Source organism: Streptomyces sp. col6, from assembly GCF_008042035.1.
In the GTDB taxonomy this organism is placed as follows: Bacteria; Actinomycetota; Actinomycetes; order Streptomycetales; family Streptomycetaceae; genus Streptomyces.
The window spans coordinates 1,519,960-1,561,327 of the sequence record NZ_RDBL01000013.1 but is presented as its reverse complement, the minus strand read 5'-3'; the positions used below and the strand labels follow the sequence as shown (position 1 = coordinate 1,561,327).

The following is a 41,368-nucleotide window of genomic DNA, read 5'->3' as shown; positions in this document are numbered from 1 at the left end:
CGGCGGGTCCGGCCGCCGGCTGCCGACGGCCGGACCCGCCGTCGACCCCCGCCCCTCCCCCGACGGCTCGCTGATCGCGTACGTCACCGGCGGCGCGCTGCGTACCGTACGGGTGGACGGCACCGGCGACCGCGCGCTCGCCGAACCGGAGGGCGCGCACCTCACCTACGGCCTGTCCGACTACGTGTCGCAGGAGTCCATCGGCCGTACGCGCGGCTACTGGTGGGCCCCGCGCGGCGACGCCCTCCTGGTCGCCCGCGTGGACACCTCCGGCGTCGAACGCCGCTACCTCGCCGACCCGGCCCACCCGGACCGCCCGCCCCGCGTACTCGCGTACCCGGCGGCCGGCACGGCCAACGCGAAGGTCTCCCTGCACCTGGTCCGGACCTCCGGCGAGCACACCGCCGTCCGCCTCCCCGAAGCCGCCGGCGACGGACACCCCGAAGGCCCCTGGACGGACCGGGCGTTCGAGTACGTGGTGGCGGCGGGCTGGGACGACCGGGGCCCGCTGGTCTCCGTGCAGACCCGGGACCAGCGTTCCGTGCACGTCCTGGAGGTGGACGAGAAGACGGGCGCCACCAGGACCGTGCACCGTGAACAGGACCCCGCCTGGGTGGCGCTGCGTCCGGGCACCCCGCTGCGCCTGCCGTCCGGGGCGCTCGTCGTCCCGGCGCGCCCCGGCGGCGACACCCAGGGGCTGGACATCGGCGGCGCCCCGACACCGGCGGGCCTGGAGGTGCGCGAGGTGCTCGGCGCGGCGGACGGCCGTGTGTACTTCACGGGCGGCGAGGAGCCGACGGAGATCCACGTCTGGTCGTACGACACGGCAGGGCGCGGCCCGGTCCGGGTCTCCGGCGCACCCGGTGTGCACACCGCGGCGGCCGGCGGCCCGACGGTGGTGCTCGACAGCCGGACCCCGGACGGCCATACGGTGACCGTGCTGCGCTCCGGGGCGGAGACCGGCCGGATCGCGGTCCTGGCCGAAGAACCGCTCGTCGTCCCGCGCCCGTCGGCTCTGAGCCTGGGCCGCCGGGAGCTGCGCAGCCGGCTCCACCTGCCGTCGTGGCACCGGCCGGGCGACGCACCGCTCCCGGTGCTGCTGAGCCCGTACGCCGGGCACGGCATGCAGGTCGTGCTGAAGGTGCGGGCGTGGTGGACGGCGGTGGCCCAGTGGTTCGCTGAGCAGGGTTTCGCCGTGCTGGTCACGGACGGGCGGGGCACGCCGGGGCGGGGCGAGGCGTGGGAGAAGTCGGTGCACGGGGACCGGCTGACGGCCGTCCTGGAGGACCAGATCGACGCCCTGCACGCGGCGGCCGGTGCCCACCCCGCTCTCGACCTCACCCGGGTGGCGATGCGCGGCTGGTCGTTCAGCGGGTACCTCGCGGCGGCGGCCGTGCTCCGGCACCCCGAGGTCTTCCACGCGGCGGTGGCGGGGGCGGCCCCGGCGGACCGGCGGCTCTACGACACCCACTGGGAGGAGAGGTTCCTCGGCCACCCGGACGTCCTGCCGGAGAACTACGCGCGCAACTCGCTGCTGGAGGAGGCCGCGTCCCTGACCCGGCCGCTGATGCTGGTGCACGGGCTCGCCGACGACAACGTGTCCGTGGCGCACACGCTGCGCCTGTCGGCGGCCCTCCTCGCCGCCGGCCGCCCGCACACGGTGCTGCCGCTGTCGGGCGCCGGTCACCTGGTGGGCGAGGACCGCACGGCGAGCGGACTGCTGCTCCTGGAGCGGGACTTCCTGCGGCAGGCGCTGGGGGCCTGACCGCGTCTCCCGTCACCCGAAGGATTCGTCCAGCTCCCGGCCCGCCTCCCGCAGCGCCGCGACCGCCGCCCGGATCGACGGCCGCCGGTCCGCGTCCGTCCGCCACACCGCGTGGACGTGCCGCCGCATCTTCTGGCGTACGGGGACGAGCCGTACGCCCTCGGGCACCGGCCCCCGCCCGAGCCGGGGCGCCACGCACACCCCCATCCCGGCGGCGATCAGGGCGAGTTGGGTGTGGTGCTCGCCCGCGAGGTGGGCGATGCGCGGTTCGATGCCCTTGGAGCGGAGCGTGAACATCAGCCAGTCGTAACAGAATTCGCCCTCGGGCCAGGAGACCCAGTCGTCGTCGGCGAAGTCCTCCAGGTCCACTTCGGACCGGCCGGCGAGCGGATGGTCCGCCGGCATCGCGATGTCGGGTGCGTCGTCGAGCAGTTCGGCCCGGGTCAGGCCACCGGGCACCGGGAGCCGCTTGTTGCTCCAGTCCAGCACCACCGCCAGGTCGATGTCGCCCCTCAGCACCGCCCGGATGCCCGCCTCGGGCTCCAGTTCCAGCGTGCGCACCCGCAGTTCGGGGTGGCCGGCGCGCAGGGACAGGAGCGTCGCGGGAAAGAGGCCGCGCGCCGCCGTCGGGAACGCGCCGAGCTGGATCTCGCCCACCACCTCGCCGCGCTGGGCCTCGATGTCCGACTGGGCGAGCTCCACCTGCGAGAGGATGCGCGCCGCATGGTCGGCGAGCAGCCGCCCCGCGTCGGTGAGCCGCACCCCGCGTCCGTTCCTGGCGAGGAGCTGCTGGCCCACCTCGCGCTCCAGCTTGGCCATCTGCTGCGAGACGGCCGACGTCGTGACGTGCAGCCCCTCGGCGGCGCCGCTGACCGAACCGAGCCTGGCGAGGGCGTCCAGGGTGCGCAGGCGCTCCAGGTTCAACATGTAAGCGATGCTACGCGAATCCGCGCACATATTCTCACTTGTGCTACGAAGTGAACGTGGCCATCGTGGTCCTCATGAGCGCCCCGACCGCACCGAGACCCGCCACCGAGCCGTCCGCCGCCCCGGCCGCACCGCCCGAGGCACCGGCCACCGCTTCCGCCACGGCTCCCGCCCGGCGTCCGGCCCTGGACTGGCGGCTGCGGTTCGCGGCGCTCTCACTCATCTGGGGTTTCAGCTTCCTGCTGATCAAGGTGGGCACCGACGCTTACGCGCCGTTCCAGGTGACACTGGGACGGCTGCTGTCGGGGACCGCCGTCCTGGCGGTGGTGATGGTGGTGAAGCGGGAGCGGCTGCCGCGCTCGGCCCGGACCTGGGGGCATCTGGCGGTGGCGGCGTTCTTCCTCAACGCCCTGCCGTTCTCCCTGTTCGCCTACGCCGAGCTGAGCATCCCGTCGACGCTGGCGGGCATCTGCAACGCGACCTCGCCGCTGTGGGGCATGGCGCTGTCGCTCGTCGCCCTCTCGGAGGACCGGCCGACCCGGCGCCGCGTGGCCGGCCTCGGGCTCGGCTTCCTGGGCGTCCTGACGGTGCTCGGCGCCTGGCAGGGCTTCTCCGGACTGGACTTCAGCGGTACGGCCATGGCCCTGCTGGCCTCGCTCAGCTACCCGGTCGGGTGGATCTACGTGCGCCGGACGCTGGCGGGCAGCGGCGCGTCGACCCTCGCCCTCACCGGCAGCCAGCTCTTCCTGGGCACCGTCCAACTCGCGTTCGTCACACCGCTGTTCACCACCGTCCCCGGCGGCTTCCCGGTCCTGCCCACGCTCGCGGTCGTCGCGCTCGGCGCGCTGGGCACGGGGCTCGCGGTGCTGCTCCAGTACGGCCTGGTGAACGAGGTCGGGCCGACGACCGCGCAGATGGTCACCTATTTCATCCCGGTGATCGCCACCGCCGCCGGGGTCGCCGTGCTCGGTGAACGGCTGAGCTGGAACACCCCGGTCGGCGCGCTCATCGTCCTGGCGGGCGCCGCCCTGACCCAGGGCCGACGGCGCACGTGACCGGCCCGGCCCACGCTCACCCGTAGCTCAGCGGCCTCGCCGGGCCCGCCGCCCGCACCACCGCCTCGGCGAGCGGTGCGATGTCGGCGTCGGCGAGCGGGGACACGGTGATCCGGATCGCCTGGGGTGCGGAGATACGGAACCGGGCCCCGGGCGCCACGGCCCAGCCCGCCTGCAACAGGCCGGCCACCGCCCCGGTCTCGTCGCTCACCGGCACCCATACGTTCATGCCGCTGCGGCCGTACGCCTCGACGCCCCGCTCCGCCAGCGCCCGTACGAGGGCGTCCCGGCGGCGGGCGTAGGACCGGGCCACCTCGCGCGGGTCCACGGAGCCGGTACGCCACAGGTGCACCACGGTCCGCTGGAGCAGCCGGCTGACCCAGCCGGGGCCCAGCCGCTGCCGCCCGGACACCCGGTCGACGGTCACCGCGTCCCCGGTCAGCACCGCGACCCGCAGGTCGGGCCCGTACGCCTTGGCCGTCGAGCGGACGAATGCCCAGCGGTCCGTGACACCGGCCAGCGGGTACACCGGCAGGTCGACGATGGCGTGCCCGTGATCGTCCTCGATGAGCAGGACGTCCGGGTGGCGGGCAAGGACCGTCCGCAGTTCCGCCGCGCGCGCCTCGGAGACCGCCGCGCCCGTGGGGTTCTGCGCCCGGTCCGTGATCACGACGGCCCGCGCGCCCGACCGGAGCGCCGCGTCGAGCGCATCGGGCAACGGCCCGTCGTCGTCGAGCGCCACGGACACGGGCCGCATGCCGAGGGCGGGCACCAGATCGAGCAGCCCGCCCCACCCGGGGTCCTCGACCGCGACCGGGTCACCGGGCCTGAGATGGGCGACGAGGACCCGCTCGATCGCGTCGAGCGAACCGGAGGCGGCGGCGACCGGCCCGGCGGGCACCCCGTCGGCGTCCATGGCGGCCCGCGCGAGGGCGGCGAACTCCGGGTCGACGGGCGCCTCACCGTAGAGGCCGGGCTCGCGCGCGTACCGCTCCGCGACCGCCGCGAACGCCTCGCCGAGGCGCGGCAGCAGCGCCGGGTCGGGGCTGCCGTCGCCCAGGTCCCGTACGCCCGGCGTCGCCTCGACGCGCATCGAACCGCGCGCGGTGCTGGCGGGGCGCGGCCTGATCCGGCTGCCCCGGCGACCGGCGGTCTCGATCACCCCGCGCTCGCGCAAGATGCGGTACGCGGCCGCGACGGTGTTCGGGTTCACCTCCAACCGGACCGCCAACTCACGCATGGGTGGCAGGACTTGACCCGGCATCAGCTCCCCGGAGCCGACCCCGCGTTCGACGCTGGCGGCAATGTCCTGTGCACGCCGCCCACTGATCCGATACTCTCCTAGCACAAACAACAGTATGCACTAGTGCAATGGAGTCCGCAATGCCGGAGACCGCAGCCCAGCAGACCACGTCCCCGAACGCCCCCGCCCGCTACGAGCCGACGGACCGCACGATCCCCACCCGGTCGCGCGACCGGGCCGCGTACGACCGGGGGACGGTCCACTCGATACTCGACGACGCCTACCTCTGCCACCTCGGCTTCGTGCGCGACGGCGCGCCGGTCGTGCTGCCGACGCTCTTCGGCCGGGTCGGTGAGCGGCTCTACGTCCACGGCTCGACCGGCTCACGGCCGTTGCGCGCGGCCGGCGGCGGTGACGAGGGGTTGCCCGTGTGCCTGACGGTGACGCACGTGGACGGTCTGGTGCTGGCCCGGTCCGCCTTCCACCACTCGCTCAACTACCGCTCGGTGGTCGTCCACGGCACCGCGTACCCGGTGACCGACCCGGAGGAGCGGCGCATCGCCCTGGACGCGATCGTGGACCAGGTGGTCCCGGGCCGCTCGAAGGACTCACGCCCGGCCGACGGCAAGGAGCTCGCCGCCACCGCGGTCATCCGGCTCGACCTGCGCGAGGTCTCCGCGAAGATCCGCACGGGCGGGCCGAACGACGACCCCCGGGACGTGGGCCTGCCGTACTGGGCGGGCGTCGTCCCGGTCGCCCCCGCGTACGCCGCACCGGTCCCGGCGGACGACATGGACCCGTCGATCGGCGTACCCGCCTACCTGACGGCGTCCTGACTCCGGGCGTCGGCCCGCTCCGCGACGGCGCCCCGCGCCCCCGTCCCCGAGGCGACGGGTCCGGACGGCGGGCGGGGCGTGGCCGACTGGGCGATGAGGGCACCGGCCAGGACGAGCGCACCGCCGATGAGCTGCGGGGCGGCCAGGTGCTCGCCGAGCAGCACCCAGGCGAGCACGGTCGCGATGACCGCCTCCAGACAGGCGACGACGCCCGCGACCGCCGGGGACAGCAGCCGTACGGAGATCACGCCGGTGACGTAGGCGATGACGGTGGCCAGCAGCACGATCCAGACCAGCAGCAGCCAGGCCGGAACGTCGTTGCCGTCCATGACCGTGCTGCCGCCGAGTACCGACCAGTCCATGCCCCACGGGCGGGCGACCACGGTGAGCACGAGGGCGCCGATCAGCAGCCCGTACGCGATGACGCCGACCGGATGCGGGGGTTCCGCGCCGCCCGGGGACGCCTCCCCGCTGCCCTGGTCGGAGAGGACGAAGTAGCCGACCTGGCAGCAGGCGGCGCCGAGCGCGAGCAGCAGCCCGACCACGTCGAAGCTCAGCCCGGCCCACACCTCGACGACGCAGGCGAGGCCGCCGGCCGCGAGGACGACCCCGAGGGCCGCCGCCCGGGTCACCGGCCGCCGCTGGACGAAGCGCACCCATCCGAGCACGAGCGCCGGAGCCAGGTATTCCACCAGCAGTGCGACGCCCACCGGGATGCGCGAGATGGCGGCGAAGTAGCAGGCCTGCACGCCCGCGACGGCGAGCAGCCCGAAGCCGAGCAGCAGCACGGGCCGGTCGCGCACCAGTGCCCGGTGGCGCCAGGCCACGGGCAGCATGACGAGTGCGGCGCCGGCCACCCGCAGCCAGACCACGTGGAGCGGGTCGAGCCCCGCCTCGATCAGCGGCTTGGCCGCCACTCCGGAACCACCGAATGCGAAGGCCGAGGCGAGGGCGAGTCCCAGGCCGGCGCTTCTCCCCTGAGACGCGTGCATCGGCACATCATGACAGCCGCGGTCAGGAGCGTCACCCCCGTGACACCTGACGTTGGTAACGGTCCGATGCCCCCAGTGCCTCTGACACGTACAACCCTGCCCCCTGGAGCAACCGGCAGCCCGCCCCCATACGTCCCACAGACGTGAGGGATGGTGCGCGGCACGGCGGGAGGGGTCCGGGGTGAGCTGGCTGGTGTCCCTGCCGGCGCTCGACGGCCGCGACTACGTCTACCGGGTCCACGCACCGCTCGACGCGCTGCCGGCCGATCTGTTCTGGTCCGCGTTCCACTGCCACGACGACGGACCGCACCCCCGCGCCTCCGACCGCTTCGACGCGGCGCTGATCTGGCGGACGGGTCCCGAACAGGCCCATCAGAACTGAGGCGTGGACAGCGAGGAGCCCGGCGGCCTGAACCGCCGGGCTCCTCCCGGTACTTCCTCTCCGACTGTCACCCGGCCCACGGCCGGGGCTCAGTGCTCGTCGGCGAGAATGAGGTACAGCTTCTTGCGCGTGTCGTTGATGACCGCGAGCGCCTTCTCGCGCTGCTCGGCGGAACCGGTCTTCCAGACCTGGCCGAACGCCTCCATCAGACCGAACCCGGCCTGGCGGATCTCGTTCATGCTCTCCCAGTCGACACCACGCCCGGCCTCTTCCCAGGGCGCCTCGGACCCGGTCTCCGCCTCGGTGCGACCGGTGTCGGTGAGCGTGAACAGCTTCTTGCCGCCCTCGCTCGCGCTGGTGATCAGCCCCTCGTCCTCCAGCAGCTGAAGGGTCGGGTACACCGAGCCGGGGCTGGGCCGCCAGGCCCCGCCGCTGCGCTCGCCGATCTCCTGGATCATCTCGTAGCCGTGCATCGGCCGGTCCTTCAGCAGCGCCAGGATCGAAGCGCGCACGTCACCGCGCCGCGCCCTCCCCCGGCCGCCGCCCCGGTTCCGCCCGCCACCGAACGGCGGCCCGCCGAACGGCGGCCCGAACGGCCCGAACGCCGCCCGCTGCCCCTCGAATCCCCCATGTCGCCCCTCGGGCCCGTGGTGGCCGCGCCCATGACCATGTCCATGCTCAAATCCGTGTGTACGCATGACCGTACTCCTCTTCTTACGTCGATCTTTCGGGTATCGCTGTACTGTCGCGATGCTTCAACGATATATCGGAACCGATCGCATGGCAACCCCGACCGTGCGCACGGTGTGCGGCGGGCCCGCGCGGCCCGGCCCGGCGATAGCGTGATGCCCATGGCGGCCGAGGACGAGGCACTGGTCGGCGGGATGGTGAACGCGGGGGCGGTCGTCCGCCGGGGGGAGCTGGTGGAGCGGCCGGCACCGCGCAACGCACCCGCCCTGCACGCTCATCTCCGCGCGCTGAGGGCGCGCGGCTTCGACGCGGCTCCCGTCCCCGTCGGCCTCACCGCGGACGGCCGTGAGCAGCTGACCTTTCTGCCCGGAGACGTGGCGCTGCCGCCCTTCCCGGACTGGGCGATGACGCGTTCCGCCCTCGCTTCGGTGGGGAGCCTGCTGCGGCGTCTGCACGACGCCGGTGCGGCCGCCACGGTCGGCCCCCGCGCCGACTGGTCCCCGGAGCTCGCCGACCCGGAGGGCGGACCGATGGTGTGCCACAACGACGTGTGCCCGGAGAACGTCGTCTTCCGCGACGGCCGTGCCGCGGCCCTGATCGATTTCGACATGGCGGCCCCGGGTCGTGCCGTCTGGGACGTCGCCATGACCGCGCGCTACTGGGTCCCCATGCTCGACCCCGGATCCGCGGCCACGCTCTACCCCGCCGGGCTGGACGCGGTCGCACGGCTGCGGATCCTCGCCGACGGCTACGGCCTCGCGGCAACGGACCGGGCCGGATTGCCCGGTGTCATCGAGCAGGCCACGGAGGTCTGCCGGGCCTTCGTCGCACGCCGCGTGGCCGACGGCAACCCCGCCTACCTCCAGGCGTTGGCCGAGCGTGGCGGGTGGGAACGCTGGGACCGCGTGCAAGCCTGGCTCGCGGACCACCGCACGGCGTTCACGACTGCCCTGCTGAGCTGACGGGCCCGTCGGTCGAGGGCCACGCGAAACCCGGTCGCCCCCCTCACCCCGGCGTCCGCATACTGGCTGACCATGCATGACGACCAACTCGACGTAGGCAGCGACACCGTTGCCGCTCTGATCGACGACCAGTTCCCCCAGTGGAGCGGCGAGGCGATCCGCCCGCTGCCCTCGACCGGGACGGTGAACGCCATCTTCCGCATCGGGGACCGCCTCTCGGCGCGCTTCCCGCTGCGTCCGGCCGACACCGGTGAGGCGCTGGCGGTCCTGGAGCGGGAGGCACGGGCAAGCGCGGAGCTGGCGGCGGTGACACCGTTCCCCGTTCCCGAACCCGTCGCGCTCGGGCGGCCCGGCGCGGGATACCCCATGCCCTGGTCCGTGCAGACCTGGCTGCCGGGCACGAACGCCTTCGACGCCGACCCGAGCGCGTCGGACGCCTTCGCCCGGGACCTCGCGGCGTTCATCGCCGGGCTCCGGGGAGCCGATACGCGGGGGCGCCGCTTCGACGGCGACAACCGGGGCGGTGTGATCGCCGACCACGACGGCTGGATGGCGACGTGCTTCCGGGAGAGCGAGGGCCTGCTCGACGTGAACCGCCTGCGCGCGATGTGGCACCGCTTCCGCGAGCTGCGCCGCACCGGCGCCGACGTGATGAGCCACGGCGACCTGATCCCCGGCAACGTCCTCGTCGCGGGCGACCGCCTCGCCGGCGTGCTCGACACCGGCGGCTTCGGGCCGGCCGACCCCGCCCTGGACCTGGTCGGCGCCTGGCACCTGCTGGACGCGGGCCCCCGGGACGTACTGCGGCGCACCCTCTCCTGCGACGACCTGGAATGGGAGCGCGGCAAGGCCTGGGCCTTCGAACAGGCGATGGGCCTGGCCTGGTACTACGCCGAGAGCAATCCGACGATGAGCGCGCTGGGGCGCCTCACCCTGGACCGCATCATGGAGTCCACGGACTGAGGTCAGGCGGTCTCAGGACCGGGCGCGGGCTCGGCGAGCGCGTTGAGCGCCGGCCGGAGCAGGGCGCTGATGCGCTCGGGCGACGCCTCACGCAACACCGGCAGCTCCAGCAACTGGTGACCGATCGTCACACCGAGCAGCGTGGTGACGGCCAGCGCGGCGCGGAGTTCGCGGTCGTCGGGCGCGGGAACGGCGGCGCCCGCGTCGGTGATCTGCCGTCCGAGCGCGGTACGCACATGACCGGCGGCGGCCGGATCGGTGAGCATGGACCGCATCACCGCGAGCGTGCCCTCGGGCAGACCGCCCAGCTTCAGGCCCAGCGTGGCCAGCATCCGGTCGGCGAACGCCTCCGCGCCCGATTCCTCCGGCACCGGCGCGGTGAACGTCCGCACGGCCCGGCCGAACAGCTCGCGCTTCGAGCCGAAGTACTGCATCACCAGGGCCGGGTCCACCCCGGCCGCACCCGCCACCGCGCGGATGGTGGTCCGGTCGAATCCCTTGGCGGCGAACTCCTCCCGTGCCTTGTCGAGGATGCGCGCCTCGGTGGCACGGCGACGGTCGGCGCGGGTATGTCGAGGCGTGGTCACGGCGTGACTCTACAGCCGTTGACCGAACGTCCTCCCCGGCCTACGGTCATCACTCAACAGACGTTGAGCGAATGGAGCCGTCCCGTGTCACAGCTGGAAACCGCCGTTGCCCGCACCCCCCGTGAGGCCCTGGCCGCCTACCACCGGGCGATGCTCGACAAGTCCGCGGACGATCTCGCGGATCTGTACGCGCCCGACGCGCTGCACGAGTTCCCGTTCACCGCTCCCGGCTTTCCACCGCGCTACGAGGGGCGCGAGGCCGTACGCGCGGGGTACCGGGCGGTCTGGGGCGCGAGCCCGGTACGGATCGACGAGGTCAGGACGGTGTCCTCGTACGAGACGGCCGACCCGGAGGTGATCGTCGCCGAGCACGTCGTGGTGGGGACCATCCCGGCGGACGCCTCCTTCGCCGTCCCCGGCCTGCTGGTGCTCCGGGTCCGTGACGGCCTGATCACCCACGTCCGCGACTACATGGACACGGCGGCCCTCGCCGCCGCCAGAGGCTGAACACCGGCCGGCCGAGGTCATCCCTCGCCCCGCAGCCCGCGCAGATACACCGCCGTCACCGCCACGCCCCGGTCCCCGTCCCCCGCCAGTTCCGCGAGCGCGCGCGACGCCGTCGGGCCCGGGATGTCCGCGAGCGCCTGGGTGAGCCGCCGGCGGGCGGACGCGTCGAGCGTGCCGTCGGCGAGGCGGTCGACGAGCCCGGCGGCGATCCGCTCGGCCGCCCCCGGCTCGGCGGCCAGCACACCCAGGGCATCGGCCGCCTCGACATCCCGCACCTCCTCCGCGACCATGCCGATGAGCGTCGGAACCGCGTCGCCCACCCCGCGCGCACCGAGCGCCGGAGCCGCGTACCGGCGCACCGCGACATCGGGATGCCCAAGGGCCTCCCGCAGCAGCGCGCTCGCTGCCTCGCCCGGAATCCCGGCGACCGCCCGCACCGCACGGGCGCGGACCTCCGCGTCCGGCGAGTCCAGCCCTTCCGCGAGCAGGGCGAGCCCGTCGCCCGCCCGCGCCAGAGCCCACCGCAGGGCTCCGGCCACGCTCGGGTCCGGCTCGCTCAGCACCGCCTCGACCAGGGCCTCCACCGGCACCGGTGCCTCGCCGGCCGAGGACAGCGCGGCCCGCTGACGCGTGCCGGGGCTGCTGGACCCCAGCGCCTGGAGAAGGGCGACGGTACGCAGGACGTCCTCCCAGTCCCCGGGCCCCGCGGCGCCGATCCGGCTCAGCCGGGTCAGCAGCTCCCGCTCGCTCGCGATCCGTTCCCGGGTGCGCCGGGCGAGGTCGTCGACGAGCTCCGCCGGGCTGAAGCCGGGATCGTCCAGGGCGCGCCCCACCTCGCGCAGCGACAGGCCGAGGGACCGCAGGCTCTCGATGTGGAAGATCCGCCGGACGTCGTCCTCGGAGTACTCGCGGTAGCCGACGTCGTTGCGTCCCGTGGGCCGCACCAGCCCCAGCGACTCGTAGTGCCTGAGCATGCGGGCGCTGACCCCGGACCGCCGCGCCACCTCACCGATCAACACCTGGGGCCCTTCGTCGGGATCACGCCTCCTGACCGTACGCCCCGAGGGCCACCCGCCGCTTCGCCTCCTCGACCGCGGACTCGAACCCGGCGTCCGGGTTTCGCCGCAGCTCCTCGGTGGCGAGCGCGTGCTCGCGGACCCGGGGCTCGGCGTGTGCCATGGCGGCGTCCAGTGCGGGTCGGGCCGCCGCCCCGAGTGCGATGAGCGCCCGGCTGAGGCTCAGCCGCATGTCCCGCCCGCCGCGCCCGAACTGCCCGGCCAGCACCGCGGCCAGCCCGGGTGCCTCGTCGTCGGGCACCAGGACGACCGCCGCCCGCCAGGCCGTACGCGCCACCTCGTCGTCGGCGTCGGCCAGCAGCGCGAGGGTGATCGCCGGCCACGCCCGCCGGTCCCCCGTCTTGGACAGGGTGTGCAGGGCCTGGCTGCGTGCCTGCGGGTGCTCCGAGCGCAGCTCCTCGACGAGCCTGGGGACCGTCAGCGCCTGCGGGTGACGGGTCAGCGCCCACGTCAGCATCTCCCGTACGGAGAAATCGGGCTCGGTCGCACACCGTTCCACGAGCCGGTCGACGAGCCGCGCGTCGGGCGCCGATCCGACCGCCATCGCGGTGCGCAGCCGGACCGACGCATCGCCGTGCTCCAGCCCGCGCAGGGCGCGCGCCGTGGCCGTGTCCTCGTTCGTCATGGTCATCCGGACCACCTCCTCGTGGCTCAGTGAACGGCTTGCCACCGTGACAAGGTCAAGCCGGGACACGTCGGGGGCCACCGATCCGCGATTGGCCTTGGTTCCGCACCGGGATCCGCGCCTACGGTCGGGCCCATGAGGATTCGTACCGTCGACGCGTTCACCGACCGCCCCTTCTCCGGCAACCCCGCCGGCGTCCTGCTGTTCGGCCCCGAGGGCTTCCCCGAGGACGGCTTCCTCCAGCGGGTCGCCGCCGAGCTGAACCTGTCCGAGACCGCGTTCGCCCACCCGCTGCCGCCGGGAGGCGACGCGGACTGGGCGCTGCGCTGGTTCACCCCGGTCACCGAGGTGGACATGTGCGGCCACGCCACGCTCGCCACCGCCCACGTCCTGCACACCACCGGGGCGGCGAGCGGCACCGTCCGCTTCGCCGCCCGATGCGGCACGCTGACGTCGGCCGCCCATGCGGACGGCTCGCTCACGCTGGACTTCCCGACCGCCCCGCTGACGCCCGAACCCGCGCCCGCCGGGCTCGCGGATGCCCTGGGCGCGGAGCCGGTGTCCGTGCACGACACCGGTCCGCACGTCGGGGACCTGCTCGTGGAGCTGCGGGACGAAGCGGCCGTACGGGGCCTGACCCCCGACTTCCCGGTGCTGGCCGGCCTCTCGCGGCGCGGCGTCATCGCCACGGCCGCCGCCGAGCCCGGCCGTCCGTACGACTACGTATCCCGCGGCTTCTTCCCGGCCGTGGGCATCGACGAGGACCCGGTGACCGGCAGTGCGCACACCGCCCTGGCCCCGTTCTGGTCGGCCCGGTCCGGCCGCGACGAGCTGACCGGGCTCCAGGCCTCCGCCCGCTCCGGGCTCGTCCGGACGTCGCTGCGCGGCGCGCGCACCCTGCTGACGGGCCGCGCGGTCACGGTCCTGGACGGCGAGCTCCTCGTGACGCCGTAGGGCGCGACGCTCACGGCGTGGGCAGCCAGTCCACCTTCCCGGCGAGCAGCGCGTAACCGACGAAAGCGCCGATGTCGAGCAGCGCGTGCGCCGCGACCAGCGGGCCCACGCGCTGCCAGCGCCGGTACAGCAGCACGAAGACGACGCCCATCACCATGTTGCCGATGAACCCGCCGATGCCCTGGTAGAGGTGGTACGAGCCGCGCAGCACCGAGCTGGCCACCAGCGCCGCCGTCGGCGTCCAGCCCAACTGCCCCAGCCTGCGCAGCAGGTACCCGACGACGATCACTTCCTCCAGTACGGAGTTCTGGACCGCCGACAGGATGAGCACGGGGAACTTCCACCACACGTCGGGCAGCGACTCGGGGACGACGGTGAGGTTGAACCCGGTGGCCCTGGCAACCAGGTAGAACGCCAGCCCGGCGCTGCCGATGCAGGCCGCGACCACCGCGCCGCGCGCCGTGTCCTCCCCCGGCCGGGTGCGGTCGAAGCCGATGACCCGCAGCCCCGTGCCCTCCCTGATGAGCAGATGCGCCACCAGGGCGACGGGCACCAGCGCCGTCGTGATCCCGAAGAGTTGCCAGGCGAGATCCAGCCAAGGGCGGCCCGGGGCCGCGGAACTGTTGAGAGTCGCCGCCTGATCCTTCAAACCCCCCGGTTTCGTCAGCGATCCGACAAAACTGATGAGGGCAGAGACGCCGCTCGCACCCAGCGAGAGCGCCAGCACCAGCACCGTCTCGGACCGGAGAATCCGTCGTGACACGGCCTGCTGGGGAAAAGAATCAGCCACGTACCCCGCCTCCACCTGTACACCTGCTCTCAGTTGTGCATTCACGTCCCAAGCCCCTCGCCGCCCCGCTAGGGTCTCGAATGCAGGTACGAAGATCATGCGCGACAGGCCGGGGGACGAGCACCATTGCCGATGGTGTGGTCCCCCTTTTCCTTGTACATCCTCAAGGAGGGGCACCACCGACATGGGACGTCACAGCTTGCCCGATGACCGCAGAGCGGCCGGAGGCGGGGACCGTCCACCGCGCCGCCGCCGTACCGTGGTCATCGCCACCGTGCTCGTTCTCGCCGTGGCGGGGGGAACGGCGGTCGCGGCGCAGGGCGGCTTGCTCTCGTTCTCGAAGTCGTGCGAGGAGAGCGCCGTCCACCTGTCCATGATGGCCTCGCCCGACATCGCCCCCGCCGTACGTGCCGTCGCCGACCGGGCACGTGCGGACGAGGTGCGCTCCGACGGCCGCTGCATCGACGTGAACGTGGTGGCCCGTGACTCGTACAAGGTCGCGGACGCACTCGCGAGCGGCACCCGTGCCCCCGACTACCAGATATGGCTTCCCGACTCCGACCTGTGGCTGAGCCGGGCGAAGGGGGACGGCGACGGCGTCGCGATCTCCCCGGGCGACTCCGTCGCCACCTCACCGGTCGCCCTCGCCATGGTGCCCAAGGCCGCCAAGAGCTTCGGCTGGCCGAAGAAGACGTACTCCTGGGCGGAGTTGACCGGCGGGGCCATGGAGTCCGACGAGGTGCACATCGGTGCGGCCGACCCCGCGCGCTCGGCCACCGGTCTGCTGGCCCTCACCAGCATCGGCGCCTCCGCCGAGAAGCAGGGCGGGGACAGCGACACCCGGGTCGCGGCCACCGCGAAGCTGCTCGCCCAGCGGATGTCCGACGGCGACACCCAAGTGGTGGCGACGCTGCCGCAGGACGGCTCGGGGGCCGAGGAGGGCAACCCGGCACGGAACCAGGCGGTGCTGCTCTCCGAACAGGCCGCCTTCGCCCACAACGCCGAGTCGGCGGGCGCCGGCAAGCTCGACCTGTTCTACCCGAAGGACGGCACACCGCTGCTGAACTACCCGTTCACCCTGGTCGACGAGCAGCACCGGAGCACGGAGGAGGGCCGGGCCGCGCTGCGGTTCATGACCCTGCTCTCCGAGGACAGCTCCCTGCGCACCCTCCAGGAGCACGGCTTCCGCACCACCTCCGGCACCGCGGACGAGAAGCTGGTCGCGGCGGCGGGCGGCAGATCCCCCCAGCCGTACGACGCGACCCAGCCGCCCGCCCCGTCGGACGAGACGCTGCAGGAGACGCTGGGCATGTGGACGATCACCGTGCAGAGCGCACGGCTGACGACGGTCGTCGACGCGTCCGGTTCGATGGCCGCGATCGTGCCGGGCCGCAACCAGTCCCGGATGGACGTCACCAAGGCCTCGCTGATCCAGGCACTCAACCAGTTCGCGCCGAACGACGAGATCGGCCTCTGGGAGTTCGCGACCACGCTCGACGGCGACAAGGACTACCGCCGGCTGGTGACGACCGCCCGGCTGGGCGACGCCGCGAAGGGCGGCGGCACGCACCGCGAGAAGCTGGCCGCCGCGTTCGCCGCCCTGAAGCCGGTGCCGGACGGCGCGACGGGCCTGTACGACACCGCCCTGGCCGCGTACAAGGAGGCGCAGCGTACCTACGTGAAGGGCAAGTTCAACGCGGTCGTGATCCTCACCGACGGTTCGAACCAGGACGAGAAGTCCATCTCGCGCTCCGGCCTCGTCGACGAGCTGAAGTCCATCGCCGACCCGGATCGCCCGGTCCCGCTGCTGGCCATCGCGGTCGGGCCCGAGGCGGACCGCGAGGAGCTGGACGAGATCGCGAAGGTCACCGGGGGCGGCGGCTACCAGGTGAACGACCCGGCCGAGATCCAGGCGGTGATCCTCCAGGCCGTGATGACCGCGGGCGAGGGCGTCCGCGCCGCCCAGCACTGACGGCACCGCGGTACGGGTACGGGGGCGTCCCCGTACCCGTACCGCGGGCTCACCAGCCCGGCGCCCGCCGCCCGGTCACGGCGCCGGGATACCGGCCGGCCAGGTGTGCACGGGGTCGCCGCCCTGCATCAGTTCGCCGTAGCGCCGGGTCATCGCGGCGAGCGCGGCGCCCCGGTCCATTCCCGCCTCGCGTGCCCGGTGGTAGGTGTCCGCCTGCCAGGAGGCACCGTTCGTCCGCCGCTTGCAGCGCTCCTCGATGATCCCGAGGTAGTGGTCCCGGTCCGCGGGCTCGATGTTCCAGCCGTCGAGCCCGGCGGCGGCCAGGGGCAGCAGTTCGTCCCGCACCAGCTTCGCCACCGGAACCCTGGTCAGCCCGCCGGAGCGGCCGGGCCGGGGCCACATCAGCTCGGCGTCGATGCCCTGACGGCACGCGATCTCGAAGTTCTCCGCGGCGGCCTGGAACGGCATCCTGGTCCACACCGGACGCGACTCCTCCGCCAGCGCCCTGACCAGGCCGTAGTAGAGCGCGGTGTTGGCGATGACGTCGGCGACGGTCGGGCCGGCGGGCAGCACCCGGTTCTCCACCCGCAGATGGGGGACGCCGTCGGCGATCCCGTACACCGGGCGGTTCCACCGGTAGACCGTGCCGTTGTGCAGGACCAGCTCCTTCAGCTGGGGCACCCCGCCGTCGGCGAGGACGCGCAGCGGATCCTCCTCGTCGCAGATGGGCAGGAGCGGGGGGAAGTACCGGAGGTTCTCCTCGAAGAGCTCGGTGGCCGAGCCGATCCACTTCTCCCCGAACCAGGTCCTGGGCCGTACGCCCTGGTTGCGCAGTTCGGGCGGCCGGGTGTCCGTGGCCTGCTCGAACAGCGGCGGCCGCGACTCGCGCCACACCTCCCGGCCGAACAGGAAGGGCGAGTTGGCACCCAGGGCCACCTGGACGGCGGCCACGGCCTGCGCCGCGTTCCACACGTCGGCGAAGCGTTCCGGCGTCACCTGGAGATGCAGTTGCAGCGAGGTGCAGGCCGCCTCCGGGGTGATCGAACCGGCGGTGGCGACCAGCCGCTCGACGCCTTCGATATCGAGCGCGAAATCCTCGCCGCGGGCCGCCACCATTTGATCGTTCAGGAGTGCGTAACGGTCGACGTCCGAGAGGTTGGACCGGACCATGTCCTCGCGGCCGAGTGTCGGCAGGATTCCGATCATCATGATCCCGGCATCGACCTCACCGGCCTTCCGGTCCGCATATCCGAGCCCGGTCCTCAGCTCTTCGGCCAGCTGATCGAGAACACGCCCCGACAGATGATGGGGAACTATGTTCACCTCAAGATTGAACATCCCCAGTTCCGTCTGGAAATCGTGACTCGCGATGCGCTCCAGTACCTCCCCATTCAACATCTTCGGCATGGCGTCGGCGCCCGTGAGATTCAGTTCGATCTCCATGCCCATGAGGTTGCGCGGCCGGTCGAACCGCCGCTCGGCCAGGAGCCCGGACAGCGCCTCCAGGCACTGATGCAGCTTCCTCCGGTACTTCTGCCGATCGGACAGGTCAAAGGCGCCCGCGACGACCTTCTCCCCCATCGATGTGTCCCTCCTCGAGTGGCCGGCACGCGGCCCCGGGCCGCTCGCATCACGATCGATAATGCCCGCAGGACGTGATCCGTAACGCCCCGCGGAGGGCGCACACCCGCTAATCTGAGCGCCGGGGCCCCGGGCACATTCACTCGGCATGGGGCAACGGCCGGTTTCCCCGTATGGCGGGCCGTTAAAGCGCCGACGGGTTTCGGCCGACCGCGGCGCGGGAAAAACCCGAGGCGGCGGCTGCGCCGCTCGCGCCGAATCAGCATGATCTCCGCATAATAAAGTCCGGATACCGCCTTGCCGGCAATAGCCGTGGCGGCTAGTGGAAACACCGCGTGAACACGTGTCGTATAAACTCCGCGGACGAGGCAGAGAGTTGACGCACCGGCTCAGTCACCGGCCTCCTCTGGCCCCGCACGCCGACAGCGCCGTCTGCACCCGCCCGCGCACCACCGTGTCTCCGAAGTGAGAGGCGACCCACATTATGCCGCTGCATGTTCCCCCGGCCCCCGCGCCCGCGCTGCGCAGCGTCCTCGCGGCGCTCGGTTCACCGACCGCGGTCCGCGAGGCCCGTACGCCCGCCCTGCGGTCCGCACAGGGACCTCTGAGCCCCGAACACCCGCTGCCCGTCCATGTGCTGGACCTCGCCCCGGGCGGACTCGCACCCGCCACCCGGCTCGCCGCCTGGCGCTTCCAGATCCGCAGCACGGAGCGGGCGGTCGCGGCGGCGGACACCATGCTCACCGCGGACGGCTGGGCCTTCTCGCACTTCTTCGAAGGGCCGTACATCACCTCGACGGAGCTGGCCCTGCGCCAGGCGGAGGGGCTGAGCGGCCACTACCAGCCGAGGCTGCTGTCCATCCCCGACCTCTACATGCTGGCCCTGTGGCTGCACGGGGACCCCGAGGCCGACGCGTCCTTCGGCGCCCCGGACCCGGCCGACGTACTGGTTCCGCTGGCCCCCGCGCCTCCCGGCATCGCGGCCCTCCGGCCGCACCGGGCCGCCGACCTGCTGCCCGTGATCACCACGCGCATCATGCCCGGCCCCGGCCCGCTCCTCGGTTCCCCGGCCCCGGCCTGACGCGGGCGGCCGATCGCCGCGCACTGTGTGCCCCGTCGCCCCCGCCGGCGACGGGGCACAGTGCGCGGACCGGCATGGGGCATTCGGCCCATCCGGTCTAGTCCCATCCGGCCACCCCGAACCACCCGAAGTGACAGTGCAGTTGAGTTGAACCGTCCGGCCGGGTGACGCGTCATGGGAGGAGTGGAAGCGCTGCGGCGAAATCCCTGCGGATTGACGCCCGTGGGGCAACACTGGGGATCCGACCGATCGACACGGGGGCGGTCATGAACACCTCTTCACACCGCAGGTCACTCAACTCGACGCAGCGAAAGAACCCATCCATGTGCCAGCACCAGCCACCCTGCCCGACAGCCGACTCAGCCGACCGGGAGGCCGCCCGCCAGGTGGCCCACCACCCGGAGCAGGGCTGGAGCCTGCTGTGCAACGGCGTCCTGCTCTTCGAGGACACCGGTGAGCTGCTTCCGGACGGGCAGATCATCGCCCCGCACAGGCCCCTGGCGACGAGCCGGGTGGTGAAGGCCGCCTGAGCGGCGCGGCAGTACGGAAGAGGGGCCGGCCCGGAGGAATCTCCGTACCGGCCCCGACGCATGTCCGCGTCACCACACCCTGATCAGGCGTTCCGCGTCAGTTGTCGTACTCGTCCAGGGGCGGGCACGAGCACACGAGGTTGCGGTCACCGAACGCGCCGTCGATGCGGCGCACCGGCGGCCAGTACTTGTCGGCGGCCGAGACACCGGCCGGGAAGACCGCCACCTCGCGGCTGTAGCCGTGCTCCCACTCCCCGCCCAGCGCGGCGGCCGTGTGCGGGGCGTTGGCGAGCGGGTTGTCGTCCGCGCTCCACTCCCCCGAGGCGACCTTCTCGATCTCGGCGCGGATGGCGATCATCGTGTCGCAGAAGCGGTCCAGCTCCGCGAGGTCCTCACTCTCGGTCGGCTCGATCATCAGCGTCCCGGCGACCGGGAACGACATGGTCGGCGAGTGGAAGCCGTAGTCGATGAGCCGCTTGGCGACGTCGTCGATGCTGACACCGGTCGCCTTGGAGATGGGCCGCAGGTCCACGATGCACTCGTGCGCCACCAGCCCGGCCGGGCCGTTGTACAGGATCGGGTAGTGCGGTTCGAGACGCTTGGCGATGTAGTTGGCCGCGAGTACGGCGACCTGCGTCGCACGCTTGAGGCCCTCGCCACCCATCAGGCGTACGTAGGCCCACGAGATCGGCAGGATGCCGGCGGAGCCCCACGGGGCGGCCGAGATCGGTCCGACACCGGTCTCCGGGCCCGCTGCCGGCTGCAGCGGGTGGTTGGGCAGGAACGGCGCCAGGTGCGCGCGCACACCGACGGGGCCGACGCCGGGGCCGCCGCCGCCGTGCGGGATGCAGAAGGTCTTGTGCAGGTTCAGGTGCGAGACGTCGCCACCGAACCGGCCGGGCTTGGCCAGGCCCACCAGGGCGTTGAGGTTGGCACCGTCCACGTAGACCTGGCCGCCGGCGTCGTGCACCTCGGCACAGATGTCGGCGACGTGCTCCTCGAAGACACCGTGCGTCGACGGGTACGTGATCATGAGCACGGCCAGCTCGTCGCGGTACTGCGCGATCTTGGCGCGCAGGTCCTCGATGTCGACCTCGCCGTCGTCGGCGGTCTTGACGACGACCACCTTCATGCCGGCCATCACGGCGCTCGCGGCGTTGGTGCCGTGCGCGGAGGACGGGATCAGACAGACGGTCCGGTTCTCGTCACCGTTGGCCCGGTGGTATGCGCGGACGGCCAGCAGTCCCGCGAACTCGCCCTGCGAGCCGGCGTTCGGCTGGAGGGAGACCGCGTCGTAGCCGGTGACCTCCGCCAGGCGTTCCTCCAGCTCACGGATGAGCGTCAGGAAGCCCTGGGCCTGCTCGGCGGGCGCGAACGGGTGCAGCGCGCCGAACTCGGGCCAGGTGATCGACTCCATCTCGGCGGTCGCGTTCAGCTTCATGGTGCAGGAGCCGAGCGGGATCATGCCGCGGTCCAGCGCGTAGTCGCGGTCGGCGAGCTTGCGCAGGTAGCGCAGCATCGCGGTCTCGGACCGGTGCTGGTGGAAGACCGGGTGGGTGAGGATCGTGTCGGTGCGCAGCAGCGCCTCGGGCAGCGTGTCCTCGGTGGTGGCGTCCAGCGCCTCGACGTCCCCGTCGGCGCCGAAGGCGGCCCAGACGGCGGCGACCTGGGTGCGGGTCGTCGTCTCGTCGCAGGCCAGCGAAACGGTGTCGGCGTCGACCAGACGCAGGTTGACCCCGCGCTCCCGGGCGTCGGCGACGACCTCGCCGGCCTTGCCGGGCACGCGCACGGTGAGCGTGTCGAAGTAGGAGCCGGTCACCACGTCGACACCGGCGGTGCGCAGTCCCTCGGCCAGGATCGCGGCGTAGCGGTGGGTGCGCCGGGCGATCGTGCGCAGCCCCTCGGGGCCGTGGTAGACGGCGTACATGCCGGCCATGACGGCGAGCAGCACCTGCGCGGTGCAGATGTTGCTGGTGGCCTTCTCGCGGCGGATGTGCTGCTCGCGGGTCTGGAGGGCCAGCCGGTACGCCTTGTTGCCGTCGGCGTCCACGGAGACGCCGACGAGGCGGCCGGGGAGGCTGCGCGCGAACTTGTCGCGGACCGCCATGTAGCCGGCGTGCGGCCCGCCGAAGCCCATCGGCACACCGAAGCGCTGCGTGGTGCCGACGGCGATGTCGGCGCCCAGGTCCCCGGGCGAGGTGAGCAGGGTGAGGGCCAGCAGGTCGGCGGCCACGGTGACGATCGCGCCCAGCTCGTGCGCCCGGTCGATCACGGGCTTGAGGTCCCGCACGGCTCCGGAGGCGCCGGGGTACTGGAGCAGCACGCCGAACACGCCGCGCTCGGCGATCTCGGCCGGGATGCCGTCGCTGAGGTCGGCGACGACGACCTCGACACCGGTCGGCTCGGCACGGGTCTGGATGACGGCGACGGTCTGCGGCAGGGAGTCGGCGTCGACCAGGAAGACGCCGTTCTTGACCTTGCCGACGCGCCGGGCCAGCGCCATGGCCTCGGCGGCCGCGGTGCCCTCGTCGAGCAGCGAGGCGCCGGAGGTGGGCAGGCCGGTCAACTCGGCGACCATCGTCTGGAAGTTCAGGAGGGCTTCGAGGCGGCCCTGGGAGATCTCGGGCTGGTACGGCGTGTAGGCCGTGTACCAGGCGGGGTTCTCCATGACGTTGCGCAGGATCACCGGCGGGGTGAACGTGCCGTAGTAGCCGAGCCCGATCATCGGGGCGAGGACCTGGTTGCGGTCGGCGAGCCGGCGCAGCTCGGCCAGCACCTCGGCCTCGGTCCGGGCACCCGGCAGATCCAGCGCCTCGGCGCTCTTGATCACGTCCGGCACGGCGGCCGCGGTCAGCTCGTCCAGCGAGCCGTAGCCGACCTGGGCGAGCATCTTCGCCTGTGCCCCGGCGTCGGGGCCGATGTGGCGCTGCTCGAAGGGGATGCCCTGTTCCAGCTGCGAGAGCGGGGTGCGACGGGGGGTCATGGTGGAGGCCTCCTGGTCTGTCACGACCTGCGAGGGGCACCGCGGCGCCGGGTGCCCGTACGGCCTCCCCCTCTGTCATCTCAACCTGAGAGCTTCACCGGCGCCACAGGGGCACCGGCTTTCACCGTCGGTGAGGGTGAGGGCTCCGTCCGGCCCATCGGCCGCGCGCAACCCGCCCTGCTTTCCAGAGTGACCTCGTCCGTGCGGTACGGGGGCCTGAGAGATTCCGGGGAGGATTTGCTCCTTCGGCGTCGTCCGGATGGACTCCGGTCGACTCTCCCGCACGGGGTCAGCAGCCATTGCCAGCCTACCAGCGGGGTACACGACGAGAATTCTCGAGTGGCCAAGACCACGGAACTGCTCTTCTGTAGTCCCTGTGGACCAGCCGCGACCCGTGTGGGAGGGACCGTGCAGACCGACATCGACCCGCGCAGCCTGATCGGCCGCAAGGCCTTCGACCGCAAGGGCACCAAGATCGGGACCGTGGACGAGGTGTACCTCGACGACGCGACCGGCGTACCCGAATGGGCGGCCGTGCGCACCGGCCTCTTCAGCCGTGACGCCTTCGTCCCGCTGGAGCCGAGCGAGTTCGTCGGGGAGACCCTGCGCGTCCCCTTCGACCGGGCTCTGATCAAGGACGCGCCCGACTTCGGTGTGGGCCGCCATCTCTCCCCCGAGCAGGAGCTCCAGCTGTACCGCCACTACGGCCTGGACGCCGCCCCCGGCGAACCGCCCCCGGACCGCGACTTCGGCCGGCTGGCGGGCCAGGAGGAGTAGTCCGGCGGCTCCGGCACGAGCGGCAGGGGGTCGGCGGCCCGCAGCGCGGGGTCGTCGACGCGGAACGTACGCACCCGGCCGGGCGCCGAGCCCGGCTCCTCGAACCGCACGGTCACCCGGCCGACCCCGCTGCCCTGCACCCAGCCGTGCCCGTGCGCCTCGTGCCGTACGTCGTGCCCGGCGGGCCAGCGCCGCGCCGCGAGGTGTTCCGCCGCCTCCGAGGGCGGCTCGGCCTCGCCCTCTCCCTCACGGTCCCCGCCGTCGCCCTGTGGCCCCGCGTCGGCGTCCTCCGGGAGGGCGGCGGCCGCCCGCTCCCCGGCGGCCTGGGCGAACAGGTCCTCCTGGGTGAAGTCCGCGAGCCCGGTGACGCCCACGCCCAGCAGCCGCACTCCCCCGGTGGTGTCCACGGACTCCAGGAGGCGGGCGGCGGCCTCGCGGACCACCGCGGGATCGTCCGTGGGCCCGCGCAGCGTCTCGGAGCGGGTCAGCGTGGAGAAGTCGTACCGGCGCACCTTCAGCACCACCGTGCGCCCCGAGCGCCCTGCGCCCCGCAGCCGCTGGACGCACCGGTCGGCCAGCCGCTCCACCTCGGTGCGCACCCGGACCCGGTCGTGCAGGTCCGTGTCGAAGGTGTCCTCGACCGAGACGGATTTCGCGTCGCGCTCCGCCACCACCGGCCGGTCGTCGAAGCCGATCGCCATCCGGTGCAGCGAGGCGCCGTGAGCCTTCCCCAGCAGCCGGATCAGCTCCGCCTCGCCGGCCTCGGCGAGGTCGTCGACCGTCGTCATGCCGGCGCGGCGCAGATGGTCCGCGGTGGCCGGGCCGACGCCGGGCAGGGTGCGCACCGGCATGGGCGCGAGGTGCTCCCGCTCGGTGCCGGGGGCGATCAGGCGTATCCCGTCGGGCTTGGCCTCCTCGGAGGCGATCTTGGCGAGCATCTTGGAGCCGGCGAGCCCGACGGAACCGCTCAGTCCGGTGACCGCCTCGATCGCCTCGCGCAGCTGGCGGCCGATCTCCAGGGCCGAGGCGGTGTCGTCGGCCGTGCCGCCCGCTTCGAGGTCCACGAAGGCCTCGTCCAGGCTGAGCGGTTCCACCAGCGGGGAGAGCCGGCCCAGCAGCTCCATGACCTGGTCGCTGACCGAGCGGTACAGCGTGAAGCGCGGCACCAGATAGGCCGCGTTCGGCGCCAGCCGTCGGGCCTGCGCCATCGGCATCGCCGAGTGCACCCCGAACCGCCGTGCCTCGTACGAGGCGGTCGCGACGACCCCGCGCGGGCCGAGCCCGCCCACCACGACCGGCTTGCCGCGCAGGCTGGGCTTCGCCGCCTGCTCCGCCGAGGCGTAGAAGGCGTCCATGTCCAGATGGAGGATGGTGGGCGCGGCTCTCACACCTGCCGATGCTGCCCTACGGCACTGACAATCGCCGCGCCACCACGGCCGGCCGCCCGCGGTTCACGCCCCGGGCGGGCCCTCCGCGGCTCAGACGGCCCGGTTGCGGCGCCGTGCCAGCTCGTCGGCGGGGTTGTGCCCGACCAGGGTCTCCCCCGTGTCCACGCGCTCTCCGTGCAGCTGGGACAGCGCGGCGTCCACGTCCCGCCACACCACGCCGACAGCGATGCCGAAGACGCCCTGGCCGCCCTGGAGCAGATCGACGACCTCGGCGGGCGAGGAGCACTCGTACACCGTCGCGCCGTCGCTCATCAGCGTCATGCGCTCCAGGTCCTGGAAGCCGCGGGCCCTCAGGTGCCGGACCGTGGTCCGGATGTTCTGGAGCGCCACGCCCGTGTCGAGGAAGCGCTTCACGATCTTCAGCAGGACGACGTCCCGGAAGCTGTAGAGGCGCTGCGTCCCCGACCCGTACGCCGGCCGGACGCTCGGCTCGACGAGTCCGGTACGGGCCCAGTAGTCGAGCTGCCGGTAGGTGATCCCCGCCGCCGCGCACGCCGTGGGCCCGCGATAGCCGATGTCTTCGGCCGATGCCACGCCGCCCCCCACCACCGCAGCCGGCACGGCCGACTGCCTCATGGTTCGGTCGGCCGTACTCCCCTGCTGCGGGTACGGCGCACCCGCTGCCGTACCGTCGCCGCTGCTTCTCACGCCGACCTCCGTCCTTGACCTGCCCACTCGAAGGTAGGCAGTCACCCGGGGTGCGTCAACGATCGCCACACTCGGCACGCCGAGTGATAATCACCCTGAGGGTGGTTTCGCGTGACCGTTGACGGGGAAAGGCTGACCGGATGTGCCGACGGCGGCCCCCGGGAACGTCACTGGCTGTTGTTCGTCCCGAAGTCCTCCGGAGAGATCTGGTCGAGGAACTCGCGGAACTTCTCCACCTCGTCCTCCTGCTCGTCGGGGATCGCGATCCCCGCGTCGTCGAGCACCCCGTCACTGCCGTAGATCGGCGTGCCGGTACGCAGGGCGAGGGCTATGGCGTCGGAAGGCCGCGCGCTCACCTCGACACCTCCGGCGAAGACCAGCTCCGCGTAGAAAACCCCTTCGCGCAGGTCCGTGATGCGGACCTCGGTGAGCTCCTGGCCCACGGCCTCGAGCACATCCTTGAAGAGATCATGGGTCAGCGGCCTGGCCGGAGCCATGCCCTGCTGCGCGAAGGCGATCGCGGTCGCCTCGCCAGGACCGATCCAAATGGGGAGGTACCGGTCGCCTCCCACTTCACGCAGGAGCACGATCGGTTGGTTGGAGGGCATTTCCACCCGGACACCCACAACGTCGAGCTCGTTCACACAGCAACCCTAGGACGTGCTCGGCAGGTTTGGGTAGTCGGGCTGGTCCGGCTTCAGTGCAGGCGGACCTGCAGAGCGGTCTGCACAAGGGCGGAATGCAGCCGTACGGAGAGCTCCGCCAGCTCTTTCGCGGTCGCCTCCGCATGGGCTCTGGTCTGCGGATTCCGGTGCCGGCGCAGCGGCGCGACCACCTGCTCGATCAGTCCCGCCTCCCGGTCGGCGGCGGCCCGCATCGCCCTGAGGTGACGAGGTTCCAGACCGAATCGCCCCAGATCCGCCACAAGCCTGGCGACGGTCACCATGTCGGCGTCGTAACCGCCCTCCGGCGAGGGCACGACGAGGCCGTACGACTCCCAAGCATCGAGGTCGCTCTCGGTGACCTCGGCGGCGACGAGCAGCTCGGCACGGCCGATGCGTGCGGCCGTGGCCCGGCCCGGGGCACCGGTCCAGTCGCCGTCCGTCTCCCGCCCCTCCCCGTCCGGCGAGGGAAGCGACACCTGTTCGCCCCGGGCGAGTGCGTCCAGGTGCTCCCGGATGACCTTGAGCGGCAGGTAGTGGTCCCGCTGCATCCGGAGCACCTGGGCGAGCCGCTCGACGTCCGCGGACACGAACTTCCGGTAGCCGGAAGGGGTCCGCTGCGGCTCGACGAGCCCCTCGGTCTCCAGGAAGCGGATCTTGGAGATCGTGACCTCCGGGAACTCCTCCCGCAGGTGCAGGAGCACCATGCCGATGCTCATCGGCCGGTCGTCGGCGGCGGTGCCGTGGCCGGCACCGCCGCTCGGTGTTCTCAGCATGGACCTTCCTGGGGTGTCCCCCCGGACGGTGTCCGGGGGCGGGTCAGATGCCCCGCTGGCTCGCGTAGAAGACCAGCCGGTACTTGCCGATCTGCACCTCGTCGCCGTTGGACAGGGCGACGGAGTCGATCCGCTCACGGTTGACGTAGGTGCCGTTCAGGCTGCCGACGTCCCCGACCGTGAAGCTGCCGTCGCCGTTGCGGCGGAACTCCACGTGACGGCGCGAGACCGTCACGTCGTCGAGGAAGATGTCGCTCTGCGGGTGACGGCCGGCCGTGGTCAGCTCGCCGTCCAGCAGGAAGCGGCTGCCGGAGTTCGGCCCGCGCCGCACGACCAGGAGCGCCGAGCCGAGCGGCAGGGCGTCGACGGCGGCCTGCGCCTCGGGAGACAGCGAGGGCACGGCCGTCTGGCCGGTCGCCTCCGCCTCGTACGCCTCAAGGCCCGAGATCGAGATGGTCGACGTCGTCTCCGAGGCGCGCTCGGGAACGGCCCCGCCCCGCAGCGGCGCACCGCAGTTGGAGCAGAAACGGCTGGCCTCGGCGTTGCGGTGGCCGCACCTCGTACACACCGGCATGGACGAAGCCTCCTCGCTCGGGGCTCCGAAACCTATGCGGCCGGGACCGGCAGGGTCAACGGACGACGCGCCGGGACCGCCCGGGTAGTCACCCCCCTGGCCTGCCACCTGGTCGCGGAAGAGCGGGCGCTCCCCACCCTGCTCGTCGGGCTGACCATGGCGCGGTGCGCGATGACGTGCGGCCTCATCGCGTGCGCTCTTGCCGAACAACTTCCCAAACAACTTCACGGGCGATTCCCCTTGACCGAAACAGACCCGCCCGTGGGGCAGGACGAACCCTGAATGAACACACCTGCCGACCCGGACATCTTCACAACGTCCGTAGCCACTCGACAGTTTCCACCACGCGCCACGATTACGATGCGGCGACCCCCCGCAACCGTCCGCTCGTGTTCCCCGGCGACCGGGCCCCCGGGGCTCACTGGCCCGACGACCGAGCGTAGTCAGGCTGCTCCGCCGGTCGCAAGGCGTCGACGACGATGTCCTCGGCCCGCGCCACATGCACCGTGGCCTGCTCCTTCTCCAGCGTCTGCACCACACCCCCGGGGATATTCAGCGCCGGTTCCAGATCCTGTGGCTTGCCGATGACCTTGAAGACGTACGGGGCCGAGATCTTGCGGCCGTCGACCTTGACGGCGCCCCCGTCACCGGAGAAGTACGTATTGGCCACCACACGCACGCCGTTGACCTCCACGGCCTCCGCGCCGGCCGCCCGCAGCTCCTGCAGCGCGTCGAGCAGCATGTCGGGCCGCACGGCACCCGCGGGATCGTTGACCGTCATCGTGATTCCCGGGCCGTGAGCCGCCACGGTCCCCGCGAGCACGCCGAGTTGCCGTTCCTTCTCGACCGTCTGCTTCCGGGCCTCCTCGGCCTGGTCGGAGCTGTTCTCCAGCTCCGTGCGCTGGGCGTCGAGGCGCTGCTTCTCGTCCTCCAGCCGCTGCGTACGGTCGTCCACCTCGTCGAGGATGCGCACCAGGTCCTCCTGGCGGGCACCGCGCAGAGCGCTGTTGTCGCTGTTGGACCGCACCTGGATGGCCAGCCCCAGCCCGAGGACGAACAGCAGCAGGGCGACGATGAGTTGGGCGCGGGTGACCCGGGGCGGCCAGATGCCGGCGATCAGCCGCTGGCGCCCGGTGAGCTCATGCGGTGCGTCCGCCGGCCGGCGGTCCGGCTGCTCCCCGCCCTCGTTGAACGTGTCGTTGCTCATCGGCATCAGGCCCGGAAGACGTGCCGGCGGATCGCGGCGGCGTTGGAGAAGATCCGGATGCCCAGCACGACCACCACACCCGTGGAGAGCTGAGCACCCACACCCAGCTTGTCGCCCAGGAAGACGATGAGGGCCGCCACGACCACGTTCGAGAGGAACGAGACCACGAAGACCTTGTCGACGAAGATTCCGTCGAGCATGGCCCGCAGCCCGCCGAAGACCGCGTCGAGCGCGGCGACGACGGCGATGGGGAGGTAGGGCTCGACCATCGCGGGAACTTCGGGCCGGACCAACAGTCCGACCACGACTCCCACGACGAGGCCCAGTACGGCGATCACGATGTGCCCTTCCCAGTGTCTGCGGCCTTGTAAGGCTCTGCCGTCCGTACGATCAGGCTCGGGGCGGCCGGCAGGCTCAGCTGCTCCTGCACGGCGATGCTGGTCCTGATGTCGAAGGTGTCCTTCAGCGCCTGCAGGTACTGCCCGTCCGCGCTCTCGCGGAAGGCCGCACCCAGCTTCTTGCCGTCCCCCACCGCGAGCACCGTGTACGGGGGCACGAGCGGTTTGTTGTCGACCAGTATGGCGTCGCCCGCGGCGCGGATCGCCGACAGGGCCGTCAGACGCTGGCCGTTGATGGCGATGGCCTCGGCACCGGACTCCCAGAGGCCGTTGACGACGCGCTGCATGTCCCGGTCCCTGACCCGGCCGGTGTCGGAGAAACCGCTCGTCTCGCGGGGCCCGCCACCGCCCTGGTCGGTGTCCTCGGCGTCGTCGACGACGACCTTCACCCCCGGCCCGTGCACGGGCGTCGCCCCGGAGAGCAGCGCCACCAGCTCGCCCTGGTCCCCGCCGTGCTCCTCAAGGGCCTTGCGCTGGCGGCTGCTCACGTCGTCGCGGATCTCCTCCACCTGGGACTCCAGGGTGTCGGCCGCGTCCGTCTCCGCGTCGATGCGGTCGATGAGCTCCTGGCGCTCCTTGGCCAGGACCGGCGCGGTCACCCGCGCCTGGGCGGCGCCGAGGGTGACGACCAGGGCGGCGAGCACCAGGCACGCCGCGAAGCCGAGCTTGGCCTTGAGCGTACGGGGCATGCCGGCGCGCCCGTCCGCCGCGCGCCGCGCCGAGGCCTCGGCGTAGCCGTCGTCCAGGCTGTGCTCCATCACATTGGTCAGCAGCAACATGGACGCGTCGGGGCGTCTGGACGGCGGGGCCGTGCTCCGATCGGCGGGGGGCTGCTGCGACATGCCGCACATCGTCGCATGTCGCGGCGGCTTACGCCGAATGGCCCCACCGACGGCCCGCCGGACCGGGGGACGGGCGGGCGCCCGGCCGCCGGAACGGCCGGAGCGCCCGCCCGTCCCGGCGGCCGGACCTCAGTTGCCCGCGCTGTCGACGACCGCCGCCCACTCGTCCAGCAGTGCCTGGGCGGAGGCGTCGTCGGGTCCTTCGGCCCACAGATGGGTGACGGCTTCCGCCGGGTCGGGCAGGACCATGACCCAGCGCCCGTCCGCCTCCACGACCCGTACGCCGTCCGTCGTGTCGACGTCCCGGTCGCCGGCCGCCTCCACGACGCGTCGCATCACGAGGCCCTTCACGGCCCAGGGAGTCGCCAGGTCACGGCGCAGCACATGGGCGCGCGGGATACGGGCGTCGATCTGGCTCAGCGTGAGCTGGGTCCTGGCGACCAGCCCGATCAGCCGCACGAAAGCGGCCGTGCCGTCGAAGACGCTGGCGAATTCGGGAACGATGAAGCCGCCGCGGCCGTCTCCCCCGAAGATGGTGCCTTCTTCACGCCCCACCCGCGTCAGGTCGTCGGGCGATGTCGTCGTCCACTCGACCTGCGTGCCGTGGTAGGCGGCGACCTGCTCGGCGACCCTGGTGGTGGTCACGGGCAGCGCCACCCGCCCGCTGCGACGCTCGGCGGCGACGAGGTCGAGCATGACCAGCAGGGCCCGGTCGTCCTCCACGATCCGGCCCCGCTCGTCGACCAGCGAGAGCCGTTCGCCCACGGGGTCGAAGCGGACGCCGAAGGCTGCCCGCGCCGAGGAGACGATCTCGCCGAGGCGCACGAGGCCGTTGCGCCGGGCCTCGGCCGTCTCGGTCGGGCGGGATTCGTCGAGCCCGGGGTTGATCGTGAGCGCGTCCACGCCCAGCCGCCCCAGGAGGCTCGGCAGCACGAGCCCCGCGCTGCCGTTGGAGGCGTCGACGACAACCTTGAGCTGGGCGTCGGCGATGCCCGTCGTGTCCACGTTGCGCAGGAGGGACCCGGTGTACGAATCGAAGACACTGGACGGGAAGTAGATGTCACCGATCTCGCCCGGGAAGGCACGCCGGTACTCCTGCCTGGCGTAGACCCGGTCCAGCTTCCGCTGACGGGCCTGGGAGAGGTCCGCCCCGCGTTCGTCGAAGAACATGATGTCGACGGAGTCGGGCACGCCCTGCGAGGTCCGGATCATGATCCCGCCGGCGCTGCCGCGCGCGGTCTGCTGGCGCGCGACGGGCAGCGGTACGTTCTCCAGGTCCCGTACGTCGATGGCGCTGGCCTGGAGCGCGGAGATCACCGCGCGCTTGAGGGCCCGAGCGCCTCGGGAGTGGTCCCGGGCGGTGGTGACGGTGGAGCCCTTCTTGAGCGTCGTCGCGTACGCGCCGGCCAGCCTGACGGCCAGCTCGGGGGTGATCTCGACGTTCAGGATTCCCGAGACACCGCGTGCCCCGAAGAGATGAGCCTGCCCGCGGGACTCCCAGATCACCGAGGTGTTGACGAACGCGCCGGCCTCGATGGTCTTGAAGGGGTAGACGCGGACGTTCCCCTGGATGATCGACTCCTCACCGACGAGGCACTCGTCGCCGATGACGGCGCCGTCCTCGATGCGGGAGGCGCGCATGATGTCGGTGTTCTTGCCGACCACGCAGCCCCGCAGATTGCTGTGGTCGCCGATGTACACGTTGTCGTGGACCACGGCCTTGTGCAGGAAGGCGCCGCTCTTGACGACGACGTTCGACCCGATGACCGTGTGCTCACGGATCTCCACACCGGCCTCGACCTTGGCGTAGTCCCCGATGTACAGCGGGCCCCGCAGCACGGCGTCGGGGTGCACGTCGGCGCCCTCGGCCACCCAGACGCCCGGGGAGATCTCGAAACCGTCGATCTCCACGTCCACCTTGCGCTCCAGCACGTCGGCCTGGGCCTTGACGTAGCTCTCGTGCGTGCCGACGTCCTCCCAGTAGCCCTCGGCGACATAGCCGTAGATGGGCTTGCCTTCCTTCATCAGCTGCGGGAAGACATCCCCGGACCAGTCGACGGAAGTGTCGGCCTCGACGTAGTTGAAGACCTCGGGCTCCATGACGTAAATGCCCGTGTTCACGGTGTCCGAGAAGACCTGGCCCCAGGTGGGCTTTTCCAGGAACCGTTCGACCTGGCCCTGCTCGTCCACGATCGTGATCCCGAATTCCAGCGGATTGGGAACACGCGTGAGGCAGACCGTGACCAGGCCGCCCTTCTCCTTGTGGAAGGCGATCAGATCCGTGAGGTCGAAGTCGGTGAGCGCGTCTCCGGAAATGACGAGGAAGGTGTCGTCCTTCAGCGCCTCTTCGGCATTCTTGACGCTGCCGGCCGTGCCGAGCGGCTTCTCCTCGTTGGCATAGGTGAGCTCCATACCGAGCTCTTCGCCGTCCCCGAAATAGTTCTTCACCAGGGAGGCGAGGAACTGGACGGTCACCACCGTCTCGTTGAGCCCGTGCCGTTTCAGCAGCCGGAGCACATGCTCCATGATCGGCCGGTTGGCCACAGGCAGGAGCGGCTTGGGCATGCTCGAGGTCATAGGGCGAAGGCGAGTGCCTTCGCCGCCAGCCATCACAACGGCCTTCATGTCGGAAACGTCCTCCTTGAGAGACGACGGTCGAGCCGACTTGACCCGTCAGGGCAGCTTCTGTGACATCAGCCGCGGGCCGGCAACGCTGCACGGCACCACATGAACGAGCTCAATCGGCTACTGCATCCGCCTTGACGAGGCGGCGGACCTGAACCACGTACAAGATTCCTGCCCACCAATAGAGGGTTGTACCCCACCCTGCGAACGCCCATCCGAAAACAGTGGCCACCTCTGCCAGCCAACCATGACCGTCGCTGAGCAGCAACAAGGGGAATGCGTACATCAGGTTGAACGTGGCCGCCTTGCCGAGGAAGTTCACCTGGGGCGGCGGATAGCCGTGCCGGCGCAGGATTCCCACCATCACGAGGAGCATCAGCTCGCGGGCGAGGAGGGCGATGGTGAGCCAGAGAGGCAGGATCTCGCGCCAGGTGAGTCCGACGAGAGTGGAAAGAATGTAGAGCCGGTCGGCGGCCGGGTCGAGGAGCCGTCCGAGACTGCTGATCTGGTTCCACCGGCGTGCGAGCTTGCCGTCGAGGTAGTCGCTGACGCCGCTGAACATGAGGACCAGCAACGCCCAGGTGTCACTCTTGGGCCCGCCGAACTCGGGGCGGAGAATCAGCCACAGGAAGACAGGCACGCCGACGAGACGCGCCATGCTGAGGATGTTGGGGATGGTGAGTACCCGGTCCGTCTGAACGCGGGTCTCCTGGACCTCCACCCGGGGGCCTCCTGTGTCAAGAACGTGCCAATGATGCCCCCTGACCCTACCCTCAGCCCCGGCCGGCGGGCGCACAGGGGTGCCGAGCACCCCTGTAAACGCAGAAGAGCCCCGTGCCACAAGGGCACGGGGCTCTTCCTAAAAGGAGTTCGGCGGCGTCCTACTCTCCCACAGGGTCCCCCCTGCAGTACCATCGGCGCTGAAAGGCTTAGCTTCCGGGTTCGGAATGTAACCGGGCGTTTCCCTAACGCAATGACCACCGAAACACTATGAAATTGAACCAACCGGACAACAACACGGCCGTTCGTTATTTCAGAACTAACACAGTGGACGCGAGCAACTGAGGACAAGCCCTCGGCCTATTAGTACCAGTCAGCTCCACCCGTTACCGGGCTTCCACATCTGGCGTCGCCTTGGTAGGCCATTACCCCACCAACTAGCTGATAGGCCGCGGGCTCATCCTTCACCGCCGGAGCTTTCAACCTTCCTCCAGGAGGAGGAAAGTATTATCCGGTATTAGACCCCGTTTCCAGGGCTTGTCCCAGAGTGAAGGGCAGATTGCCCACGTGTTACTCACCCGTTCGCCACTAATCCACCCCGAAGGGCTTCATCGTTCGACTTGCATGTGTTAAGCACGCCGCCAGCGTTCGTCCTGAGCCAGGATCAAACTCTCCGTGAATGTTTTCCCGTAATCGGGGAACACATACACGAGAGCGGAACAACAAAGGCCGGAATAAGACCTGTTGTCCACTGCGTCCTCGCTGTGTTTTTGCCTGCCCAGTCAATGACTCGGCAGGGCTTTCAAAGGAACCACCAACCTGCCGAAGCAGGCCGGGGTATCAACATATCTGGCGTTGACTTTTGGCACGCTGTTGAGTTCTCAAGGAACGGACGCTTCCTTTGTACTCACCCTCTCGGGCTTTCCTCCGGGCGCTTCCCTTCGGTCTTGCGTTTCCGACTCTATCAGACTCTTTCGTGTCCGATTCCCGGTCGAAGCGGGTCAAGCGAATTTCGCTTTCCAGTTCTTCGCTTTCGCGTTTCCCTTTCCGGCGGACCAGACTCTATCAAACCTTTTCGCTCTCCCTGACCGGCCCCCCGCAGACATGCGGGTGCCCGATTTCGGGTTAGGGTTTGGGCTCAATAGCCGCTGTCGACCCCCGACTCAAAGTCGCGTTGGGGCCAGGCAGGAGTACGACAGTACAGGTTGCCGGTAGTCGAGGCAAATCGTTTCCGGTGCGTCCCTAGGTCCTCGAACCGCCAGGACTCGGGCGGAACCGGGACTTCTCATGACTTAGTCTGCTGAGCAGTACGCCGTCCTCCTATCAAGCCGCGGCGGCACCTTCGAAGCTCCACTGGGAGGCCCCCCATGACCACTGTGACGTCCCCTCTTGCCGGACGCGCCATCGGTCTCGCCGACGTACCCGACCCGGTCTTCGCCGGCGCGATGGTCGGTCCCGGCACCGCCATCGACCCCGTCCGCGAGCCCTCCGAGGCGATCGCGCCCGTGGACGGGATCGTCGTCTCCCTGCACCCGCACGCCTTTGTCGTGGTCGACAGCGAGGGGCACGGGGTGCTCACCCACCTCGGCATCGACACGGTCCAGCTCAACGGCGAGGGCTTCGAGCTGCTCGTGAGCAAGGGCGACACCGTCACCCGCGGCCAGGCCGTCGTCCGCTGGAACCCCGCCGACGTCGAGAAGGCCGGCAAGTCGCCGGTGTGCCCGGTCGTGGCGCTGGAGGCGACGGTCGACTCCCTCTCCGACGTCGTGGAGACCGGCGATGTGACGGCCGGCGACACCCTGTTCGGCTGGCAGTAACGCGATCGGCGCAGTGACAGCCGACTGGATATCCACCACCGCGGAGGCAACGGGCCCCGCACGACCGGAGACGGGTGAAATGGAGACAACGCTGCGAGGCGTAGGCGTGAGCCACGGTGTGGCGATCGGCGAGGTACGGCACATGGGCACCGCGGTGCTCGAACCGCCGGCCAAGCAGATCCCGGCCGAGGAGGCGGAGCGCGAACAGGGACGGGCCCGCCAGGCCGTGGAGGCGGTGGCCGCCGACCTCATCGCGCGCGGCAACCTGGCCGGGGGCGAGGCCCAGCACGTGCTGGAGGCCCAGGCCATGATGGCCCAGGACCCCGAGCTCATGGCCGATGTCGAGCGCCGCATCGCTGTCGGGAGCACCGCCGAGCGCGGCGTGTACGACGCGTTCGCCTCGTACCGCGCACTGCTGGCCGGGGCCGGTGAGTACCTGGCGGGCCGGGTCGCCGACCTCGACGACGTCCGCAACCGGATCGTGGCGCGCCTGCTCGGTGTGCCGATGCCGGGTGTGCCGGACAGCGACGAGCCGTACGTGCTGATCGCCCGCGACCTCGCTCCCGCCGACACGGCGCTGCTGGACCCCGCGCTGGTCCTCGGTTTCGTCACCGAGGAGGGCGGTCCGACCAGCCACAGCGCGATTCTGGCTCGGGCGCTCGGTGTCCCCGCCGTGGTGGCGCTGCCCGGTGCCGGCGAGCTGGCCGAGGGCACGATGATCGCCGTGGACGGCAGCACCGGCGAGATCTTCGTCGAGCCGAGCGCCGAGAAGCGGGCGGAGATGGAGAGTGCCGCCGCCGCGCGCAAGGCCGCGCTGTCCGCGTCGACCGGTCCCGGTGCCACGTCGGACGGTCACAAGGTGCCGCTGCTCGCCAACGTGGGCGGTCCCGCCGACGTGCCGGCGGCCGTCGAGGCGGGCGCGGAGGGTGTGGGCCTGTTCCGCACCGAGTTCCTCTTCCTGGACGACAGCAAGCAGGCGCCGTCCGAGGAGAAGCAGATCGCCGCATACCGGGCGGTGCTGGAGGCCTTCCCCGAGGGCCGTGTCGTGGTGCGGGTGCTGGACGCCGGGGCGGACAAGCCTCTCGACTTCCTCACGCCCGCCGACGAGCCGAACCCGGCGCTGGGCGTGCGCGGGCTGCGCAGCCTGCTGGACCACCCCGACGTGCTGCGTACCCAGCTGACCGCCCTGTCGAAGGCGGCCGAGGGTCTTCCCGTCTACCTCGAGGTCATGGCGCCCATGGTGGCCGACCGCGCGGACGCCAAGGCCTTCGCCGACGCCTGTCGCGAGGCCGGACTGAACGCGAAGTTCGGTGCGATGGTCGAGATCCCGTCCGCCGCGCTGCGGGCGCGCTCGGTGCTCCAGGAAGTGGAGTTCCTTTCGCTGGGCACCAACGACCTGGCGCAGTACACCTTCGCCGCCGACCGTCAGGTGGGTGCCGTCTCGCGGCTGCAGGACCCGTGGCAGCCGGCTCTGCTGGATCTGGTCGCGCTGTCCGCCGATGCCGCCAGGGCCGAGGGCAAGAGCTGCGGTGTGTGCGGTGAGGCGGCCTCCGATCCGCTGCTCGCCTGTGTCCTGACCGGTCTGGGTGTCACCTCCCTGTCGATGGGCGCGGCCTCCATTCCCTATGTGCGCACCACGCTGGCCAAGTACACGCTCGCGCAGTGCGAGCGGGCCGCGTCGGCCGCACGTGCGGCGGACTCCGCCGAGGAAGCGCGCTGGGCCGCGCAGGCGGTGCTGTCGGGCGAGTAGTCCGGCGCCGCACGCCATGGAGTGAAAGGGTTTCCCGCCGGTGAACGGCGGGAAGCCCCTTCGCCGTATCAGCGGTGCTGTTCCGGTTCGTCGGCCCCGATGTCGAAGCCCGCGCAGTACTCCACGCCGGATTCGGGGGCGACGGGTTCGCCCGTGTCGGCGTCGGTGCAGTAGGCGCTGAAGACCTCGCCCTCGGTGAGCGGGGCGAGGCTCCCCCGGCTGAGGCGCCAGCCGTGCACGCGGTCCGGGGCGCCGGGGTTGCTCGTACGCAGGACGACTCCGCCGTGGCTCTCCAGGGCGATGCCGACGGCGAGCACGCTCACGAATTCGGCGCCCTCCGCGGTGTCGAGCCGGGCCGGTCCGGCGGTGGCCCGGTCGGTGTGCAGGGCGGCGAGCAGCTGGTCGTTCTCCGTGGGGGTGCTGCACACCAGGTGGTGGGTGCCGGGGCCGGCCGCCTCCAGGGTGCGTTGCAGGAGGTGGGATGCGCGGTCGAAGGCGGCGCGGCCGATGTCCTGGCCGCAGTCGGCGCAGTCGCCGAGGCCGGCCAGGAGCATGGTGGCGTACTCCCAGGTGGCCCGGCGGACCGCCCGGCCGACGAGCACCGGGATCAGGGTGTCCAGGGGCTGCCCGTCGTAGGCGACGGTGGCGCCGCAGGAGGCGATCTCCGCGGTGAAGCGGCTGCGGCCGGCCGGGGTGTCGGGTGCGATGCCGGCCTCCGCGCAGTACTGCTCGTACTCCTGGGGGTCGAAGAGGGCGACCGTCGTGTGCACGCCCTGGGCGGTGAGGGCCCTGAGGAGGGCCTCCACCTGCTCCAGGTAGACGTCGTGGTCGTCGAAGGTGAAGGTGCGGTAGCGGCGCATCGCCGCGAAGTCCTGTTCATCGGTCAGCAGGCCGATGGTGGTGGGTGCTTCGCGGCGGAGCGTGCGTCGCATGGTGGTGGTGACGGTCCGTCCGTGGACGGTGGTCCGCTTGTTCCCGGTCTGCGCCATGATTTCCCCCAGTGCGCTGTCGAACTCTTGCTCACTCAGCGTAACCATGGGCACTGACAGTGGTGGGGTCAGCGGCGTTCGCGGGCCAGCTTCTCGTAGAAGTGGAGGAGTTCGAGGTTGTCGATCGAGCCGGGGTTGACGGCCTTTTCCAGGGCTGTTCCCTGGAGCAGGCGCTTGACCGGAACCTCGATGCGCTTGCCGGTGAGGGTGTGCGGGATGCCGGGGACTTCGATGACCTCGTCCGGGACGTGGCGCGGCGAGAGGTTCTCGCGGATGGTGCGCTTGATGCTGTCGCGGAGGTCGTCGTCCAGGGCGGCGCCTTCGGCGAGGTGGACGAAGAGCGGCATCCAGTAGCCGCCGTCGGGCTCCTCCAGGCCGATGACGAGGGACTCACGGATCTCGGGTAGGCGTTCGACGGCCTCGTAGATGTCGGCGGAGCCCATGCGGACGCCTTGCCGGTTGAGGGTGGAGTCGGAGCGGCCGTGGATGACGACGGAGCCGCGGTCGGTGATCGTGATCCAGTCGCCGTGGCGCCAGACGCCGGGGTACACGTCGAAGTAGCTGTCGTGGTAGCGGCTGCCGTCGGGGTCGTTCCAGAAGCGGACCGGCATGGAGGGCATCGGCGCGGTGACGACGAGTTCGCCGACCTCGCCGGTCAGTGGCTGTCCGTCGGGGTCCCAGGACTGGAGGTCCGTGCCGAGGCAGGCGGCCTGGAGCTCGCCGATGTGGACGGGGAGGGTGGGTACCGCCCCGGCGAAGCAGCTGCAGACGTCGGTGCCGCCGCTGACGGAGGCGATCCACAGGTCGTCGGCGACCTCGTCGTGGAGCCAGCGGAAGCCGTCGGGCGGGAGCGGGGAGCCGGTGGTGGCGACGCACTGGACGCGGGAGAGGTCGAGGTCGCGTCCCGGATGGATGCCGGCCTTGCGGCAGGCCATGACGTAGGCGGCGGAGGTGCCGAAGAGGGTGGCGCCGGTCTGTTCGGCGACGCGCCACTGGGCGCTGACGTCGGGGTAGCCGGGGCTGCCGTCGTACAGCACGAGGGTGGTGCCGGTGAGGAGGCCGGAGACGAGGAAGTTCCACATCATCCAGCCGGTCGAGGTGTACCAGAAGAAGCGGTCCTCGGGGCCGAGGTCGCAGTGGAGGCCGATCTGCTTGAAGTGTTCGAGCAGGATGCCGCCCTGGGACTGGACGATCGCCTTGGGCAGGCCGGTCGTGCCCGAGGAGTAGAGGACCCAGAGGGGGTGGTCGAAGGGGACCTGCTCGAAGACCGGTTCGGTGTCGGCCGCGGTGAGGGCGGACCAGTCGAGGGCGCCTTCGGGGGCATCGGTGCCCAACAGCGGGATGTGCACGACGGCGCGCAGGGTGGGCAGTTCGCGGCGCAGTTCGGCGACGGTGTCGGCGCGGTGGTGTTCCTTGCCGCCGTAGCGGTAGCCGTCGACGGTGAACAGGACGACGGGTTCGACCTGCTGGAAGCGGTCGAGGACGCTGCGGGCGCCGAAGTCGGGGGCGCAGGAGGTCCAGACGCCGCCGACGGCGGCCGTGGCGAGGAAGGCGACGACGGCCTGCGGGATGTTGGGGAGGTAGCCGCTGACGCGGTCGCCGGGGGTGACGCCGAGTGCGCGCAGTTCGGCGGCGAGCGAGCCGACCTGGCGGCGGAGCTCGGACCACGAGGTGGCGGCCTGGGTGTGGGTCTCGTCGACGTGGAACAGGGCGGGGGCTCCGGCGCGCAGGGGGTCCTCGGCGGCGCGCAGCGCGTGTTCGGCGTAGTTGAGGGTGGCGCCGGGGAACCAGGTGGCGCCGGGCATTGAGCGGTCGCCGATGACCTGCTCGTACGGGGTGGAGAAGCGGACGTCGAACCATTCGGCGACGGCCTTCCAGAAGGTGTCGAGCTCGTCGACGGACCAGCGGTGCAGACTGGCGTAGCCGCCCTCGGCCGGTGCGCCGTGGTGCTCGGCCGCCCAGCTCTGGAAGCGGGTGACGGCGGCGGCCGCGACGCGGTCGGGGCCCGGCTGCCACAGGGGGGCTTCGTCGGCTGCTGAGGTCATGGGGCGGCTCCCTGGCTGTAGCGGGTACGCGGTGTGTGCGCAGGTCGCGCGCACGGGCTGGGGTGTGCGCGTGAGGCGACGTCACGGACGATGCCATGTGATCGTCTTTCGCACCAGGGTTGCCCGTACATGCTGTCGTGTCCCGGTATGTGGTCCGGCCACGTCGGGTGCGGGGTGAACGGAAGTTGAACGGCGCTTGTTCGTGGGCGGACGGGTGGCAGGGTGAGCGGCATGAACGGTCGTGACCTGGTGCGCTCGGTGAAACTGGTCGGTTCGAGGCGGGGGCTGCGTACGGTGCGCTCGGCGTGGCGCCGGGCGCGCGCGGACGCGCGGGCGTTGCCGGCGCGCGGGGCGGAGCGGGCGCGGGTGCCGGGGCCGGTGACGGGGGTGCGCGGGGAGGTGTGGCCGGGTGCGTGCGTCTATCCGGACTTCACCGATCCGGGGGTGCGTCGGTGGTGGGGCGGGCTGTACGAGGAGCGCCTGGCGCAGGGGTTCTCCGGGGTGTGGCACGACATGAACGAGCCGGTGTCGTTCACGTCGTTCGGTGATCCGTCGCTGCCGCTTTCGGCACGGCATGCCCTGGAGGGGCGCGGCGGTGACCACCGGGAGGCGCACAACGTGTACGCACTCGCGATGGCGCGGGCGGGTTACGAGGGACTGGCCCGGCTGCGGCCGAAGGAGCGGCCGTTCCTGTTCTCGCGTTCGGGCTGGGCGGGGGTGCAGCGTTACGGGGGCACCTGGTCCGGGGATGTGACGACGGGCTGGCCGGGGCTGCGCGCCTCGTTGGCGCTGGTGCTGGGGCTGGGGCTGTGCGGGGTGCCGTACTCGGGTCCGGATGTGGGCGGGTTCGGCGGGTCGCCGTCGCCGGAGCTGTATCTGCGGTGGTTCCAGCTGGGCGCGTATCTGCCGTTGTTCCGTACGCATGCGGCGATCGACGCGGGGCGCCGCGAGCCGTGGGAGTTCGGGCCCGAGGTGCTGGCCGGTGCGCGGGAGGCGCTGGTGGAGCGGGAGCGGCTGCGGCCGTACTGGGTGACGCTGGCACGGCTGGCCGCGCTCACGGGTGCGCCGTACGTACGCCCGTTGTGGTGGTCGTCGCCCGGGGACCGGGAGCTGCGGGACTGCGAGGACGCGTTCCTGCTGGGCGACGCGCTGCTGGTGGCGCCGGTGCTGGAGCCGGGGGTGACGCGGCGGTCGGTGCGGCTGCCGCCGGGGCGCTGGTACGGCACGGCGGACGGGTCGGTGTACGAGGGGCCGGGGCAGGTGGTGGTGGAGGCGCCGCTGTCGAGGGTGCCGGTGCTGGCACGCGCGGGGGCGGTGATACCGGTGCGGGGTGCGGACGGCGGCCTCGAACTGGAGGTGTGGACGCCGGTGGAGGGGCGTACCGGAGGCGGGACGGTGGTCCTGGACGCGGGCGACGGCTGGGAGCCGGTGGAGGTCGAGCGGTACACGTCGCGGCTGGTGGGCGGGCGGGTCGTGGTGGAGCGGGAAGGCGGCGGCGCGGTGGACCGCCCGGTGCGGGTCCGGGGCGGGGGCTCAGCGGTAGCGGCCGGCGAACCAGCGGCGGACGGCCTCGGTGTGGAGGGGGAAGG

36 protein-coding genes, 1 rRNA gene, 1 pseudogene, 1 riboswitch and 1 other annotated feature are annotated in these 41,368 nt (G+C 71.7%); of the genes and pseudogenes, 15 read left to right on the top strand and 23 right to left on the bottom strand.

Features of this window, described 5'->3' with window-relative positions; genetic code table 11:
- On the top strand, positions 1-1,765 hold a 1,765-nt coding region (locus tag EAO73_RS23800), incomplete at its 5' end, for a prolyl oligopeptidase family serine peptidase (RefSeq protein WP_147973481.1).
- A gap of 12 nt (positions 1,766-1,777) precedes the next feature.
- Here the strand turns inward: EAO73_RS23800 and EAO73_RS23795 are convergent.
- Positions 1,778-2,692 (bottom strand): LysR family transcriptional regulator, encoded by a 915-nt coding sequence (locus EAO73_RS23795; protein ID WP_147973480.1) that lies wholly within the window; start codon positions 2,690-2,692, stop codon positions 1,778-1,780.
- Positions 2,693-2,766: 74 nt separating this feature from the next.
- On the opposite strand from EAO73_RS23795, the gene EAO73_RS23790 reads away from it, so the two are divergent.
- Complete coding sequence (locus EAO73_RS23790) at positions 2,767-3,747, top strand: DMT family transporter (RefSeq protein ID WP_191134181.1); 981 nt, start codon at positions 2,767-2,769, stop codon at positions 3,745-3,747.
- A 16-nt stretch (positions 3,748-3,763) separates the two neighbouring features.
- On the opposite strand, the gene EAO73_RS23785 is transcribed toward EAO73_RS23790, so the two are convergent.
- Positions 3,764-5,095 carry an aminotransferase class I/II-fold pyridoxal phosphate-dependent enzyme gene (locus EAO73_RS23785; protein ID WP_147973478.1) on the bottom strand — a complete coding sequence of 444 codons (1,332 nt, stop codon included), beginning with the start codon at positions 5,093-5,095 and terminating at the stop codon, positions 3,764-3,766.
- A 35-nt stretch (positions 5,096-5,130) separates the two neighbouring features.
- Between EAO73_RS23785 and EAO73_RS23780 the strand changes: the two genes are divergently transcribed.
- Positions 5,131-5,826, top strand: coding sequence for a pyridoxamine 5'-phosphate oxidase family protein (locus EAO73_RS23780; protein WP_147973477.1), 696 nt, complete (start codon positions 5,131-5,133; stop codon positions 5,824-5,826).
- Here the strand turns inward: EAO73_RS23780 and EAO73_RS23775 are convergent.
- Positions 5,808-6,818: an EamA family transporter gene (locus EAO73_RS23775; RefSeq protein WP_147973476.1), complete on the bottom strand. Its 1,011-nt coding sequence runs from the start codon at positions 6,816-6,818 to the stop codon at positions 5,808-5,810. The genes EAO73_RS23780 and EAO73_RS23775 overlap by 19 nt on opposite strands.
- Positions 6,819-6,999: 181 nt before the next feature.
- Between EAO73_RS23775 and EAO73_RS23770 the strand changes: the two genes are divergently transcribed.
- The gene (locus EAO73_RS23770; RefSeq protein WP_147973475.1) at positions 7,000-7,200 is read left to right on the top strand and encodes a hypothetical protein; all 201 of its coding nucleotides are present in this window, start codon (positions 7,000-7,002) and stop codon (positions 7,198-7,200) included.
- A gap of 89 nt (positions 7,201-7,289) precedes the next feature.
- Here EAO73_RS23770 and EAO73_RS23765 read toward each other — a convergent pair whose 3' ends face one another.
- On the bottom strand, positions 7,290-7,898 hold the full coding sequence (locus EAO73_RS23765) for a PadR family transcriptional regulator (RefSeq protein WP_147973474.1): 609 nt from the start codon (positions 7,896-7,898) through the stop codon (positions 7,290-7,292).
- Positions 7,899-8,051: 153 nt separating this feature from the next.
- On the opposite strand from EAO73_RS23765, the gene EAO73_RS23760 reads away from it, so the two are divergent.
- Positions 8,052-8,852 (top strand): phosphotransferase, encoded by an 801-nt coding sequence (locus EAO73_RS23760; RefSeq protein WP_147973473.1) that lies wholly within the window; start codon positions 8,052-8,054, stop codon positions 8,850-8,852.
- 66 nt (positions 8,853-8,918) lie between these two features.
- Positions 8,919-9,815, top strand: coding sequence for an aminoglycoside phosphotransferase family protein (locus EAO73_RS23755; protein WP_224756421.1), 897 nt, complete (start codon positions 8,919-8,921; stop codon positions 9,813-9,815).
- Between the two features lie 2 nt (positions 9,816-9,817).
- Here EAO73_RS23755 and EAO73_RS23750 read toward each other — a convergent pair whose 3' ends face one another.
- Positions 9,818-10,402 carry a TetR/AcrR family transcriptional regulator gene (locus EAO73_RS23750; protein ID WP_147973471.1) on the bottom strand — a complete coding sequence of 195 codons (585 nt, stop codon included), beginning with the start codon at positions 10,400-10,402 and terminating at the stop codon, positions 9,818-9,820.
- A gap of 84 nt (positions 10,403-10,486) precedes the next feature.
- On the opposite strand from EAO73_RS23750, the gene EAO73_RS23745 reads away from it, so the two are divergent.
- The gene (locus EAO73_RS23745; protein WP_147973470.1) at positions 10,487-10,909 is read left to right on the top strand and encodes a nuclear transport factor 2 family protein; all 423 of its coding nucleotides are present in this window, start codon (positions 10,487-10,489) and stop codon (positions 10,907-10,909) included.
- Positions 10,910-10,926: 17 nt separating this feature from the next.
- On the opposite strand, the gene EAO73_RS23740 is transcribed toward EAO73_RS23745, so the two are convergent.
- Both EAO73_RS23740 and EAO73_RS23735 read right to left on the bottom strand, forming a co-directional pair.
- A complete protein-coding gene (locus EAO73_RS23740) occupies positions 10,927-11,928 on the bottom strand; it encodes a HEAT repeat domain-containing protein (protein ID WP_191134180.1) in 1,002 nt (333 codons plus the stop codon).
- Positions 11,929-11,947: 19 nt separating this feature from the next.
- On the bottom strand, positions 11,948-12,616 hold the full coding sequence (locus EAO73_RS23735; protein WP_147973469.1) for a HEAT repeat domain-containing protein: 669 nt from the start codon (positions 12,614-12,616) through the stop codon (positions 11,948-11,950).
- A gap of 129 nt (positions 12,617-12,745) precedes the next feature.
- Between EAO73_RS23735 and EAO73_RS23730 the strand changes: the two genes are divergently transcribed.
- The gene (locus tag EAO73_RS23730; protein WP_147973468.1) at positions 12,746-13,564 is read left to right on the top strand and encodes a PhzF family phenazine biosynthesis protein; all 819 of its coding nucleotides are present in this window, start codon (positions 12,746-12,748) and stop codon (positions 13,562-13,564) included.
- A gap of 10 nt (positions 13,565-13,574) precedes the next feature.
- On the opposite strand, the gene EAO73_RS23725 is transcribed toward EAO73_RS23730, so the two are convergent.
- On the bottom strand, positions 13,575-14,354 hold the full coding sequence (locus tag EAO73_RS23725; protein WP_224756405.1) for a CPBP family intramembrane glutamic endopeptidase: 780 nt from the start codon (positions 14,352-14,354) through the stop codon (positions 13,575-13,577).
- A gap of 184 nt (positions 14,355-14,538) precedes the next feature.
- On the opposite strand from EAO73_RS23725, the gene EAO73_RS23720 reads away from it, so the two are divergent.
- The gene (locus EAO73_RS23720) at positions 14,539-16,326 is read left to right on the top strand and encodes a substrate-binding domain-containing protein (RefSeq protein WP_147973466.1); all 1,788 of its coding nucleotides are present in this window, start codon (positions 14,539-14,541) and stop codon (positions 16,324-16,326) included.
- Positions 16,327-16,401: 75 nt separating this feature from the next.
- On the opposite strand, the gene EAO73_RS23715 is transcribed toward EAO73_RS23720, so the two are convergent.
- Positions 16,402-17,907: a glutamate-cysteine ligase family protein gene (locus tag EAO73_RS23715; RefSeq protein WP_147973465.1), complete on the bottom strand. Its 1,506-nt coding sequence runs from the start codon at positions 17,905-17,907 to the stop codon at positions 16,402-16,404.
- 484 nt (positions 17,908-18,391) lie between these two features.
- On the opposite strand from EAO73_RS23715, the gene EAO73_RS23710 reads away from it, so the two are divergent.
- The gene (locus tag EAO73_RS23710) at positions 18,392-18,988 is read left to right on the top strand and encodes a hypothetical protein (RefSeq protein WP_147973464.1); all 597 of its coding nucleotides are present in this window, start codon (positions 18,392-18,394) and stop codon (positions 18,986-18,988) included.
- A gap of 323 nt (positions 18,989-19,311) precedes the next feature.
- The gene (locus EAO73_RS23705; protein ID WP_147973463.1) at positions 19,312-19,518 is read left to right on the top strand and encodes a DUF5999 family protein; all 207 of its coding nucleotides are present in this window, start codon (positions 19,312-19,314) and stop codon (positions 19,516-19,518) included.
- A 97-nt stretch (positions 19,519-19,615) separates the two neighbouring features.
- Here EAO73_RS23705 and gcvP read toward each other — a convergent pair whose 3' ends face one another.
- Positions 19,616-22,501: an aminomethyl-transferring glycine dehydrogenase gene (gene gcvP, locus EAO73_RS23700; RefSeq protein WP_147973462.1), complete on the bottom strand. Its 2,886-nt coding sequence runs from the start codon at positions 22,499-22,501 to the stop codon at positions 19,616-19,618.
- A gap of 194 nt (positions 22,502-22,695) precedes the next feature.
- Positions 22,696-22,793: riboswitch (glycine riboswitch) on the bottom strand.
- Between the two features lie 116 nt (positions 22,794-22,909).
- Here gcvP and EAO73_RS23695 point away from each other — a divergent pair.
- The gene (locus EAO73_RS23695; protein WP_147973461.1) at positions 22,910-23,278 is read left to right on the top strand and encodes a PRC-barrel domain-containing protein; all 369 of its coding nucleotides are present in this window, start codon (positions 22,910-22,912) and stop codon (positions 23,276-23,278) included.
- Here EAO73_RS23695 and EAO73_RS23690 read toward each other — a convergent pair.
- From EAO73_RS23690 to rrf, 11 genes are all read right to left on the bottom strand, one after another.
- Entirely contained in the window at positions 23,203-24,666 is a 1,464-nt protein-coding gene (locus EAO73_RS23690) for a DNA polymerase IV (RefSeq protein WP_147973460.1), read from the bottom strand. The genes EAO73_RS23695 and EAO73_RS23690 overlap by 76 nt on opposite strands.
- Positions 24,667-24,756: 90 nt before the next feature.
- The gene (locus EAO73_RS23685) at positions 24,757-25,374 is read right to left on the bottom strand and encodes a MerR family transcriptional regulator (protein WP_147973459.1); all 618 of its coding nucleotides are present in this window, start codon (positions 25,372-25,374) and stop codon (positions 24,757-24,759) included.
- 167 nt (positions 25,375-25,541) lie between these two features.
- A complete protein-coding gene (locus tag EAO73_RS23680; protein WP_026171779.1) occupies positions 25,542-26,018 on the bottom strand; it encodes a bifunctional nuclease family protein in 477 nt (158 codons plus the stop codon).
- A gap of 53 nt (positions 26,019-26,071) precedes the next feature.
- On the bottom strand, positions 26,072-26,812 hold the full coding sequence (locus EAO73_RS23675) for a MerR family transcriptional regulator (RefSeq protein ID WP_147973458.1): 741 nt from the start codon (positions 26,810-26,812) through the stop codon (positions 26,072-26,074).
- 43 nt (positions 26,813-26,855) lie between these two features.
- Complete coding sequence (locus EAO73_RS23670; protein WP_224756420.1) at positions 26,856-27,722, bottom strand: FHA domain-containing protein; 867 nt, start codon at positions 27,720-27,722, stop codon at positions 26,856-26,858.
- 82 nt (positions 27,723-27,804) lie between these two features.
- Positions 27,805-28,593, bottom strand: a complete 789-nt coding sequence (locus tag EAO73_RS23665; RefSeq protein WP_147973456.1) for a DUF881 domain-containing protein — start codon at positions 28,591-28,593, stop codon at positions 27,805-27,807.
- A gap of 5 nt (positions 28,594-28,598) precedes the next feature.
- Positions 28,599-28,931: a small basic family protein gene (locus EAO73_RS23660; RefSeq protein WP_018522495.1), complete on the bottom strand. Its 333-nt coding sequence runs from the start codon at positions 28,929-28,931 to the stop codon at positions 28,599-28,601.
- The gene (locus EAO73_RS23655; protein ID WP_147973455.1) at positions 28,928-29,833 is read right to left on the bottom strand and encodes a DUF881 domain-containing protein; all 906 of its coding nucleotides are present in this window, start codon (positions 29,831-29,833) and stop codon (positions 28,928-28,930) included. The genes EAO73_RS23660 and EAO73_RS23655 overlap by 4 nt, the downstream gene beginning before the upstream one ends.
- 129 nt (positions 29,834-29,962) lie before the next feature.
- On the bottom strand, positions 29,963-32,458 hold the full coding sequence (locus tag EAO73_RS23650; RefSeq protein WP_147973454.1) for a mannose-1-phosphate guanyltransferase: 2,496 nt from the start codon (positions 32,456-32,458) through the stop codon (positions 29,963-29,965).
- Between the two features lie 112 nt (positions 32,459-32,570).
- Complete coding sequence (locus tag EAO73_RS23645) at positions 32,571-33,179, bottom strand: CDP-alcohol phosphatidyltransferase family protein (protein ID WP_147973453.1); 609 nt, start codon at positions 33,177-33,179, stop codon at positions 32,571-32,573.
- A gap of 147 nt (positions 33,180-33,326) precedes the next feature.
- A 5S ribosomal RNA gene (rrf, locus tag EAO73_RS23640) occupies positions 33,327-33,443 on the bottom strand.
- Between the two features lie 73 nt (positions 33,444-33,516).
- Positions 33,517-33,811 (bottom strand) — a sequence feature (16S ribosomal RNA rRNA prediction is too short).
- A gap of 734 nt (positions 33,812-34,545) precedes the next feature.
- On the opposite strand from rrf, the gene EAO73_RS23630 reads away from it, so the two are divergent.
- Complete coding sequence (locus tag EAO73_RS23630; protein WP_147973452.1) at positions 34,546-34,995, top strand: PTS glucose transporter subunit IIA; 450 nt, start codon at positions 34,546-34,548, stop codon at positions 34,993-34,995.
- Between the two features lie 79 nt (positions 34,996-35,074).
- Positions 35,075-36,745, top strand: coding sequence for a phosphoenolpyruvate--protein phosphotransferase (gene ptsP, locus EAO73_RS23625; RefSeq protein ID WP_147973451.1), 1,671 nt, complete (start codon positions 35,075-35,077; stop codon positions 36,743-36,745).
- A gap of 68 nt (positions 36,746-36,813) precedes the next feature.
- Here ptsP and EAO73_RS23620 read toward each other — a convergent pair whose 3' ends face one another.
- Positions 36,814-37,734: a hypothetical protein gene (locus EAO73_RS23620; protein WP_191134179.1), complete on the bottom strand. Its 921-nt coding sequence runs from the start codon at positions 37,732-37,734 to the stop codon at positions 36,814-36,816.
- Between the two features lie 68 nt (positions 37,735-37,802).
- Entirely contained in the window at positions 37,803-39,779 is a 1,977-nt protein-coding gene (locus EAO73_RS23615) for an acetoacetate--CoA ligase (RefSeq protein WP_147973449.1), read from the bottom strand.
- Positions 39,780-40,112: 333 nt separating this feature from the next.
- On the opposite strand from EAO73_RS23615, the pseudogene EAO73_RS23610 reads away from it, so the two are divergent.
- Positions 40,113-41,368: pseudogene (locus tag EAO73_RS23610) on the top strand (glycoside hydrolase family 31 protein); the annotation flags it as partial.

Coding starts and splice junctions, on each gene's coding strand:
- EAO73_RS23715 (WP_147973465.1), bottom strand. CDS start 17,907: ATGGGGGAGAAGGTCGTCGCGGGCGCCTTTGACCTGTCCGATCGGCAG.
- EAO73_RS23795 (WP_147973480.1), bottom strand. CDS start 2,692: ATGTTGAACCTGGAGCGCCTGCGCACCCTGGACGCCCTCGCCAGGCTC.
- ptsP (WP_147973451.1), top strand. CDS start 35,075: ATGGAGACAACGCTGCGAGGCGTAGGCGTGAGCCACGGTGTGGCGATC.
- EAO73_RS23650 (WP_147973454.1), bottom strand. CDS start 32,458: ATGAAGGCCGTTGTGATGGCTGGCGGCGAAGGCACTCGCCTTCGCCCT.
- EAO73_RS23675 (WP_147973458.1), bottom strand. CDS start 26,812: ATGCTGAGAACACCGAGCGGCGGTGCCGGCCACGGCACCGCCGCCGAC.
- EAO73_RS23710 (WP_147973464.1), top strand. CDS start 18,392: ATGCCGCTGCATGTTCCCCCGGCCCCCGCGCCCGCGCTGCGCAGCGTC.
- EAO73_RS23775 (WP_147973476.1), bottom strand. CDS start 6,818: ATGCACGCGTCTCAGGGGAGAAGCGCCGGCCTGGGACTCGCCCTCGCC.
- EAO73_RS23790 (WP_191134181.1), top strand. CDS start 2,767: ATGAGCGCCCCGACCGCACCGAGACCCGCCACCGAGCCGTCCGCCGCC.
- EAO73_RS23705 (WP_147973463.1), top strand. CDS start 19,312: ATGTGCCAGCACCAGCCACCCTGCCCGACAGCCGACTCAGCCGACCGG.
- EAO73_RS23765 (WP_147973474.1), bottom strand. CDS start 7,898: ATGCGTACACACGGATTTGAGCATGGACATGGTCATGGGCGCGGCCAC.
- EAO73_RS23760 (WP_147973473.1), top strand. CDS start 8,052: ATGGCGGCCGAGGACGAGGCACTGGTCGGCGGGATGGTGAACGCGGGG.
- EAO73_RS23780 (WP_147973477.1), top strand. CDS start 5,131: ATGCCGGAGACCGCAGCCCAGCAGACCACGTCCCCGAACGCCCCCGCC.
- EAO73_RS23735 (WP_147973469.1), bottom strand. CDS start 12,616: ATGACCATGACGAACGAGGACACGGCCACGGCGCGCGCCCTGCGCGGG.
- gcvP (WP_147973462.1), bottom strand. CDS start 22,501: ATGACCCCCCGTCGCACCCCGCTCTCGCAGCTGGAACAGGGCATCCCC.
- EAO73_RS23730 (WP_147973468.1), top strand. CDS start 12,746: ATGAGGATTCGTACCGTCGACGCGTTCACCGACCGCCCCTTCTCCGGC.
- EAO73_RS23720 (WP_147973466.1), top strand. CDS start 14,539: ATGGGACGTCACAGCTTGCCCGATGACCGCAGAGCGGCCGGAGGCGGG.
- EAO73_RS23630 (WP_147973452.1), top strand. CDS start 34,546: ATGACCACTGTGACGTCCCCTCTTGCCGGACGCGCCATCGGTCTCGCC.
- EAO73_RS23620 (WP_191134179.1), bottom strand. CDS start 37,734: ATGGCGCAGACCGGGAACAAGCGGACCACCGTCCACGGACGGACCGTC.
- EAO73_RS23615 (WP_147973449.1), bottom strand. CDS start 39,779: ATGACCTCAGCAGCCGACGAAGCCCCCCTGTGGCAGCCGGGCCCCGAC.
- EAO73_RS23665 (WP_147973456.1), bottom strand. CDS start 28,593: ATGAGCAACGACACGTTCAACGAGGGCGGGGAGCAGCCGGACCGCCGG.
- EAO73_RS23655 (WP_147973455.1), bottom strand. CDS start 29,833: ATGTCGCAGCAGCCCCCCGCCGATCGGAGCACGGCCCCGCCGTCCAGA.